Origin of the sequence: Pseudomonas sp. TE50-2 (genome assembly GCF_040813665.1) — a bacterium.
Taxonomy (GTDB): domain Bacteria; phylum Pseudomonadota; class Gammaproteobacteria; order Pseudomonadales; family Pseudomonadaceae; genus Aquipseudomonas; species Aquipseudomonas soli.
Map to the genome: position 1 here is coordinate 5,578,269 of NZ_JBFNXN010000001.1, position 57,671 is coordinate 5,635,939.

At 67.0% G+C, this 57,671-nt stretch carries 45 protein-coding genes (2 of these 45 cut by a window edge); 19 read left to right on the forward strand and 26 right to left on the reverse strand.

Annotated features, from left to right (window positions below; all coding sequences use genetic code 11):
• From AAHK21_RS25270 to AAHK21_RS25280, 3 genes are all read right to left on the reverse strand, one after another.
• Nucleotides 1–6,692: the 5' portion of an amino acid adenylation domain-containing protein gene (locus AAHK21_RS25270; RefSeq protein ID WP_367858725.1), read on the reverse strand. 4,261 nt of this gene lie to the left of the window's left edge; 6,692 of the gene's 10,953 nt are visible here — the first part of the coding sequence; the start codon lies at nucleotides 6,690–6,692; its stop codon lies beyond the left edge, outside the window.
• Entirely contained in the window at nucleotides 6,689–10,093 is a 3,405-nt protein-coding gene (locus AAHK21_RS25275) for an amino acid adenylation domain-containing protein (protein ID WP_367858726.1), read from the reverse strand. Before AAHK21_RS25275 ends, AAHK21_RS25270 begins: the two co-directional genes overlap by 4 nt.
• Before the next feature lie 136 nt (nucleotides 10,094–10,229).
• Nucleotides 10,230–11,213 carry a TauD/TfdA family dioxygenase gene (locus AAHK21_RS25280; protein ID WP_367858727.1) on the reverse strand — a complete coding sequence of 328 codons (984 nt, stop codon included), beginning with the start codon at nucleotides 11,211–11,213 and terminating at the stop codon, nucleotides 10,230–10,232.
• A 246-nt stretch (nucleotides 11,214–11,459) separates the two neighbouring features.
• Between AAHK21_RS25280 and AAHK21_RS25285 the strand changes: the two genes are divergently transcribed.
• From AAHK21_RS25285 to AAHK21_RS25325, 9 genes are all read left to right on the forward strand, one after another.
• Nucleotides 11,460–12,653 carry a PepSY domain-containing protein gene (locus tag AAHK21_RS25285; protein WP_023630533.1) on the forward strand — a complete coding sequence of 398 codons (1,194 nt, stop codon included), beginning with the start codon at nucleotides 11,460–11,462 and terminating at the stop codon, nucleotides 12,651–12,653.
• A 114-nt stretch (nucleotides 12,654–12,767) separates the two neighbouring features.
• Nucleotides 12,768–13,952: a PepSY domain-containing protein gene (locus AAHK21_RS25290; RefSeq protein WP_046855225.1), complete on the forward strand. Its 1,185-nt coding sequence runs from the start codon at nucleotides 12,768–12,770 to the stop codon at nucleotides 13,950–13,952.
• Nucleotides 13,949–14,485: a thiamine pyrophosphate-binding protein gene (locus AAHK21_RS25295; RefSeq protein ID WP_094012606.1), complete on the forward strand. Its 537-nt coding sequence runs from the start codon at nucleotides 13,949–13,951 to the stop codon at nucleotides 14,483–14,485. The genes AAHK21_RS25290 and AAHK21_RS25295 overlap by 4 nt, the downstream gene beginning before the upstream one ends.
• Nucleotides 14,482–14,799, forward strand: coding sequence for a hypothetical protein (locus tag AAHK21_RS25300; RefSeq protein ID WP_046855223.1), 318 nt, complete (start codon nucleotides 14,482–14,484; stop codon nucleotides 14,797–14,799). Before AAHK21_RS25295 ends, AAHK21_RS25300 begins: the two co-directional genes overlap by 4 nt.
• On the forward strand, nucleotides 14,796–15,365 hold the full coding sequence (locus AAHK21_RS25305; protein WP_367858728.1) for a DUF6162 family protein: 570 nt from the start codon (nucleotides 14,796–14,798) through the stop codon (nucleotides 15,363–15,365). The genes AAHK21_RS25300 and AAHK21_RS25305 overlap by 4 nt, the downstream gene beginning before the upstream one ends.
• 10 nt (nucleotides 15,366–15,375) lie before the next feature.
• Entirely contained in the window at nucleotides 15,376–16,287 is a 912-nt protein-coding gene (locus AAHK21_RS25310) for a metal ABC transporter substrate-binding protein (RefSeq protein WP_367858729.1), read from the forward strand.
• Nucleotides 16,284–17,030, forward strand: a complete 747-nt coding sequence (locus AAHK21_RS25315; RefSeq protein WP_046855221.1) for a metal ABC transporter ATP-binding protein — start codon at nucleotides 16,284–16,286, stop codon at nucleotides 17,028–17,030. Before AAHK21_RS25310 ends, AAHK21_RS25315 begins: the two co-directional genes overlap by 4 nt.
• Entirely contained in the window at nucleotides 17,030–17,929 is a 900-nt protein-coding gene (locus AAHK21_RS25320; RefSeq protein ID WP_023633107.1) for a metal ABC transporter permease, read from the forward strand. The genes AAHK21_RS25315 and AAHK21_RS25320 overlap by 1 nt, the downstream gene beginning before the upstream one ends.
• Nucleotides 17,926–18,795, forward strand: a complete 870-nt coding sequence (locus tag AAHK21_RS25325) for a zinc ABC transporter substrate-binding protein (protein ID WP_367858730.1) — start codon at nucleotides 17,926–17,928, stop codon at nucleotides 18,793–18,795. The genes AAHK21_RS25320 and AAHK21_RS25325 overlap by 4 nt, the downstream gene beginning before the upstream one ends.
• Before the next feature lie 42 nt (nucleotides 18,796–18,837).
• Here the strand turns inward: AAHK21_RS25325 and AAHK21_RS25330 are convergent, their stop codons facing one another.
• From AAHK21_RS25330 to AAHK21_RS25370, 9 genes are all read right to left on the reverse strand, one after another.
• Nucleotides 18,838–19,905 (reverse strand): DUF1615 domain-containing protein, encoded by a 1,068-nt coding sequence (locus AAHK21_RS25330; RefSeq protein WP_367858731.1) that lies wholly within the window; start codon nucleotides 19,903–19,905, stop codon nucleotides 18,838–18,840.
• Between the two features lie 11 nt (nucleotides 19,906–19,916).
• A complete protein-coding gene (locus AAHK21_RS25335; protein ID WP_367858732.1) occupies nucleotides 19,917–20,468 on the reverse strand; it encodes a hydrolase in 552 nt (183 codons plus the stop codon).
• Nucleotides 20,469–21,502: 1,034 nt separating this feature from the next.
• Nucleotides 21,503–22,222, reverse strand: coding sequence for a thioesterase II family protein (locus tag AAHK21_RS25340; RefSeq protein ID WP_046855218.1), 720 nt, complete (start codon nucleotides 22,220–22,222; stop codon nucleotides 21,503–21,505).
• A 4-nt stretch (nucleotides 22,223–22,226) separates the two neighbouring features.
• Nucleotides 22,227–22,448 (reverse strand): MbtH family protein, encoded by a 222-nt coding sequence (locus tag AAHK21_RS25345; protein ID WP_023632740.1) that lies wholly within the window; start codon nucleotides 22,446–22,448, stop codon nucleotides 22,227–22,229.
• Nucleotides 22,449–22,653: 205 nt separating this feature from the next.
• Complete coding sequence (locus tag AAHK21_RS25350) at nucleotides 22,654–24,048, reverse strand: efflux transporter outer membrane subunit (protein ID WP_367858733.1); 1,395 nt, start codon at nucleotides 24,046–24,048, stop codon at nucleotides 22,654–22,656.
• Complete coding sequence (locus tag AAHK21_RS25355) at nucleotides 24,045–27,128, reverse strand: MexW/MexI family multidrug efflux RND transporter permease subunit (protein ID WP_367858734.1); 3,084 nt, start codon at nucleotides 27,126–27,128, stop codon at nucleotides 24,045–24,047. Before AAHK21_RS25355 ends, AAHK21_RS25350 begins: the two co-directional genes overlap by 4 nt.
• 18 nt (nucleotides 27,129–27,146) lie before the next feature.
• Entirely contained in the window at nucleotides 27,147–28,241 is a 1,095-nt protein-coding gene (locus AAHK21_RS25360; protein ID WP_046855215.1) for an efflux RND transporter periplasmic adaptor subunit, read from the reverse strand.
• 14 nt (nucleotides 28,242–28,255) lie between these two features.
• Nucleotides 28,256–28,741 (reverse strand): DUF2165 family protein, encoded by a 486-nt coding sequence (locus AAHK21_RS25365; RefSeq protein ID WP_367858735.1) that lies wholly within the window; start codon nucleotides 28,739–28,741, stop codon nucleotides 28,256–28,258.
• Nucleotides 28,742–28,933: 192 nt separating this feature from the next.
• Complete coding sequence (locus AAHK21_RS25370; protein WP_367858736.1) at nucleotides 28,934–30,148, reverse strand: sugar transporter; 1,215 nt, start codon at nucleotides 30,146–30,148, stop codon at nucleotides 28,934–28,936.
• Nucleotides 30,149–30,366: 218 nt separating this feature from the next.
• Here AAHK21_RS25370 and AAHK21_RS25375 point away from each other — a divergent pair, with 218 nt between their 5' ends.
• On the forward strand, nucleotides 30,367–31,683 hold the full coding sequence (locus AAHK21_RS25375) for a hypothetical protein (protein ID WP_367858737.1): 1,317 nt from the start codon (nucleotides 30,367–30,369) through the stop codon (nucleotides 31,681–31,683).
• A gap of 34 nt (nucleotides 31,684–31,717) precedes the next feature.
• On the opposite strand, the gene AAHK21_RS25380 is transcribed toward AAHK21_RS25375, so the two are convergent.
• The gene (locus tag AAHK21_RS25380; protein ID WP_367858738.1) at nucleotides 31,718–32,710 is read right to left on the reverse strand and encodes a bile acid:sodium symporter family protein; all 993 of its coding nucleotides are present in this window, start codon (nucleotides 32,708–32,710) and stop codon (nucleotides 31,718–31,720) included.
• A 133-nt stretch (nucleotides 32,711–32,843) separates the two neighbouring features.
• On the opposite strand from AAHK21_RS25380, the gene ampC reads away from it, so the two are divergent.
• The 3 genes from ampC to AAHK21_RS25395 all read left to right on the forward strand — a co-directional run bounded on the left by ampC (nucleotide 32,844) and on the right by AAHK21_RS25395 (nucleotide 35,247).
• Nucleotides 32,844–33,983: a class C beta-lactamase gene (gene ampC / locus AAHK21_RS25385; protein ID WP_367858739.1), complete on the forward strand. Its 1,140-nt coding sequence runs from the start codon at nucleotides 32,844–32,846 to the stop codon at nucleotides 33,981–33,983.
• 1 nt (nucleotide 33,984) lies between these two features.
• Nucleotides 33,985–34,608 carry a glutathione S-transferase family protein gene (locus AAHK21_RS25390; protein ID WP_367858740.1) on the forward strand — a complete coding sequence of 208 codons (624 nt, stop codon included), beginning with the start codon at nucleotides 33,985–33,987 and terminating at the stop codon, nucleotides 34,606–34,608.
• 306 nt (nucleotides 34,609–34,914) lie between these two features.
• A complete protein-coding gene (locus AAHK21_RS25395; RefSeq protein ID WP_046855208.1) occupies nucleotides 34,915–35,247 on the forward strand; it encodes a hypothetical protein in 333 nt (110 codons plus the stop codon).
• A gap of 53 nt (nucleotides 35,248–35,300) precedes the next feature.
• Here AAHK21_RS25395 and AAHK21_RS25400 read toward each other — a convergent pair whose 3' ends face one another.
• The 3 genes from AAHK21_RS25400 to AAHK21_RS25410 all read right to left on the reverse strand — a co-directional run bounded on the left by AAHK21_RS25400 (nucleotide 35,301) and on the right by AAHK21_RS25410 (nucleotide 36,482).
• On the reverse strand, nucleotides 35,301–35,606 hold the full coding sequence (locus AAHK21_RS25400; RefSeq protein WP_046855207.1) for a hypothetical protein: 306 nt from the start codon (nucleotides 35,604–35,606) through the stop codon (nucleotides 35,301–35,303).
• A gap of 225 nt (nucleotides 35,607–35,831) precedes the next feature.
• Nucleotides 35,832–36,020 (reverse strand): hypothetical protein, encoded by a 189-nt coding sequence (locus tag AAHK21_RS25405; RefSeq protein ID WP_023632482.1) that lies wholly within the window; start codon nucleotides 36,018–36,020, stop codon nucleotides 35,832–35,834.
• A 141-nt stretch (nucleotides 36,021–36,161) separates the two neighbouring features.
• Nucleotides 36,162–36,482 carry a YbjQ family protein gene (locus AAHK21_RS25410; RefSeq protein ID WP_023632483.1) on the reverse strand — a complete coding sequence of 107 codons (321 nt, stop codon included), beginning with the start codon at nucleotides 36,480–36,482 and terminating at the stop codon, nucleotides 36,162–36,164.
• A gap of 134 nt (nucleotides 36,483–36,616) precedes the next feature.
• Here AAHK21_RS25410 and AAHK21_RS25415 point away from each other — a divergent pair, with 134 nt between their 5' ends.
• Both AAHK21_RS25415 and AAHK21_RS25420 read left to right on the forward strand, forming a co-directional pair.
• Nucleotides 36,617–38,044 carry an MFS transporter gene (locus AAHK21_RS25415; protein ID WP_367858741.1) on the forward strand — a complete coding sequence of 476 codons (1,428 nt, stop codon included), beginning with the start codon at nucleotides 36,617–36,619 and terminating at the stop codon, nucleotides 38,042–38,044.
• Entirely contained in the window at nucleotides 38,041–38,769 is a 729-nt protein-coding gene (locus tag AAHK21_RS25420; RefSeq protein WP_046855205.1) for a trans-aconitate 2-methyltransferase, read from the forward strand. The genes AAHK21_RS25415 and AAHK21_RS25420 overlap by 4 nt, the downstream gene beginning before the upstream one ends.
• 130 nt (nucleotides 38,770–38,899) lie before the next feature.
• Here AAHK21_RS25420 and ribD read toward each other — a convergent pair whose 3' ends face one another.
• The 7 genes from ribD to AAHK21_RS25455 form a co-directional block, all read right to left on the reverse strand.
• Nucleotides 38,900–39,814: a bifunctional diaminohydroxyphosphoribosylaminopyrimidine deaminase/5-amino-6-(5-phosphoribosylamino)uracil reductase RibD gene (ribD, locus tag AAHK21_RS25425; RefSeq protein ID WP_367858742.1), complete on the reverse strand. Its 915-nt coding sequence runs from the start codon at nucleotides 39,812–39,814 to the stop codon at nucleotides 38,900–38,902.
• Nucleotides 39,811–40,470 carry a cyclopropane-fatty-acyl-phospholipid synthase family protein gene (locus tag AAHK21_RS25430; RefSeq protein WP_367858743.1) on the reverse strand — a complete coding sequence of 220 codons (660 nt, stop codon included), beginning with the start codon at nucleotides 40,468–40,470 and terminating at the stop codon, nucleotides 39,811–39,813. The genes ribD and AAHK21_RS25430 overlap by 4 nt, the downstream gene beginning before the upstream one ends.
• A 12-nt stretch (nucleotides 40,471–40,482) precedes the next feature.
• Nucleotides 40,483–42,174 (reverse strand): WD40 repeat domain-containing protein, encoded by a 1,692-nt coding sequence (locus tag AAHK21_RS25435; RefSeq protein WP_367858744.1) that lies wholly within the window; start codon nucleotides 42,172–42,174, stop codon nucleotides 40,483–40,485.
• A gap of 24 nt (nucleotides 42,175–42,198) precedes the next feature.
• Nucleotides 42,199–42,795: a GTP cyclohydrolase II RibA gene (gene ribA / locus AAHK21_RS25440; RefSeq protein ID WP_023630993.1), complete on the reverse strand. Its 597-nt coding sequence runs from the start codon at nucleotides 42,793–42,795 to the stop codon at nucleotides 42,199–42,201.
• A 34-nt stretch (nucleotides 42,796–42,829) separates the two neighbouring features.
• Nucleotides 42,830–43,840: a formylglycine-generating enzyme family protein gene (locus AAHK21_RS25445; RefSeq protein ID WP_367858745.1), complete on the reverse strand. Its 1,011-nt coding sequence runs from the start codon at nucleotides 43,838–43,840 to the stop codon at nucleotides 42,830–42,832.
• Nucleotides 43,841–43,905: 65 nt separating this feature from the next.
• Nucleotides 43,906–44,799, reverse strand: a complete 894-nt coding sequence (locus AAHK21_RS25450; protein ID WP_367858746.1) for a VOC family protein — start codon at nucleotides 44,797–44,799, stop codon at nucleotides 43,906–43,908.
• Nucleotides 44,799–45,842, reverse strand: a complete 1,044-nt coding sequence (locus tag AAHK21_RS25455) for a methyltransferase (RefSeq protein ID WP_367858747.1) — start codon at nucleotides 45,840–45,842, stop codon at nucleotides 44,799–44,801. The genes AAHK21_RS25450 and AAHK21_RS25455 overlap by 1 nt, the downstream gene beginning before the upstream one ends.
• 310 nt (nucleotides 45,843–46,152) lie before the next feature.
• On the opposite strand from AAHK21_RS25455, the gene AAHK21_RS25460 reads away from it, so the two are divergent.
• Entirely contained in the window at nucleotides 46,153–46,797 is a 645-nt protein-coding gene (locus tag AAHK21_RS25460) for a helix-turn-helix transcriptional regulator (protein WP_367858748.1), read from the forward strand.
• Nucleotides 46,798–46,828: 31 nt separating this feature from the next.
• On the opposite strand, the gene AAHK21_RS25465 is transcribed toward AAHK21_RS25460, so the two are convergent.
• Entirely contained in the window at nucleotides 46,829–53,170 is a 6,342-nt protein-coding gene (locus AAHK21_RS25465) for an amino acid adenylation domain-containing protein (RefSeq protein ID WP_367858749.1), read from the reverse strand.
• A 419-nt stretch (nucleotides 53,171–53,589) separates the two neighbouring features.
• On the opposite strand from AAHK21_RS25465, the gene AAHK21_RS25470 reads away from it, so the two are divergent.
• Entirely contained in the window at nucleotides 53,590–54,342 is a 753-nt protein-coding gene (locus AAHK21_RS25470; RefSeq protein WP_367858750.1) for a helix-turn-helix transcriptional regulator, read from the forward strand.
• Nucleotides 54,343–54,358: 16 nt separating this feature from the next.
• Entirely contained in the window at nucleotides 54,359–55,789 is a 1,431-nt protein-coding gene (locus tag AAHK21_RS25475) for an efflux transporter outer membrane subunit (protein ID WP_367858751.1), read from the forward strand.
• Here the strand turns inward: AAHK21_RS25475 and AAHK21_RS25480 are convergent.
• Together AAHK21_RS25480 and AAHK21_RS25485 are read right to left on the reverse strand one after the other, a co-directional pair.
• Complete coding sequence (locus AAHK21_RS25480) at nucleotides 55,759–56,511, reverse strand: helix-turn-helix transcriptional regulator (RefSeq protein WP_038706346.1); 753 nt, start codon at nucleotides 56,509–56,511, stop codon at nucleotides 55,759–55,761. The two genes, AAHK21_RS25475 and AAHK21_RS25480, sit on opposite strands and share 31 nt — an antisense overlap.
• A 91-nt stretch (nucleotides 56,512–56,602) precedes the next feature.
• A complete protein-coding gene (locus tag AAHK21_RS25485; protein ID WP_046855196.1) occupies nucleotides 56,603–57,040 on the reverse strand; it encodes a PACE efflux transporter in 438 nt (145 codons plus the stop codon).
• Between the two features lie 316 nt (nucleotides 57,041–57,356).
• Here AAHK21_RS25485 and wecB point away from each other — a divergent pair, with 316 nt between their 5' ends.
• A protein-coding gene (wecB, locus tag AAHK21_RS25490) for a non-hydrolyzing UDP-N-acetylglucosamine 2-epimerase (RefSeq protein WP_367858752.1) crosses the window boundary here: on the forward strand, nucleotides 57,357–57,671 show its start. Its footprint extends 840 nt past the window's final position; only the first 315 of its 1,155 coding nucleotides appear in the window; the start codon lies at nucleotides 57,357–57,359; the stop codon falls past the right edge of the window.

Sequence of the window (57,671 nt, forward strand, 5' to 3'; positions counted from 1 at the left end):
ATCAGCGGTTTAAACGCCGACGGGGTCTGGTTGAGCACGGTCACGCCCTGCTCCACCAGCAACTGGTGGAAGTCTTCCGGCGAACGGGTCACTTCACGCGGGACGATCACCAGACGACCGCCATGCAGCAGCGCACCGAAGATCTCCCACACCGAGAAGTCGAAGGCGTACGAGTGGAACAGCGTCCACACATCCTGCGGGCCGAAGCCGAACCAGGCATCGGTGGCCTTGAACAGGCGCAGCAGGTTGTGGTGCGGCAGCAGCGTGCCTTTCGGTTTGCCGGTCGAGCCCGAGGTGTAGATTACATAGGCTAGGTTGTCTGGCTGGGTCAGGTGCTCCGGATTCGCGTCGCTGTAGCCGGTCAGGTCATCTTCGAGAGACAGGCTGCGCACGTGCGCCGGCACCGGCAGCCCGGCCAGCAAATGGTCTTGAGTCAGCAGCAGTGCGATGCCGCTGTCTTCCATCATGTAGCTCAGGCGGTCCTGCGGGTATTCCGGGTCCAGCGGCACATAGGCGCCCCCGGCCTTGAGGATCGCCAGCAAGCCGACGATCATCTCGAAACCACGCTCCACGGCGATGCCCACCAGCACATCCGGCCCCACACCCTGCTCGCGCAGCTTGTGCGCCAGGCGGTTGGCACGGCGGTTGAGCTGGTCGTAGCTCAGCGCCTGCCCGGCGAAGGTCACGGCGATCGCTTCCGGTGTGCGCGCCGCCTGCGCTTCGATCAGCTCCTGGGTGCAAGCCGTGCTTGGATAGCTGGCAACCACCTGCTGGTCTTCCACCGGCAGGCTGAGCGCCCCCAGGGCACGCTGACCATCAGCCGCCAACTGCGCGAGCAGGTGCTGGAAGTGCCCCGCCAGCTGGTCGATGGCCAGCTCGCTGAAGCACTGGCGATCGAAACTGAAGCTCGCCTCCAGGCGCTCGCCCACCTGCACCACCAGGGTCAACGGGTAGTTGGTCTGCTCCTGGTTCTGCACCTCGCCGAACTGCAGGCCTTGCGGCGCGCCCTGTTGCAGCGCCTCGGCGACCGGGTAGTTCTCGAATACCAGAATGTTGTCGAACAGCGCTTCGCCGCTCCAGCCGGCCCAGCGCTGGATCTCGTACAACGGCGTGTGCTCGTGCTCGCGCAGGGCCAGGTTCAGCGCCTGCACCTGCTGCACCCAGTCGCCCACGGTCTGTTCCGGGCGTGGGCTGGCGACCACCGGCAAGGTGTTGATGAACAGCCCCAGCTGCTCCTCGACGCCCGCGAGCTCCGCCGGGCGGCCGGCCACAGTGGCGCCGAAGGTCACGCTGGCCTGGCCGGTGTAGCGTTGCAACAGCAACAGCCACGCGGCCTGGACCAGGGTGTTGAGGGTGACCCGCTGTTCCCGGGCGAAATCCGCCAACTGCTGGGTCTGCTGCGGCTCGAAGCGCAGCGCCAGGCTGCCATGGCCTCGCCCTTGGGCCGAGGACTTGAACGCCTGTACCAGTCGCGTTGGCTCGTCCAGCTCGGCCACCTGGGCGCGCCAGAAGGTTTCGCTGGCCTGCTGGTCCTGGCCTTGCAGCCACTGGATATAGTCGCGGTAGCGGCTGGTCCTGGCGCTCGGGGCGACGCCGCTGTAACGCTGCAGCACCTCGCCGAGCAGGCGCGAGCTGCTCCAGCCGTCCATCAGGATATGGTGGCTGGTGTAGATCAGGTGATGGCCGCCGTCAGCCGTGCGGATCAGTGTCAGGCGCAGCAGCGGGCCGCTGGCCAGATCGAAGCCGGCCTGGCGCTCGGCCTGGGCCACGGCGTCCGGATCCTGGGCCTGATCGAGTTCGACGAACGGCACCTGCACCTGGCGACGCACTACTTGCACGGGCAACGGCAGGTCCTGCGGGAAGCAGCTGCGCAGCACTTCGTGATTGTCCACCACCGCCTGCCAGGCCGCGCGGAAGCGCGCCACATCCAGCCCCTGCACGCTCACGCGCAGCTGGTTGATGTAGTTGCCCGCGTCCTGCTCGTAGAGGCTATGGAACAGCATGCCCTGCTGCATCGGCGACAGCGGGTAGAGGTCTTCGATGTCCCCCGCAGCCAGCGGCAAGCTGTCCAATTGCGCCTGGGTCAGCTCGGCCAGCGGGAAGTCCGATGGCGTGACGCCCTGGTGCGGCGCCTGGGCGCAATGCTCGACCAGCTCGGCCAGCACCTGCTCGTAGCGGCGCGCCAGGGCCTCGATGGTCTCTGGATGGAAGACTTCGCGGCTGAAGCTCCAGTCCAGCTCCAGCTCGCCCTGGTAGACCTGGCCGTTGATACCGAGCCAGTTGCCCAGCGGGCTGTCCAGGTCCTGGGTGGCGCCACTGCCCTCGCTGGCTGGGGTGTACAGGGCACCCTCGGCCTGGGCGAAGCTGCCGTCGAACTGGCCGAGATAGTTGAAGGTCACCCGTGGCTGCGGCAGCGCCTGCAAGCGCTCACGCATGTCGGGCTCGCCAAGGTAGCGCAGCACACCATAGCCGATGCCTTTGTTCGGCACCGCACGCAGTTGTTCCTTGATCGCGCACAGCCCCTCGCCAAGCCCTTGGGCCGGTGTCAGGCGTACCGGGAACAGGCTGCTGAACCAGCCGAGGGTGCGACTGAGGTCCAGCTCCGGGAACAGGTCCTCGCGGCCATGGCCTTCGAGCTGGATCAGTACCGAATCCTCTCGGGTCCAGTCGCACAGTACCCGTGACAGGGCCGCCAGCAGCAGGTCGTTGACCTGGGTTCGGTACGCGGCGGGCGCCACTTGCAGTAGTTTGCGGGTCAGCGTGGCGTCCAGGCGTGACGAGGCATGGGCGACGTGACGATTGGTCTGGGCGCCCGCCGGGTTATCGCGGGGCAACTCGCCACCAGCGGCTTCAAGGCCTTGCAGCCAGTGGTCGGCCTCGGCCAGCAGTTCCGGGCTGCGGGCATAGGCGCCAAGGCGCTCGGCCCAGGCCTTGAGCGAGCTGCTCTTGGCTGCCAGTGTCACGGCCTTGCCGGCGGCCAGGGCCGTGTAGGCCAGTTGCAGGTCTTCCAGCAGTACCCGCCAGGACACGCCATCGACCACCAGGTGGTGGATCACCAGCAGCAAGCGCTGCTGACCTTCGGGAAGTTCTACCAGCAGCGCCCGCAGCAGTGGCCCCTGGGCCAGGTCGAGGCTGCGCTGGGCCTGCTCGGCCAAGGCCGGTAGCTCGGCCAGGTCACTCAGTTGACGAACCCAGAGGATATCGTCGGCCTTGGCGGGCTGGAATGCGGCCTGCCAGGCCTCGCCCTGGGTGAAGCGCAGGCGCAAGGCGTCGTGCTGAGCGACCAGCGCCTGCAATGCGCCTTGCAGGTGGTCAGCGCCAAGGGCCTGGGTCGGCTTGAGCAGCAGGGCCTGGTTCCAGTGTTGACGCTCGGGGATAGCGGTTTCGAAGAAGCGCGCCTGGATCGGCAGCAATGGCATGGAACCACTAACCTGCTCGGCCGCCACGGCCTTTTTCTCGATGCGCTTGGCCACGGCCGCCAGCTGGCCGATGGTCTGTTTCTCGAACAGTTGCTTGGGGCTGAGCTTGATGCCCTGGCGCTTGGCCCGGGCGATGATCTGCAGGCTGAGAATCGAGTCGCCGCCCAGCTCGAAGAAGTTGTCGGTGCTACCGACCTGGTCGAGCTTGAGCACCTCGGCCCAGATCGCGGCCAGGGCATCTTCGATCTCGCCGACCGGCGCCGTGTACTGACGCCGGGCAACACCCGGCGTCGGCAAGGCGCGCTTGTCCAGCTTGCCGTTGGCGGTCAGCGGCAGGCGGTCAAGGACCAGGACCTGCGCCGGTACCATGTAGTCCGGCAGCCGATCCTGCAGTTGCTGGCGCAAGGCTTCACCCTGCAGGCCCTGCCCCACGCACCAGCCCACCAGTTGCAGGCGGCTTTCATCGCCTTCCACCGGCTGCGCCAGGACCACCGCTTCGGCGACCCCGTCCAGCCCCCGCAGCACCCGCGCCACCTCGGCCGGCTCGACGCGATAACCGCGCACCTTGACCTGGTCGTCGGCGCGGCCGATGAATTCCACTTGGCCCGAACGATTGCGCCGCACCCGATCACCACTGCGGTACAGGCGCTGGCCAGGCCGCGTCGGGTCCGGCAGGAAGCGTTCGGCGGTCAGGCCCGGCTGGCCCAGGTAGCCCTGGGCCACGCTGGCGCCACCGATGTACAGCTCACCGGCGACCTGGTCGGCCACCGGGTTGAGCACATCGTCGAGCAGCAGCACATGGGCGCCCGGCAAGGGCTCGCCCACCGGCACGGCGCGGGCGCCCTCGGCAAGGCTGGCCACTTCATGGGTCAGCACGCCGACCGTGGTCTCGCTCGGGCCATAGTGGTTGATCAGGCGGCAGCCCGGCTTGAGCCGGCGTACCTGCTCCACCAGGGCTGGCGTGCAGGCCTCGCCACCGACGATCAGCGCATGCTGGGGCAGCACATCGGCGGGGTTGCCGGCTTGCAGCAACGCCGCCAGGTGTCCGGGGACGATCTTCAGCACGCCGACCTGGTGTTCGGCCATGTAGCGGGCGAAGGCGTCCGGATCGAAGCCCAGCGCCTCGGGCAGTACATGCAGCAGGCGCCCGGAACACAGGGCACCGAACAGCACGGTGTGGCCCAGGTCGGCGGCGATGGTCGAGACCAGCGCCATGCTCGCCCCCGGCGCAGGCGCCAGGCGTTCGAGCAGGCCAGCGACGTAGCTGGCCAGGGCGCCATGGCTGACCAGCACGCCCTTCGGCTGGCCGGTGGAGCCGGAGGTGTGGATCACGTAGGCCGGCGATTCAGCCCACAGCGTGAGCGCCGGCGCGTTGGCCGGCAGGTCCTGCCATTGTTCGGGGACATAGGCCAAGGTCAGGCGATCGGCGGCGGCCAGGCTGGTCAGTCGCGCATCGGCGGCGGCGCACAGCAGCACCTTGGCTTGCGCGGCGTCGAGCATCTGCCGCAGGCGCGCTTCAGGCGCTTTGGTATCCAGCGGCATGTACACGGCGCCAGCCTTGAGGATACCGAGCATGCAGGTCAGCCAGTCCAGCGAACGTTCCATCAGCACCGCGACCGGTTGGCCGCTGACCACACCCTGCTGTTGCAGATGATGGGCCAGGCGGTTGGCGGCCTGGTCCAGAGCGGCGAAGCTCAGGCTGTGCTCCAGGCTGCAAGCGGCAAGCGCCTCGGGCTGCCGGTGCACCTGCTGCTGCCACTGTTCCAGCACCAGCGCCGGCACTTCACGCTGCGGCGCCTGCTCGCTGCGCAGCGGCGCGGCCAGGCGGTGCAACGGCAGCTGCGGGGCGTCGAGCAGCTGGCCCAGCAACTCGATGAAGGCCGGAATGAAGGCTTCGACGGTCGAACGCTGGTAGAGGTCGCTGGCGAAAGTCATTTCGCCATGGATCAGCTGGCCGTCGTCGGTGATATCCAGCGCCAGGTCGAAGTGGGTGCCGACCTTGTCCAGCGGGTACTCGGCGACACTCAGGCCCGGCAAGGCCAGCGAGCGCTGGCGCTGCATGCCGACGTTCTGGTTGAACTTGACCTGGAACAGCGGGTTGTGGCCGAGGTTGCGCTCCGGCACCAGCGCGTCCACCAGTTGCTCGAACGGCAGCTCCTGGTGCGCCTGGGCGCCGAGCACCGCTTCGCGCACCTGGGCCAGCAGGTCATCGAAGCTCAGGCGCTCGTCCACCTGGCAGCGCAGCACCTGGGTGTTGACGAAGAAGCCGATCAGCCCCTCGACCTCGGCACGGCCGCGGTTGGCGTTGGGCACGCCGATGCGGATATCGCGCTGCCCGGCCTGGCGTGACAGGAACAGCGAGAAGCCGGTCAGCACCAGCATGAACAGGGTCATGCCCTGGGCGCGGGCGTAGCCGCCCAGGCGTCGGGACAGCTCGACGCCGAAGTCGAAGCCCAGGGTCTGGCCGTCGAAGCTCTGGGTCAGTGGACGCGGGTAGTCTGCGGCGACCTCCAGCAGCGGTTGCTCATCGCCCAACTGCTGGCGCCAGTAGTCGAGCTGGCGCGCGCCCTCGCCGGCCTCCAGCCAGCTGCGCTGCCAGATGGCGTAGTCGGCGTACTGCACCGCCAGCGCCGGCAACTGCGGCGCCTGGCCCTGGGTGAACGCCTGGTAGCTGTGCACGAACTCCTTGACCATCACATCCATCGACCAGCCGTCGGAGACGATGTGGTGCATGCACACCAGCAGCACATAGTCCTCGGCCGCCAGCCGGTACAGGGTGGCACGCAGCAGCGGGCCGTGCAGCAGGTCGAACGGCTGGTGACTGGCCTCGCGCACCCGCGTGGCCAGCTCGGCCTCACGCAGGTCAGTGGCGATGGCGGTGAGGTCGACCTGTTCCAGGGGCACGGCCAGATGATCGAGGATCACCTGGCGCGGCTGTTCGCCTTCGACCTGGAACACCGTGCGCAGCGCCTCGTGGCGCGTGGCCAGGAAGTCGAATGAGCGCTGCAGCGCCGATACGTCGAGCCGACCGTTCAGGCGCAGGCCAGCAGCCATGTTGTACGCCGCGCTGTGCGGCTCCAGCTGCCAGAGGAACAGCAGCCGCTGCTGGGCGAAGGACAAGGGGATGCTGGCGAAGTCGTGCCGTGACTCGACCACCGGCAACAGGCTGAAGTCCTTGCCGTCCTCACGCAGCTTGGCGAGGAACTGCCGGCGCTGCTCCAGGGGCAGGCTGACGAACCGTTTCGCAATGCGTACCGCCATGTTGCCACTCATGCCTCAACCCCTTCCAAGGAACCCAGGAACGCGTCCATATCCGACCAGTTGTCATCCGTATCGCCGCCCTGCAGCCGGGCCAGCTCGGCGGCCAGGTCACCCAGCGCCGGTTGTTCGAACAGGCTGCGCAATGGCAGCACCAGGCCCAGCTGATCCTTGATCCGCGCCAGCACCTGGGCAGCCAGCAACGAGTGCCCGCCGAGTTCGAAGAAGTGATCGTCCAGGCCGACCTTCGGCACGTTCAGCACGTCCATCCAGATCTGCGCCAGTTGTTGCTCGACGGCGCTCTGCGGCGCCCGGTACTCGGCCTGCAACGCACTCGGGTCCGGTGCTGGCAGGGCCTTGCGGTCGAGCTTGCCGCTGGGCGTGAGGGGCAGGCGCGGCAACAGCAGCAGGTGGCCGGGCACCATGTACTCGGGCAGGCGGGCCTTGAGCAGGCTGCGTATCTGCTGGCGCAAGCGCGCCTGCTCGGCGGCATCCTGCTCGGCGGCGTCAGGCACCACATAGGCCACCAGTTGCAGGCCGCCGGTCATCGGCAGGGCCAGCACCACCGCTTCGCGAACCCCCGGGCACTGTTGCAGGCGCGCCTCGATCTCGCCGAGCTCGATGCGGAAACCGCGCACCTTGACCTGGTGATCGACGCGGCCGATGTATTCGATGGCGCCATCGGCGCCCAGGCGCGCGCGGTCGCCGGTGCGGTACAGGCGCTCGCCCTGGGCGAACGGATCGGCGACGAAGCGCTGCGCAGTCAGTGATGGCTGGCCATGGTAGCCACGGGCCAGGCCCGGGCCGCCGATGTACAGCTCGCCCACCGCGCCCTGGGGCAGCAGTTCGAGGTCATCGCCGAGGATGTACAGGCGACGCTGCGCCAGGCCCTGGCCAATGGGGATGCCACGCCAGGACACTGCCTCATGGCCAAGCCCGGTGCAGTCGTGAATGGTCGAGACCACCGTGGCCTCGGTCGGGCCATAGGTATTGAGCAGGCGCACATGGCCGAGCCCGGCCAGTTGCCACAGGCGCAGCCCGTCCACCGCCATCGCCTCGCCACCGACGTGGATCTGGCGCAGCGCGCCGTAGCTGGCCGGCGGACGCGCGGCGAAGTCCTGCACCAGCCAGTACCAGTAGGCAGCCGGCAGGTCGGCGAGGGTCACGCCGTGCTCGATCAGCACTTCGTGCAGGGCGGCGCTGTCCCACAGGCGGGTATCGCGCAGCACCACGCAGGCGCCATGGCACAGCGGCGGGAAGAACTGCTCGACGAAACCATCGAAGCTGCTGGTGGCGAACTGCAGCACCCGGTCGCCTTCGCGCAGGTCGCTGTAGTCGATGGCGCGGGCGATGAACTCGCTCAGGGCGCCGTGGCTGATCGCCACGCCCTTGGGTCGGCCGGTGGAGCCGGAGGTGTAGATCACATAGGCCAGGTTGTCAGGCACGACGGTCAGCGGCAGGTCAGCGACCGGCTCGTCCTCCAGTTTCAGCTGGTCCAGGCACAGGCAGCGCACTGCCTCCCGCGCCGGCAGGCCGGGCAACTGCGCGGAAGTGGTCAGCAGCCATTGCAGGCCGCTGTCCTCGAGCACATGGCCGAGGCGCTCGGATGGGGCCTGCAGGTCCAGCGGCACATAGGCGCCACCGGCCTTGAGCACGGCCAGCAGGGCCACGGCCAGGTCCAGCGAGCGATCCAGGGCCACGCCGACCAGGCTGTCGGGGCCAACGCCCTGGCGGCGCAGGTAATGGGCCAGGCGATTGCTTCGGGCGTTGAGCTCGGCATAGCGCATCGACGGCGCCTCGGCGCCATTGGCCAGGATCAGCGCCAGCGCCTCGCCGCTGCGTGCGGCCTGGGTTTCGAACAGGCGCTGCACCGGCTCCCACGGCGCCACATCGGCCATCGGGCACAGCAACGCCTGGCGCTCGGCCTCGGCCAGCATCGGCAGCTCGCCCAGGCGCTGGCGCGGATCGTTGCACACCGCGCGCAGCAGGTTGCGCCAGTGCCCGGCCAGGGCACTGATGGTGGCTTCATCGAAGATATCGGTGGCATAGGTGAAGGCGGCGAACACCTGCTCGCCCTCCTCCCGGGTATCGAGCATCAGGTCGCTGGTGGCCGCATGCTGGCGGCGGCTGCCGGCCAGTTGCTCGGCGCTCAGGTAGCCGACACGCAGGCCGCAGTCCAGGCGCACGTCCTTGAGGTCGGTGACCAGTGGCTGGTGGTTGAACATCACCTGGAACAGCGGCGTGTGGCTCTGGCTGCGCTGGGGCTGCAAGGCTTCGATCAGCGCGTCGAACGGCAGGTCCTGATGCGCCTGGGCGCCGACCGAAGCCTGGTGCAGGCTGCGCAGCAGGTCGCTGAATGGCGTCTGCGCGCTGAACTGGCTGCGCAGCACCTGGGTGTTGACGAAGAAACCGACCAGCCCCTCGGTTTCGCTACGGTTGCGGTTGGCGATCAGGCCGCCGACGCGGATGTCGGCCTGCCCGCTGTAGCGGTGCAGCAGGGTCTTGAACACCGCCAGCAGCACCGTGGACAGAGTCACGCCGTGCTGCTGGGCCAGTTGTTTGAGATCTTCGCGCAGGCCAGCGTCGAGCACCAGCTCCAGGCGCTCGCCCAGGTGGCTGGGCTGGGCCGGATAAGGCCGGTCGGTCGGCAGCTCCAGCAACGGGTGCTCGTCGCCCAGTTGCTCGCGCCAGTAGTCCAGCTGGCGCTCGCGCTCACCGGCCTCCAGCCAGCTGCGCTGCCACAGTGCGTAGTCGCGGTAATGCACCTTGATTTCCGCCAGCGCAGGCTCGCGCCCCGCCACCAGGGCGTCGTAGCTGCGCATGAATTCGTCGATCAGGACGTTCATCGACCAGCCGTCGGCGATGATGTGATGCAGGGTCAGCAGCAGCACATGCTCCTGGGGCGCCAGGCGCAGCAGGGCGATGCCGAACAGCGGGCCGCGCTCGAGGTCGAAGGCCTGGGTGGCCTGGGCCGCCATCTGCTGGTGGGCGCGCTCCCAGCGCGTGGCTTCGGGCAGATCAGCCAGGTCGAACAGCTGGATGCCTACCTGCGTTGGCTCGGCCACCCGCTGCACGGCGCGCTCGCCGTCCTGGGCGAAGGTGGTGCGCAGGCATTCGTGGCGGCCGACCAGCAAGGTGAAGGCCCGCTCCAGCGCCTGCACCTGCAGCTCGCCTTCCAGGCGCACGGCCATCGGCAGGTTGTAGGCGGCACTGTGGGGCTCCAGCTGCCAGAGGAACCACATGCGCTGCTGGGCGTAGGACAGGCCGTCGCGCTCGCTCAGGCCGATACAGGACGACATGGGCAACTGCGCGAAATCGATACCCTCGCGTCGCATCCCTTCGAGGAACAAGCGACGCTTGTCCAGGGGCAACTCGATGAAACGGCGGGAAAGTTTCTGGGCGTCTGCGGCATTCATGTGTGGGGTCCTTGCTGATCGGCGGCGCGACCGGAAGGTCCGGGCGCATCAACAAGAACGAATGGGCGGGGGGATGATTTAGCGGGTATCGAGCCTGAAAAGCCTGGGGCTGCGCGGCAGCCCCAGCGTCGACAGGTCAGGCCTGGTCCAGCGAGTGCCCCTCGGCCATCGCCACGATCACCTTGCGCGGGCCTTCGAACGGCGCGCGGGCATGGGCAGCGAGCATGTTGTCGAGCATCATCACGTCGCCTTCCTGCCAGAGGAAGCTGATCTTGCAGTCCTCGAGCACCGCACGGATCTCGTCGAGCACTTCATCCTCGATGGGCGAACCGTCACCGTAGTAGACGTTACGCGGCAGGTCTTCCTCGTCGACGATGTCCAGCAGGCTTTCCCGCACCTCGGGCGGCAGGTTGGAAATATGGAACAGGTGCGCCTGGTTGAACCAGACCTTGTCGCCGGTGACCGGGTGCTCGGCCACCGCCTGGCATACCTGGCGCGTGCGCAGCTCACCGTCGTCCTTCCATTCACAGGTGATGCCATGGGCCTTGCAGTAGGCTTCGACCTCCTGCGGATCCTCGGTATTGAACACATCCTCCCAGGACACATCCAGGCCATTGCCGAAGTTGCGCACGTACATCAGGCCCTTGCTGACGAAGCGCTCGCGAATGTGCGCCGGCACCTTGCGGTAAACCTCGCGACTGTCGGCAATCGGCGTCTGGCCGCCGGACTTCGCCGCGATCATGCTGTAGAACCAGATTTTCATCGGCCAGTCGCGGGAGTAGGCCTGCTCGTTGTGCAACGGAATGTGCTGGTGCGCCGGATACTCGGTAGAGGTGTAGACCCCCTGGGTGACGTTGGTGCGCGGCGTGGAGCCGAACTCATAGTTGAGCAGCGGATGGCCGAAACTGGCGGCGAACTGACGGAACTGTTCGGCACCCTCCAGGCGGAAACCGCGGAACAGGATGCCGCCATCGTGCAACAGGTGCTCGTCCACCAGCGCCTTGAGCTCATCGAACACGTCCAGCAGGCTGGTGTCGTCGTCACCGGCCTCCACCAGCAATGGCAAACGTCCCTGCTCCGGCAATAGCGGACGCACTGTAAATCCCACAGCAACACCCATGACGGGCCTCCTGTACACACCTAAGGAAAAGGGAGCGACGGCCCAGGGGCACGCTCGCATCCGGTGATAGGGGGACGTTTCGGGAAGCAGGCAAATTAGTCCCGGCGCAGGAACCCGCAGCAACAGGCAGGGCAACCTGGAAACACTTGCTTGCAATTACCCCATCAGGTTTTGCCCTGCTCATGCGTCTCTTTCTGATACGGCCGGGCAATCCGCCCCTTCATTCGCCATTGACACTGTGTACCCATGTCGAAAAAGTCCCGCTCGAAAATCTGGTTCCTCGTGCACAGCTGGCTGGCGCTGCCCATCTGGTTCTTCGTGCTCATCGTCTGCGTCACCGGCACCCTGGCGGTGATCAGCAAGGAAATCGTCTGGCTAGCCAACCCGGAAACCCGCGCCAATCCGCCTTCGGATGACGCCCGGCGGTTGTCCTATGACGAGCTGCTGGTGGCCATGCAGCGCGACGAGCCCGGCATCGCCGTGGCCAGCCTGATGACCCTGAGCGAGTCGCACTTCGCCATGCTGTCGGATGTCACCTACCCTGACGGCCGCACGCTGAGGGTCTACGTCAACCCCTACACCGGGCACATCCAGGGCGTTCCCCCGCAGTTCAACTTCGAGGAATTCACCCGCGCCCTGCACGGCTGGTGGCTGGTGCCGCACACCAATGGCTACAGCTGGGGCTGGTACCTGGTGTCACTGCTCGGGCTGCCGATGCTGGCTTCGCTGGTCACCGGCCTGGTGATCTACAAACGTTTCTGGAAAGGTTTCTTCAAGCCGACCCTGCGCTTCAACCAGGGCGCGCGGATCTTCTGGGGCGATTTCCACCGCCTGAGCGGCATCTGGTCGATCTGGTTCATCGCAGTGATTTCCATCACCGGCACCTGGTTCCTGGTCAAGGCCCTGCTCGCCGACAACCATATCGCCATCTCCAGCCAGCCCATCGTGCCGGTGGTGGCACGGGAGACCGTACCGCTGACCGCCGACGGCAGTCCGACGCCAATGATCAGCCCGGACGAGGCCGTCAGGATCACCCAGCGCGAAATCCCGGGCTTCACCGTCGACTACGTCGGCTTCCCCAGCAACGCCTATGCCCATCTGAGCATCGGCGGCATGAGCTGGTATCCACTGGTTTACCAGAAAGCCGAGATCAACCCCTATACCGGCAAGATGGAAGCCAGCCGCCTGCTGGGCGATCGCAAGGCGGTTGAAATCGTCACCGAGTCCATGCGCCCGTTGCACACCGGCGAGTTCGCCGGCCTGACCACCAAGCTGATCTGGTTCTTCTTCGGCCTGCTGCTTAGCATGATGGTGCTCAGCGGCTTGCTGATCTGGAGCAAACGTACCGCCCTGGCCACCGCCAACGCGCTCAAGCGCAGCCAAAAGCAGGCGCGCACGGCCAAGCAGCCGGTTGCAACGGAGGTCACGTCGAGTTCTTGAAACATTTTCTTTCATTTGCTTTGGCAGCTTTCTGATTCTCATTCGTCCTTACTTATGCAGCCCTCCAGGTTGAGCACAGACTCGACCGTATTTTTTTATGCAGAAGACCGACCGATGGCCCGACAATCGAGAAAGAAATCCAATTCCAAGCTGTGGTTTCTGGTGCACAGCTGGCTTGCCCTGCCGATCTGGTTCTTCGTCCTGATCGTCTGCTTCACCGGCATGCTCGCGGTGGTCAGCCAGGAAATCGTCTGGCTGGCCAATGCCGACGTGCGCGCCAGCAAGCCCGACGACGACAGCCAGCGCCTGAGCTACCAGCAGGTGCTCGACGCCATGCACAAGGCCGAACCGGACCTGGCGGTGCGTTTCTTCAGCCAGCCGGACGGTTCGCACTTCGCCCTGCAGGCCTCGGTTACCCGCGCCGACGGCACCAATGCGCTGCTCTACGTCAACCCGTACAGCGGGGCGATCCAGGGCCAGCGCCCGGACTTCGACTTCGAGGCCTTCACCCGCGCCCTGCACGGCTGGTGGCTGGTGCCCTTCACCAACGGCTACAGCTGGGGCTGGTACCTGGTGTCGCTGCTCGGGCTGCCGATGCTCGCCTCGCTGGTCACCGGGCTGGTGGTGTACAAGAAATTCTGGCGCGGCTTCTTCAAGCCCGTGCGCACCGGCCATGGCCGGCGGATCTTCTGGGGCGACCTGCACCGCCTGGCCGGCGTGTGGTCGATCTGGTTCATCGCGGTGATCTCCATCACCGGCACCTGGTTCCTGATCCAGGCGATCCTCGGCGACAACCACGTGACCATTTCCAGCGAGCCCGTCACTCCGGTGATCGCCCGCCAGCAGGTCCCGCAAACCCCCGATGGCAGCCCGGCGCCACGTATCGACCTGGACGAAGCGGCGCGCATCGCCACCCAGGCCGTCCCGGGCTTGGACGTCAGTTTCATCTCGCTGCCCGCCACCGCCTACAGCCACTACAGCATGGGCGGCCGTGGCTGGTACCCGCTGATGTTCCAGACCGCCGAGGTCAACCCCTACACGCGCAACGTCGACGCCCAGTTCCTGCTCGGCGACCGCTCGGCCCTGGAGTTCGTCACCGAATCCATGCGCCCGCTGCACACCGGTGACTTCGGTGGCCTGGCAATCAAGCTGATCTGGTTCTTCTTCGGCCTGGTGCTGACCCTGATGGTGTTCAGCGGCCTGCTGATCTGGACCAAACGCACCACCCAGGCCACCCGCGCCGCCCTCAAGCGCGGCGAACGCCCGGCGCGCCCAATCACCCTGGAGGCCCACTCTTGAGCCAGACCGACACCCTGCCGCCCAGCGGCCTGAAGCAGCTGTGGCTGAAATGGCGCTTCCACCTGAACATCCTGCTGATCCTCGTACCGCTGGGCTTCATGCCCAAGTACTTCGCCGACGCCAGCCTGTTCCGCGGCGACAGCGGCCTGGGCGCCAACATCATCCAGGACGTCCAGGTCGGACGCTGGACCCTGGACCTGGCCGAGCTGCGCGACGAAGCCCCGCGCGCCGAAGGCCCGGCCGGCTACTTCAAGGCTTTCAACGCCGCCTGCGGCAACTGCAACGACGGCGCCAAGGCCATTTACCTGCGGGTGGGCAAGCCGCGCAGCCTGCGCGCAGCCGGCACGATCTTCTTCGGCGCGCCGGCGCGCATGGGCACCTCGCTGCCAATCCCGCCACGCACCCGTCCCGACGCCGACATCTGGATCACCATCGAAGGCTGGGACGGCAAGATGTACCAGGCCTCGGTGCCGCTGGCCAAGGCATCCCCCGCCACCGCGGCCTGGCTTGAAAAACAAGGAGGCAACAAATGAAACAGCTGATGCGCAGGCTGGTCCTGCCCCTCTTGGCCCTGGCCGCCACCCCGGCGCTGGCGCACAACCCCATGTGCGAGTGCACCGAGCACGGCGAGCAGATCACCTGCAAGGGCGGTTTCTCCGACGGCAGCGGCGCACCGGGGGTGACCTTGGACGTGATCGGCTACGACGAACAGGTGCTGGTGGCGAGCAAGCTCGGCGACGACTCGACCCTGACCTTCAAGCGCCCCGACGGCGAGTTCTACGTGCTGTTCGACGCCGGCCCCGGCCACGTGGTGGAAGTCGACCACGCCGACATCGGTGCGCCATGAGCCGCGCCCAGGTGGTGCGCCCGGCTGGCGCCGGGCACGAGACCCTCTACGTGCTGCTGGCCGCCGTGCTGATCGTGGTGCTGGCCGCAAGCGTGGTGGCCGTGCGCGGCGAGCGCGAGGATGAACAGGCCATCGCCGCCCACCAGCTCGACGCCCGCCGCGACCTCAATGCCGCCGAACAGGGCATCCACACCGACCTGTGGGTGGCCGTCGAGGAGATCCGCGCACTGCGCGAGGACAATGGCGTCGCCCCGGACGCCCAGGCCCTGGCCGACGAGGGGCTGCCACCCTTCGTCAGCGACGCCAGCAGCCAGAGCCGCGGCAGCCACCAGTGGTCGTTGCTGGCCAACGGTGCCTACCTGGGACGCAGCCAGGAGGCCCAGGTGGCCGGCAGCTTCCTGGTGATCCTGCCCGCCGCCAGCGATGCCCAGCCTGATGTCTGGCTGCGCCGCGACAGCACCGCCCTGCCCCCGGACGCGCTGGACAGCGATGCGCTGATCGCCGCCGGCTGGCAGCAGATCGTCACCCACTACGACGCCGGGGTCACCCGCCAACACCGTCACTAAGGACCTGCCCATGCTCCGCTTCGCCCGCCGCACCCTGGCGCTGCTCCTGGCCTGCGCCCTGCCCGCCCTGGCCCTCGCCGACAACGGCAAGCCCCTGCGCATCGGCATCACCCTGCACCCCTACTACAGCTACGTGAGCAACATTGTCGGCGACAAGGCCGAAGTGGTGCCGCTGATCCCGGCCGGCTTCAACCCGCATGCCTACGAGCCGCGCGCCGAGGACATCAAGCGCATCGGCAGCCTCGACGTGATCGTGCTCAACGGCGTCGGCCACGACGACTTCGCCGACCGCATGATCGCCGCCAGCGAAAAGCCCGACATCAGGACCATCGAGTCCAACGCCAACGTGCCGCTGCTGGCGGCCACCGGCATCGCCGCCCGCGGCGCTGGCAAGGTGGTCAACCCGCACACCTTCCTGTCGATCAGCGCCACCATCGCCCAGGTCAACAACATCGCCCGCGAACTGGGCAAGCTCGACCCCGACAACGCCAACTTCTATACGCAGAACGCCCGTGCCTACGCCAAGCGCCTGCGTGGCTTGCGTGCCGAGGCCCTGGCCAAGGTCACCCAGGCGCCGGACGCGACCTTCCGCGTGGCCACCATCCACGCCGCCTACGACTACCTGGTGCGTGACTTCGGCCTGGAAGTCACCGCCGTAGTGGAGCCTGCCCATGGCATCGAGCCGAGCCCGGCGCAGTTGAAGAAGACCATCGACCAGCTCAAGGCGCTGGACGTGAAGGTGATCTTCTCGGAGATGGACTTCCCCTCGGCCTATGTCGACACCATCCACCGCGAGTCCGGCGTGCGCATCTACCCCCTCACCCACATTTCCTACGGCGACTACACCAAGGAAAAATACGAGGTCGAGATGAAGCGCAACCTCGACACCGTGGTCCAGGCCATCCAGGAAAACCGCACATGACCGCCGCCGCCAACCTCACCAGCGCCTGCGGACCGCGCATCGAGTTCGACGGCATCGACCTCACCCTCGGCCGCACGCGCATCCTCGAGAACGTGCGTTTCAGTGTCGCCCCGGGCAGCGTGCACGCCATTGTCGGCCCCAACGGCGGCGGCAAGAGCTCGCTGATCAAGACCTTGCTCGGGCAGATGCCGCACCAGGGCCAGTTGACCCTGCACTGGCCCGGCGAGCGCGAGGTGATCGGCTACGTGCCCCAGGCCCTGGAGTTCGACCGCGGCCTGCCGATGACCGTGGATGACTTCATGGCCGCCATGTGCCAGCGCCGCCCGGCGTTCCTCGGCCTGTCGCGGCGCGTGCGCCCGCAAATCGACGCGGCGCTGCAACGGGTGGGCATGCTCGACAAGCGCAAGCGGCGCATGGGCGCCCTCTCCGGCGGCGAGCGCCAGCGCGTGCTGCTGGCCCAGGGGCTGATCCCCGAGCCGCAGCTGCTGGTGCTGGACGAGCCGATGTCGGCCCTCGACGAGGCCGGTATCCAGGTGTTCGAGCAACTGCTGCACGGCTGGCGCCAGGCCGGCACCACCGTGCTGTGGATCGAGCACGACCTCGAAGCGGTGCTGCGCCTGGCCGACCGCGTCACCGGGCTGAGCCGCCAGGTGCTGTTCGACGCCCCGCCGGCCCAGGCCTTGACTCCCGAGCGCCTGCTCGGACTGTTCTCCGTTCACCCGCGCAGCGAGAGCCTTGCCTGATGAGTTTCGAAACCTTGCGCCAACTGGTCCAGGACTGGGCCACGGCTGGCTATCTGCCCGAGGCACTGGCCTACGGCTTCGTGGTCAACGCCCTGCTGGCGGGCCTGATGATCGGCCCGGTCCTCGGCGGCCTGGGCACCCTGGTGGTGGTCAAGCGCTTTGCCTTCTTCTCCGAGGCGGTCGGCCACGCGGCGCTTACCGGGGTGGCCATCGGCATCCTGCTCGGCGAGCCCTACACCGGCCCGTACGGCAGCCTGTTCGGCTACTGCCTGCTGTTCGGCATCCTGCTCAACTTCCTGCGCAACCGCACCGGTCTGTCGCCCGACACCCTGATCGGCGTGTTCCTCTCGGTGTCGCTGGCCCTGGGCGCGAGCCTGTTGCTGATGCTGGCCGGCAAGATCAACGTGCACATCCTCGAAAACGTGCTGTTCGGCTCGGTACTCACCGTCAGCGCCCACGACCTGCTGGTGCTGGGCATCGTCGCGGTGCTGGTGCTGGCCCTGGCCCTGCCGTTGTACAACCGCATCATGCTGGCCAGTTTCAACCCGCAGCTGGCGGCGGTGCGCGGGGTGGCGGTGAAGACCCTCGACTACCTGTTCGTGGTGCTGGTGACCCTGGTCACGGTGGCCTCGGTCAAGGTGATCGGCGCGATCCTGGTCGGCGCCCTGCTGGTGATCCCGGCGGCGGCGGCACGGCTGGTCAGCCAGTCGCTCAAGGGCTTCTTCTTCGTCTCGGTGATCATCGCCACCCTGAGCACGTTGCTCGGCATCCTGCTGCCGATCGTCTTCGACCTGCCGGTGCCCTCGGGCGCGGCGATCATCCTGGTCGCCGGGATCTGCTTCGCCCTCTGCGCCCTGGCCCGCGCCCTCGTCCCACGCCTGCAAGGAAACCCGGCATGACCCTGAAGAAACTCACCCTGGCCCTGGCCCTGAGCGGCCTGCCGCTGCTGGCGGGCGCCACCGAAGTACTGACCACCCTGCCGGTGACCCACAGCCTGGCCAGCGCCTTGCTCGACGGCACCTCGGTGCAGCTCAAGCGCGCCGCGCCGGCCAACCTGCCGGCCAGCCGCCAGCCCTCGTACTTCAGCGGCCGTGGCGGCGCCAGCCTGCACAAGGTGGCGCAACAGGCCGACGCGGTGATCGGCGTGCGCTCGATCTGGCGCGACGACCCGCTCTACCCCATGGCCCGGCGCAGCAACATCCGCATCGTCGAGATCGACGCCGCGCGCCCGGTGGACGGCGCCCTGCCCGGTATCGCGGTCAAGGGTGACGAAGCCTTCGCCGCCTACCCCTGGCTCAACCCGACCAACCTGGGGCGCATGGCCGACGTGGTGGCCAATGACCTGGAGCGCCTCTCGCCAGCGGACAAAGCGAAGATCCAGGCCAACCTGGCCGGCATCAAGCGGCAGATGCTGGAGCTGACCGCCAACAGCCAGACGCGCCTGGCCGAGGTCGACAACCTGACCGTGGTCAGCCTGTCCGAACGCCTGGGCTACCTGGCCAGCGGGCTGAACCTGGACGTGGTCGAGCAGGCGCTGCCGGCCGACGACAAGTGGGACGAAGCGGCGCTCAAGGCGCTTGGAGACAACCTCAAGGCGCAGGACGTGGCGTTGGTGCTGCACCATCGCCAGCCAGATGCCAAGGTAGCCGAAGTGATCGCCGCCGCCGGGGCGAAGCTGCTGGTGGTAGAGAGCGATGCGGAGGATACCGTGGCCGGGCTCAAGGCCAGTGTCGAGCAGGTGGTCAAGGCGCTCGGCAACAGTTGAAGCTTTTGCAGGAGCGGCGGTGCCGCTCCTGCATGAACCACGTCAACGCTTCATGCAACGCTGATAACGCTCATCCACCCTTCCGGCAAACCACGCCGTGGTCAGCTTGCGAGTGATCTTCGGACTTTTCAGCTCGATCCCCGGCAGCACCGCCCTTGGCAAGGGCTTGCCGGCCTTGGCTTCGGCCAGGGCGAAGACCTTGCGGTACAGCTCGGTCTCCTCCAGCGCCAGGTCATTCTCTTTCTCCAGCTGCGCCCTGATCTGCGGATTACGCAGCCCCAACTTCGCCCCCAGCTTGCGCGCCGCCTGCTCGGTGGTGCCGGGCATGATCGCGCCGGGGGCGATCAGGTCGCCGTCGAGCGCCAGCGTTACCCCACTGGCGCGGCTCAGCGCCGCCTGGAACGCGGCGTTGCGGCTGGCGTACCAGCCGGCGTTGAAGTCGGCGAAGCGGTACAGCTGGCGTTGGTAATGGGTCGGATAACCCAGCAGATGGGCAATACCGAAGTACATCCCGCCACGGCGGCTGAACACCTCCTGGCGAATGCTACCCGGATGGTCGTAGGGATAGCCCTTGGCGTGCTGTTCGGCAAAATCCACACTAACCTGCATCGGCCCGCCGGTACGCACAGGGTTCAGCCCGCCCAGCAACGAACGCCCCAGCGGCAGGCCACCAATCACCTCGTCGTACAGGGCGCTCAGTTGTTTTTCACTGCGAACGGCGAGCAGGCGTTGCTGGTAGGTCTTGCCGTTGGCCGAAGGCGTGCTCAGGGCGCCATCGACCAGCAGCTGGGGCACATGCAGCCGCGCCGCCCGGCGGTCGATCTCCTCCCGGGCGATGCGCCCCAGGTTTGGCACTTGAGGGTCGGCATTGAAGGTGGACTCCTGCTCGGTCACTGCCAGTACGGCGCACAGGTTGCTCTTGCTCGGGCTGATGCCCTGGGCCTGGAACGCCACCTGGATATCCTCGGCCCAGCCCTGACGGTCCTTGACCTGGGCCGGTAGCAGGCGCATGAGCTGGGCGTGGACCTTGGCCGGATCGGCCTCCGCCGCCTCTTCGCGGCGCCCGGCGCAGCCCTGCAGCAGACCGAGAGCCAGCAGCCCGAAGGCCAACAGACGCCCGTTCAGGGTTGCTCCCCCACCAGGTAGGTCTTGCTGATCTGGCGGAACAGCGGATGGCTGGAGCTGCCCAGCAATTCGAACAGCACCATCTCGCGGGTGACCACCTGCGCCCCGGCATCGCGCATGCGCGCCAGGCCCGCCGCCTTGCTGGCCGGGGTGCGGCTGTCGCAGGCATCCTCGACCACAAACACCTGCTTGCCCAGGGCCAGCAGGCCGAGCACGGTCTGCAGCACGCAGACATGGGTTTCCATGCCACAGACGATGACCTGCTCGCGCGCCAGCAGGCTGTGCGGCAGGCATTCGGCGGCAACACAGGAGAAGTGCATTTTCTCGACAATCTCAGCGGCTGGCGTCGCGGCCTTGAGGGTGGCCAAGGTGTGGCCCAGGCCCTTGGGGTATTGCTCGGAGATCACGGTGGGCAGTTCGAGTTCAGCGGTTGCCGCCAGCAGCCAGCGGGCGCGGGCCGCAGTGCCCTCGGGGTCACTCATCGCGCCGATGAGCTTTTCCTGGATATCGACGACCAACAGCGTGGCCTTGCGAGGATCGATCAGCATTGTCAGCCTCATGCCTGGGGAAAAGGCTAGCCTTACCCAGGCGCGGGATGACGTCAATCAAAGCAGCACCTGGGCAAGTTGCCGTTGCCGTTGCCGTTGCCGTTGCCGTTGCCGTTGCCGTTGCCGTTGCCGATCAGGAGTCTACCCCCGAAGCCCGCTAGCGACAGCTGCGCCAGTGCAGGCGCCGCCCGTAACTTCGCGACTTCAGGAGGCCGAACGCAGGTCTTGCGGAGGGAGGTGACGGGCATGGATGCCCGTCAAGCGCTGCGCCCCAGGATGGGGCGTTCAGCGCGGTCCTCCCGGGAGCAAGGCCGGAGTGAGGGGACCCGGAGCGAAGCGGAGGGCCGGATGAATGGAGCGCAGCGTTTTTTGGTTACTTTTTGTCGCGTTTGACAAAAAGTGACTCGCCGGGTGGCGAAAGGGTGAATATGCGTCAGTATAGCAAATGAATGCGCTTACAACTGTAAAAACCCACGCCAATCGCATTTGACTTTGACTTTGACTTTGACTTACACAGCGTGCGTCTCGAAAGTTATATGCGCATTCATTTGCGATGGTGACGCATAATCACCTTTCCGCCCTTACGGCGGGTCCCTTTTTGAAGGATCAAAAAGGAACCAAAAAATCCTCGCTCCATTCATCCGGCCCCTACGCTTCGCTCCGGGGTCCCCTCACTCCGGCCTTGCTCCCGGGAGGACCGCGCTGAACGCCCCATCCTGGGGCGCAGCGCTTGACGGGCATCCATGCCCGTCACCTCCCTTCGCAAGACCTCCGTTCGGCCTCCTGAAGTCGCAATTTGTGTCGCCTGAACTATTGCGCACTTAGAAGCAAAAGCAGAGCAAGAGCAAGAGCAAGAGCAAGAGCAAGAGCAAGAGCAAGAGCAAGAGCAAGAGCAAGAGCAAGAGCAAGAAAATAAGTTCTGGATTGGGAGTTTGAAGTTCTTATATGCAGTCAGGCCTCTCGCCGACAACCAGGCATGAGGCCACTGCAGAATTATCAAACTACAAGACGAATTCTAAAAACCACCCCGCCTATCACGCACAAAGCCGCAATGGCTCCAACGTCCTGCAAAGCACATCAAGCACACGATCTTCATGCTCATGAATAAAGAAATGCCCTCCCGGAAACTTAGCCAGCGAATACTCGCCAACCGTCTCCCGCCCCCAGGCCTGCAACTGTTCGTCATTGGCGCGATCGTTCTCGCCGGCGAATACATGCAAGGGACATTGCAACGGCAGGCGCTGCTCGTACGCATAGCGGCCACAAAGCAGGAAATCTGCCTGCACAATGGGCAAGGTCAGGCTCATGAGCTCTTCGTTGGCCAGCACTTCCTCGGAGGTACCACCCAGCTTGCGCAGCTCGGCGATCAATTCGGCATCGCCACGCGGCTCGGTCCATTTGCCACCGGCGTAATCCTCGCGCCGGGTCGGCGCCGCAGTGCCGCAGGCGAACAAGGCCACTGGCGGCGGGCAGCCGAGTGCACGCAGTTCATGGGCCAGCTCGAAGGCGACCAGCGCCCCCAGGCTGTGCCCGAGCACGGCGTAAGGCGCATGGGTGACGGCGCGCTGCTCATGGGCCAACTGCCGGGCCAGGGCCCGCAGGTCGGTATGCAGCGGGTCAGCCATGCGCGCACCGCGCCCGGGCAGCTCCACCGGGCGCACCTGCAGCCAGGCCGGCAGCTTGCGCCGCCAGCGGCTGTAGACCATCGCACTGGCACCGGAATACGGCAGGCACAGCAGGTTCAGGGTCGACACCGCCTTATTGCGCCGCGACTTCGGCCATCTTCTGGCGCAGGCTCAGCGGGCGCATGTCGGTCCAGACTTCGTCGATGTAGGCCAGGCAGTCCTTCTTCAGGCCGCTCTTGCCCACCGCGCGCCAGCCATTGGGGATCGCCTTGTAGTCGGGCCAGATGGAATACTGCTCTTCGTGGTTGACCACTACCTGGAACTGGATATCGTCGCGGTCGAAAACGGAAGTCATTGCCTGTCTCCTTGAATGATGAGGGCCGAACGCGCCGGGCGCAGGGCGGCTTCCATGAAAACGAAAAGAGCGCGGGGAAAATTAGGGGCGCTCGACGATAGCATTGCGGCGCGCTCAAGATCGAGCGCCGCCCGCGCGGCGCATCGCGGATGAATCCGCTCCTGCGTTTGCCAGCCTTGTTTGCACGACAGGATATCGTCTGGTGCTACTGGGACTCACTCCCCCAGCCCAAGGCCTTGTACAGCGCAATCGCATCCAGGTACGAGGCCGTCTCCGCCTCCGCCACCTCGCGCTTGATCGAGAACAGCGCACGCTGGTTCTCGAGCACCGCCAGGTAGGTGCCGGCCCCGCGCCGATAGCGCTTGTTGGCGATGTCGATGGCTTCGCTGCCGTGCCCGGCAGAGGCCACCAGGCTTTGCAGCCGCGCCTGGTTGCGCACCAGTTGCGTGACGGCGTTCTCCACTTCCTCGCGGGCCAGCAGCACCGCCTGCTGGTAGCGCGCCTGGCTGCCCTCGGCCAGCGCCTCGCGCACCCGCAGGCGCGCGCGGGCATTGCCCAGGCGCAAGGCCGGCCAGGTAACCATCGGTGCCAGCTCATAAGCGCGGGCCGCGCTGCCCAGGTCGCCGCTGCGCAAGGCGAAGAAACCAATGAAACCGCCCAGGTCCAACCGTGGGTACAGCTCGGCGGTGGCCGCGCCGACATCCTCGGTGCTGGCCGCCAGCTCACGCTCGGCACTGACCACATCAGGTCGCTGGCCAATCAGCGCATCGACGTCGCCCAGCGGCAACTGCCGCGCCAACGGCGGCAGGAACGGCGCGGCGCCCTGCTCCAGGCTGCCCGGCACCTGCCCGGTCAACACATCGAGGCGATAGCTGGCCTGCTCGATGGCCGCCTGCAGCGGCGGCACCGCCGCCTCACTGAGCAGCAGGTTGGCATGGGCGTTCTGCTGATCCTCGTACTGACCACTGCCGGCGCGCACCTGGGCGCTGGTCAGTTGCAGGGTCTCGCGCCAGGCCTCGACCTGGTCCTCGGCCACGACGAGGCTGCGCTTGAGGCCGAGCTTGAGGTAGTAGTTGCGCGCTACTTCGGCGGCGATGCTCAGGCGCACCTGGCGCAGGTCCGCCGCCGCCGCGTCGGCACGCGCCTCGGCGGCGTCGGTCAGGCGTTGCAGGCGCCCAAACAGGTCGATCTCCCACTGCACGTCGAACCCGGCGCGGTACTGCTCGGTGCGCATGCGTCGCGGGTCGCTGCCATCGGCCGGTTGCTGCTGCTCCAGGCTCTGGTTGTAGCCGGCGCGGGCAGTGACCCAGGGGTAGCGGTCTAGGCTGCGGTCGTCGAATAGCGCCCGCGCCGCCAGCAGGTTGGCATGGGCCTGGCGGATATCGTGGTTGTTGGCCAGGGCCTGGTCGACCAGGCGCACCAGTTGCGGATCGTCGAAGAACCGCCACCACTGCTCCGGCATCTCGCCACGTGCGGCGAAGGCGGCGCGCTGCGGGCTGTGCAGGCCACTGGCAGGTGCCTCGGGCTTGCGGTAGTCGGGGCCGACGCTGCAGGCCGACAAGGCCAGGGCCACCAGGGATACGACGAATACCGGCTTCATGGCTGGCTCTCCAGGGTTTCGGCCAACGAGCGGGCCCGCGCCGAACGCGCCGTGCTGGCATGGTCACGGGCCAGCAGGCTGTAGATGGTCGGCAGCACGAACAAGGTGAACAAGGTGCCGACCAGCATCCCGGTGACGATCACCACGCCGAGCCCGAAGCGGCTGGCGGCGCCGGCACCAGAGGCGAACAACAGCGGGATCAGCCCCACCACCATGGCCGCCGTGGTCATCAGGATCGGCCGCAGGCGGATCTGCGCCGCCTTGCCGATGGCCGTGCGCCGGTCCAGGTGCTGCTCGGCCTGCAAGGTGTTGGCGAACTCGACCATGAGGATGCCGTGCTTGCTGATCAGACCGATCAGCGTCACCAGGCCGATCTGCGTGTAGATGTTCACCGTGGCCACCCCCAGCGCCAGTGGCAGCAGCGCGCCACTGATCGACAGCGGCACGGTGATCAGGATGATCAGCGGATCGACCAGGCTCTCGTACTGCGCCGCCAGCACCAGGTAGATCACCACCACGGCGGCGAGGAAGGCCAGCATCAGGGCATTGCCTTCCTGCTGGTACTGGCGTGCGTCGGACTGCCAGTCGATGCTGAAGCCCGCCGGCAGTTCGGCGGCGACCTGCTCGAGGAAGGCCACGGTGTCGCCCAGGGTGACGCCGGCCGCCGGAATACCCTGGAAGGTCGCGGCGTTCTGCTGGTTGAACTGGGTCAGGCGGTTGGGCTCGACCTGCTCGCTGACCTGCACCACCGTGGACAGCGGCACCAGCCGGCCCTCCTCGCTACGCACGTACTGCCGGGTCAGGGCCTGAGGGGTCAGGCGCTGGTCACGCGGGCTCTGCGCGATCACATCATAGGAGCGGCCATCCAGGGCGAAACGGTTGAGGTAGTTCTCGCCCACCAGCACCGCCAGCGACTCGCCGATGTCCTGCATGCGGATACCCATGCTGTTGGCCTTGGCCCGGTCGACGCGCACCTGCACCACTGGGTTGTTGTAGTCCAGGTCGCTGTCGACCACGGCGAACAGGCCGCTCTGTCGCGCCTTGGCCTTGACCTGCTCCATGGTGTCGAACAGCACCCGGTAGTCCTGGGAGCTGCGCAGCACCATCTGCACCGGCAGGCCGCCGGTGGAGCCCGGCAGCGCGGGCAGCTGGAAGGCGAAGATGCTGGTGCCCTCGACATCGTTCACCGCCGCCTGCAGGTCGAGCTGGATCTGCGAGGCATTGCGTTCGCGCTCGCTCCACGGTTGCAGGTTGATGCCGCCAATACCTGAGGCGATGCCGTCGCTGCCGTTGATGATCCAGGTGCTGACAGTCTCTGGCAGGGTCCGGTAGACCGCGTCGAGCTTGTCGGCGAAGCGCTCCACATAGGCCAGGTTGGCGTGCTGTGGCGCCTTGATCGCAGTGAGCAGCCCGGCCTGGTCCTCGGTCGGCGCCAGCTCGCGCTGCGGCAAGGCGTACAGCAGCGGCAGGCTGACCAGCACCAGCAAGGCGAAACCGACGCTGATCCAGCGGTGTTTCAGCGAGAAGCCCAGTACATGGGCGTAGCGCTCGGCCAGCCAGTCGAAGAAACGGTTGGCCGCATGGGCCATGCGCCCCTCGGACTGGCGGGCGTCGAGCAGGAACGAGCTCATCACCGGCGACAGGGTCAGGGCCACCACGCCGGAGACCACCACCGCCCCGGCCAGGGTCAGGGCGAACTCGCGGAACAACGCGCCGGTCAAGCCGCCCATCATGCCGATCGGCGCGTACACCGCCGCCAGGGTGATGGTCATGGCGATCACTGGCCCGGCCACCTCGCGGGCGCCGATCAACGCCGCCGCCACTGGGGTGCGCCCTTCCTCGATATGGCGGTGGACGTTCTCCACCACGACGATGGCGTCGTCCACCACCAGCCCCACCGCCAACACCATGGCCAACAGGGTGAGCAAGTTGACGCTGAAGCCGAACGCCAGCATCAGCGCCGCGGCGCCGAGCATCGACAACGGGATGGTCACCACCGGGATCAGCACCGTGCGCAGCGAGCCCAGGCACAGGTAGATCACCACCACGACGATTGCCAGGGCCTCGAGCAAGGTCTTGGTGACCTCGTCGATGGAGGCCTGGATGAACCGCGCCGTCTCGAAGGCAAGCTCGGCCTTGACGTCCGGCGGCAGGGTCTGGCGAATCTGCGGCAGCAATTGGCGGATGCCGTCGACGATAACCAGCGGGTTGCCGCCCGGGGTGGCGAACAGCCCCAGGTGCACCGCCGCTACGCCGTCCATGCTGGCGCTGGTCTCGGCCGAAGCCGCGCCCAGCTCGACGGTGCCGATGTCGCGGATGCGCACCAGGCCGTTGCCATCGTTGCGGATCACCAGCTCGCGGAAATCGCCGACCGAGGTCAGGTCGGTGTCGACGCGGATGTTGGCGATCACATACTGCCCTTTCACCTTGCCCGGCGCCGCCTGGTAGTTGTTGCGGCGCACCGCCTCGGCCACGTCGGCCGCGGTCAGGCCCCGGGCGGCAAGGCGCGCCGGGTCGATCCACAGGCGCATGGACAGGGTCTGGCCGCCGAACACCTGGACCTTGGCCACGCCCTCGATGGTGCTGAGCAGCGGCTCGACCACCCGGGTGAGGTAGTCGGTCATGGCCGGGATCGGCAGGCTCGCGCTGGCGAAACCGATGTAGGCCACCGCCGTGGACTCGCCCGCCGAGCGCTCGATCACCGGATCGTAGGCCCGCTCCGGCAGGCGGAAGCGTACCTGGTTGACCTTGGCCATCACCTCGGTGAGGGCCTGGGTCGAGTCGCGGTTCAGCTCCATGCGCACGGTCACCAGGCTACGGCCCTGCACCGACGAGGACGACAGGTAGTCAATGCCCTCCACCGACGACACCGCCTGGGCGATCGGCTGGGTAACGAAACCCTGCATCAGCTCGGCGGGGGCGCCGGGGTATTCGGTGGTCACGGTGATGGTCGAGCTTTCCAGCAAGGGGTACTGGCGGATCGGCAACTGCAGCAGCGACAGCAGCCCCAGCAGCAGGATCAAGGTGCTGACCACCAGCGCCAGCACAGGCCGGCGCACGAACAGGTCGGTAAATGTCATGGCGTGTTCTCGCTGGGGTCAGGCGCCGCTGGCCGGGGCCTGCAGGGTGTCTTCGGTGGCTTGCACGGCGGCGCCGTCGCTCAGGCGCAACTGCCCGGACACCACTACCTGGTCGTCCTCGCGCAAGCCCTGCTCGATCACCACACGGCCGGCCTGGCGCTCACCGGTACGCACTGCCACGCGCTGTACCACCAGGGCATCGGCGGCGGCATCGTGGCGGGCGACGAACACCGTGTCACCGTAAGCGGTGTAGGCCACGGCGGTTTCCGGCACGGTCAGCACCTGGCCGTCATCGGGGCTGGCTACCTGCACGCTGGCATACATGCCGGCCGACAGGCGCGCATCGGGCTTGGCCAGGGTGGCCTGCACCTGCACCGTGCGCGAACGGCCGATCAGGGGGTCGATGGCGGTGATATGCGCGGTGAAGGCCGTATCGGGGAAGGCATCCAAGCGCACCTCGACCGCCTGGCCGGTACGCAGCTGGGCGCTGAGCTGCTCCTCGAGGGAGAAGTTGACGTACAGGCTGCGGGTGTCGATCAGGCTGACCACCGGGTCGCCGACATTGAGGTACTGGCCCTGGTTCACCCGGCGGATGCCCAGGCGCCCGTCGAAGGGGGCGCGCACCGCCTTCTGGGCGATCACCGCCTCGGTACGGGCCAGCTCGCCCTGGGCCATGTCGCGGGCCGCCAGGGCGTTGTCCAGCTGTTCCTGGGTGGCGGCGTTCTCGCGCAGCAGGTCCTTGACCCGCCGGTAGTTGGTCCGCGCATTGTCCAGCTGGGCCTTCAGGCGCAGGCGCTCGGCCTGCTCCGGGGCATCGTTGAGGGTGACCAGCACATCACCCTTGCGCACCTGCTGGCCGGAGCTGAAGTTGATCGCCGTCACCCGCCCGCCGATCTCGGCCGACACCAGCACCTGGTGCACCGCCTCCAGCTCGCCGACGCCGGCGAAGGCGCGTTTCTGCGGTGCTTTCTGTACCGTGGCCAGGGCCACCTTGACCAGGTGCCGCGGCGCGGCTGCCGTGGCCTGGGCCTGCCCGGTGTGGCGCCAGGCCAGGCCACCGGCGGTAACCAGCGCCAGCACCAGGGCACTGCCAAGTATTGCCTTGCTATTCATTGCGCGTCCTCGCCTCAGGCCCAATCCAGGTTGAACAGGAAGAACGCCAGTGTCGCCCACAGCACCAGCACCAGGTGGGTGAGCTGCAGGCCTTCCTGGCGTATCCAGTAGCCGAACCACAGGCCCCCGAGCAGCATGGCGAAGGTGAAGGCAAGGAAGGCGCCAAGCGCCAGGTTCAACCAGGTGCGGGCCATGAGCGGGTCCTGCACGACGATCAGCCCATAGGTGCCGACCCAGGCCGCCAGGCTGGCGACGATCTGCAGCAGCAGGATCACCAGCAGCGCGACGCGGGCCAGGCCCGCCGAATGACAGGCCCTGCGCAGCAAGGGGAATTCGATGGCCGGCGGCTGGCGCAGGGGCGCCATGGCCAAGGTGGCGCCAATGGCGCCGACGGAGCTGGCGAAAGCCTGCAGGTTGTTCAATACCGCGATGCTCAGCCACAACGCCAGGCCCACGGCCTGGATGGCCTGGAACAGCCACAGGGAGGTGTGCAAATCCATATCAACGTCCGTATTGATGGCCTGGGCGGGACGCCAGGCAATTACACAAGAAAACGCTTGGATATTAGAGGCAGCCTTGCCGATACACAAGCGCCCCTATTACAGGGGCGCATGATCGAGGGAGCGTTGATGCGGGTCAGTGCCCCGGCGTTACCCGGGGCAGGTAATGTGACAGCGCAGCGCTAGACAAGCTCACGCCTGCCCAGGCACTCGGGTCAGGGCTTCGCGAAAGCGCTGGGTACTGGCCAGCGCCAGCACCAGGCCGACAACCGCCACGCCGCCCCCCACCAGGCCGATATGCGCCACGCCCACCTGGCTGCTGACAATGCTGCCAAGCAACGCACCGCCGCCGATACCGATGTTGTAGATGCCGGAGAACAACGCCATGGCCACGTCGGTGGCGTCCGAGGCAAGCTTGAGGGTCTTGGACTGCAAGGCCAGGCTAAAGCTCAGGATCGCCACGCCCCAGACCATGCTCAGGGCGGCGAACACCTGGAAATTACCCGACAGCGGCAACATCAACAGCAGGCACGCGGCCAGGGCGCCGATGGCACCCACCAGGAAGCCATGGGGGAAACGCTCGCTGTAGCGGCTGAACAGCACCGAGCCGAACACCCCGGCACCGCCGTACAGCAACAGCAGCAACGTGGTGTGTTCGCCACTGATCCGCGCCACGTGCAGGGCGAAGGGTTCGATGTAGCTGTAGGCGGTGAACTGCGCGGTGATCACCAGGGTTACCAGCATGTAGGTGATCACCAGCGCCGGACGCTTGAACAGCACCGGCAGGCTGCGCAGCGAGCCGGAGTTCTGGCTCGGCAGCAGCGGCAGCGACTTCATCAGGCAGAGCATGGTCGCCAGCGCAACCCCGGCGATACACAGGAAGGTGATGCGCCAGCCCAGCGCCTCACCCACCACGCGCCCCAGCGGGATGCCCATGACCATCGCCAGGGTAGTGCCGGTGGCCAGCAGGCCCAGCGCCTTGGCCTGCTGGCCGGGCGGCGCCACACGCACCGCCAGCGACGCGGTAATGGCCCAGAACACCGCATGGGCCAGGGCGATGCCGATGCGGCTGACCAGCAGCATGGCGAAGCTCTGCGACAGCCACGACATCAGGTGGCTGACGATGAACACCAGGAACACCAGCAGCAGCAGGCGGCGGCGCTCGATGTTGCGGGTCACCAGCATCATCGGCAGCGAGGCCAGCGCCACCACCCAGGCGTAGATGGTCAGCATCAGGCCGACCTGTGCGGTGCTCATCTCGAAGCTGCGGCCGATATCGCTGAGCAGCGCCACCGGGACGAACTCGGTGGTATTGAAGATGAACGCCGCCAGCGCCAGGGCGATGACGCTCAGCCAACTGCCGCTGCCGGCGGTGGGAGGCATGGAGGTGGGGACGGGACCATTCATGTGAAAACGTTTTTCTCCGCGGACAAGGCAACAGGACGCGCATCGCCTGCCCAGATGCCAGGCCGGTGATGCACGTTTTTTATTGAAAGGATGTCCGGCATGGTACGCATCAAGGCGGGGCCTCACAACCGCAGGTGCGGACGGAGTACCATGCGCGCCTGCGTGCACCTTTTTGTCGCACATCACCTACCCTGCGGAACAAGGAGTTCGATCCGCCCATGGACAAGCAACACCCCCAGCAGCAATGGCGCGAGGCGGTCATCGCCTATGCCGAGGCCATCAACCGCTATGTCGCGCAGGGCCACGCGCAAGGCTGGGACAATCTGGAGGAACCACAGGCACCGGCCACCGAGCACCTGCTCGAGGCCTGGCAGGCGGCGCTACTGGCCATCAACCGCCCGGGCACCGACGAGCAGCAACGCCAGCTGTTCCGCGAAGCCTGGCCCCCGGCTCACCTGCCGCTGCTGCCATTGCTCGACGAACAGGCCCAGGGCATCGGCAACCTGCTGCTGCTCGACGACGGCAGCCTGCTGGTGCGCATCGGCATGCCGTTCGAGCGCGGCCAGGTGCTGCGCCTCGATGGCCAGGGCGTCACGCCGGTGATCGGTGTCGAGCATTTCGGGCGCTGCCCAGGGCGGCGCTACTACGCCCTGGCCAACGCCGAGGGGGTACGCGTGACCGATGGCTGGGGCGGCCCGCAGGTGGCCCGGCTGGCCTGGCCCCATGGCCTGGAAGGTTTGCCGGCGGGCTACCCGTTCGACCCCTTCGACCTGCCGCCGACGCCCACCGCGCTGCTGCCCTTCCCCGATGGCCAGCGGGTGCTGCTGGTCAGCAGCGACGGCATCTTCGTGCTTTCCGCCGCCGGCGCCACACGTCTGCTGCCACGCGAGGACGACATTCTCGCGGAACTGCGCCAGGGCACCGACCCGGACGACATCGCCCTGGGCCTGACCATGGCACATGCCGCGCTGTCACCGGACGGCAGGCTGGTTGCCCTGGGCGAACAATGCGGCCGTCACCTGGTGCTCGACGAGCAGTTCAGGCGCATCGCAGAGATCGGCCCGGCCAGCGAATACCCGCACTTCGCGCTGTTCAACCGCCGGGGCGACCAGTTGATCCTGAATGCCTGCCACTTCTATCAGGGCGGCACACTCGGCGTGCGGGTGGCCGACCTGCCGGGGCTGGATACCGGTTTCTACAGCAAGGACCCACGCACGCCACTGCTGCAGGGCGGCGCGAGGGTCTACGCCGGGGTGGCCCGTGACGGCGAATACATCGTCGGTGACGCCCATGGCTACCTGCGCGCCTTCGGCGAGGACGGCCATGAGCACTGGCAGCACTATCTTGGTTCGACCATCAGCGCCATGGACATCAGCGCCGACGGCCGCACCCTGGTGGTGGCCAGCCATGCCGGGTTCATTTCGCAGATCGCCCTGGACCGTGGCCGACCGCAGTGGCAGATCGGCACGGGGGCGCATGGCGAGGTGCGCCGCTGGTTGTGCTGGAAAGGCTTCGACCGGCCGCTGGCCTGGTAGGTCGCTGGCGCGGGCCTGCGGCAAGGCATGCGTCTCAGGAAGCCGCCGTCGCCTGCCCGCCCTCCTCGACCCGCGCCGCATAACGCTGGGCCAGCACCGCGCAGACCATCAGCTGGATCTGATGGAACAGCATCAACGGCAGGATCATCGCGCCGATGCCACCGCCGACGAACAACACCTGGGCCATGGGCACGCCGGTCGCCAGGCTCTTCTTGGAACCCGCGAAAAGGATGGTGATGCGGTCCTCGACATTGAAGCCCAGCAGCCGCCCGAGCAGCCGCGTGCCGAGCAGCACCACCGCCAGCAGGATCCCGCACACGGCGAACAGGCCCGCCAGGTGCTGCGGCGACACCGTATGCCACAACCCTGTCACCACCGCCTCGCTGAAGGCGGTGTACACCACCAGCAGGATCGAGCCCTGGTCCACCAGTTTCAGCCAGCGCGCATTGCGCTTGACCCAGGCACCGATCCAGCGGCGGGCGATCTGCCCGGCGACGAAGGGCACCAGCAACTGCAAGGTGATCTTCAGCACCGCGTCCAGCCCGGAGCCGGTGTCGCCCGAGGCGCCCAAGAGCATCACCACCAGCAGCGGCGTGAGGAAGATCCCCAGCAGGCTCGAGGCCGCCGCGCTGCAGATCGCCGCCGGTACGTTGCCACGGGCCAGCGAGGTAAAGGCGATGGCCGACTGCACCGTGGCCGGCAAGGCGCACAGGTAGAGCACGCCCAGGTACAGCTCGTTGCCCACCAGCGGCACGAACAGCGGCTTGAACGCCAGCCCCAGCAGCGGGAACAGCACGAAGGTGCAGGAGAACACCAGCAGGTGCAGGCGCCAGTGGCCGGCACCAGCGATGATCGCCTCGCGCGACAGCTTGGCGCCGTGCAGGAAGAACAGCAGGCCGATGGCCAGGTTGGTCAGCCAGCCGAACAGCACCGCGCCGTCGCCTGCGCACGGCAGCACGGTGGCGATGAACACCACCCCGAGCAGGGCCAGGGTGAAGTTGTCGAACAGCATGCGCAAATATCTCATCACAGGTTCCGTCTTGTCTTTGTGCAAGCCTGGACGATAAGGTCTCGGCCTTTATGCCGCTAACGCCGGAACCCCCGCCAGTGTCGCCCAACGGACAACCTGGCGGCTGAATCACGAAAAGGAACCTTGGTCCATGAAACGTCCCCCACACCTGCTGCTGGCCACTGCCCTGACACTGGCCGCGCCACCGCTGTTGGCAGACGACCTGCAGCACAGCGTCGATGGCGTCATCCAGCCGCTGATGCGCGAGCACGGCATCGCCGGCATGGCCGTGGCAGTGTATGCCAATGGCCAAGCGCACTATTTCAACTATGGCCTGGCCGACAAGGCCAGCGGCCAGGCAGTGACCCGCGACACCCTGTTCGAGGTCGGCTCGGTGAGCAAGACCTACACCGCCACCCTCGCCGCCCTGGCCAGCGCCGAAGGCAAGCTCGACCTCGCGGCGCCCGCCAGCCGCTACCAGCCCGCCCTGGCCAAGGCGCCGATCGGCAGCGCCACGGTGCTTGAGCTGGGCGCCTACAGCGGCGACTGCCTGCCGCTGCAGTTCCCCGACGAGGTGCAGACGAAGGAGCAGACCCTGGCCTGGTTCCAGCACTGGCAACGCCGCGCCGAACCCGGCACCCAGCGCTGCTACTCGAACCCCAGCCTGGGCCTGTTCGGTGACCTGGCAGCCCGCGCGCAGAAGCGGCCATTCGCCGAGCTGATGACCCAGGGGCTGTTGCCCCGGCTGGGCCTCGAGCACACCTACCTGGAAGTACCGGCCAACGCCCGTGGCCTCTATGCCCAGGGCTACGACGCCAAGGACAAGCCTGTGCGGGTCAGCCCGGGCCCTTACGCCGAGCAGGCCTACGGCATCAAGACCAGCGCCAGCGACCTGTTGCGCTATGTCCAGTTGCAACTGCAACCGGCCGCACTCGACCCCGCCCTGCGCCAAGCCATCGCCATCACCCAGTCCGGTTACTTCCAGGTCGGCGCCATGACCCAGGGCCTGGGCTGGGAGCGCTACCCCTATCCAGTCGCCCTCGACACCCTGCTGGACTACAACGGTGCCAGGCTGGTCCGCGAGCCCAACGCCACCCGCGCACTGACCCCGGCACTGCCCGCCGAACCCGCCGCCTGGTACAACAAGACCGGCGCAACCACCGGTTTTGGCGCCTACGTGGCGTTCGTGCCGTCGAAACAGATGGGCATCGTGCTGCTGGCCAACCGCAACTATCCCAACGAGGAGCGGGTACGCGCCGCACAGCGCATCTTCTCCAGCCTGGAGCACTGACATGCTCAGAGTCCTTGGCAAGGCCTCGTCGATCAATGTACGCAAGGTGCTGTGGACCTGCGTCGAACTGAACCTGCCGTTCGTACGCGAGGACTGGGGTAGCGGCTTCCAGTCCACCGACTCGCCCGAGTTCCTCAGGCTCAATCCCAATGCCATGGTGCCGGTGATCGTCGATGGAGATTTCGTCCTGTGGGAATCCAACACCATCCTGCGCTACCTCGCCAACCAGCATGGCGGCGCCCACCTCTACCCTGGCGCTCCCCGGGCTCGCGCCGCGGTGGACCAGTGGCTGGACTGGCAGGCTACCGACCTCAAAGACGCCTGGCGCTACCCGTTCCTGTCGCTGGTGCGCCAGTCCCCGGCCCATCAGGAACCGGCGCAACTGGCCAGCACCAGCGCCCAATGGATGGCGAAGATGCGCCTGCTCGAACAGCGCCTTGAAGCGACCGGCGCCTTCGTCGCCGGTAACGCCTTCAGCCTGGCCGACGTGGCCATCGGCCTGTCACTGAACCGCTGGCTACGCACCCCACTGGAGCACCCGCCGCTGCCAGCGCTTGCCGCCTATCATGCACGCCTGCGACAGCGCCCGGGCTTCCTCGAGCACGGCGACAACGGCTTGCCATGAACATCGGAGGTGGATTGTCAGACAAGATGTAGTGCATGAAAATTTTCACTACAAAGCTGTTGACGCCCTTCCCGGGTCTTGGGCATGATGAGGCCGTCTCCCTGATCGGGAGCGGTGGCAAGGGTGTTCCAGACGGCCTGCGCGGTAACGCAGGCCGTCCGTGGAGAGGGAAACTGCCCAGAAGGCAGCGTGAGAAAGCCCCTGTTGCGAAGCTGCTGTAGCAGCCTTGGTTAGCGCGCTACATGGTGTGGCGCCAATGTGAACTTCAGACGAACTTCACCAACGAATGTGAGTAATGGGGGCTTTATGATGAACTTGAACAACAATCCAACCATCGACCAACTGGCCCAGCTGTTCGCCGCGCGCAAGGACAGCCTCGACGACCACCTGCTGTGGGTCAGCCAGTCCGGCGAGGTCCGCCTGGATCGCCTGCCGCCGAACACGGTCGAAGACGAGTTCGAATCGCACATGCCGAGCATGCGCGCCCGTTTCAAGGTCTACCGCCGTGGCCAGGGCTACGTCGGCAAGAAGGCCGCCGCCGACACCTCTTTCGTCGGTCGTGTGCTCGAGACCCTGCAACAAGAATGGCCGACCGCCCGTGAGCGGCAGGCAATCAAGGTGATCGACGCGTTGAACTGATCCTGCGGCTTTCCACCGTTTCTTGAGCCCGGCCCGACAAAGGCCGGGCTTTTTCATGCCTGGCGCCTGCGCGGCATGGCTTCGGGCAGCGGCAAGGCGCCCGTGGCCAGGGCGCGAGCGCGGTCAACGCCCCACACCAGGGCGCGGGTCATGGTTTCGCCCGGGCGCGAGGGGTAGTACTCCTCCAGCAATGCCTTGCCGTCGCGGGCGTACAGCCCGAGAAACAGCTGCGTGGCGCCAACCCGGGACAGGCGCACCTGCACATCAAAGCTGGTACCGTCGCTCAACTCCTCGTCATGGCTGCGGCTGTGCAACTGTGCATCGGCCCATTGCCAGTAGGTCTCTTCCCTGATTCGCATTGAAGTCGATACTCCGTGTCTGAAATGCCGCGCAAGAAAAGCACAGCCTCGAGCCGGCGGCGAGCGGGACGCGCCGATACCATGAGCGGGATCAAGAAATGACGGGAAATGCATGCCGTTGGGCGGTTTTGCAGTGTTCGGACAACCATGATCGCGGGGCAAGCCCGCCCCCACAGATTTCTAGCAAGGTCTGTGGGGGCGGGCTTGCCCCGCTAATGTGCTGTTTCACTTTTTCGACGGTACACGCGGCGTGAACCGCCCCTTCTTGGCCCGTTGCAGGTGCGCCGGCTGCAGTTGCTCCGATTCATCCAGGGTCATGTTGGCAAAGCCCAGGCGCAAAGCCGCTTGCCCGCAGCGCACCTGGCTGTTGATCGGAAACGCATCGTTCAGGTCTTCAAAAAAAGATTCGCTCATGCCCTGACTCCCTCCAATGGCGACCGTGCCGGCAGGCAATGCACCTGCCTAGTGAAGCAGCGGCCCGTTAGAAGTGAGACTAGCCGGTCATTTGCAGACCAGCCGGACAAAACCTCCTTGCCCGACCAGTGGCAACTGGCCTTACTTCAAGCGCACCGCCGTACCGGTGGCGAACACCACGACCATCCCGCCCTGCACCGACGGCATGCTGATCTCGAAGTCCACGCCCACCACTGCATCGGCTTGCAACTGCCGTGCCCGCGCCACAAGCTCCTCGGTGGCCTGCTCACGGGCCAGCTTCAGCGCGCTCTCCAGGGTCTGCGAACGGCCACCGAAGAAGTCGCGAAAGCGTGCGAAGAAATCGCGCACGAAGTTGATCCCCTGCACCGATTCGGCGCTGACCACACCGAGGTATTCGGCAACGGGGCGGCCTTCGAGCTGGCTGGTGGTGCTGATGATCATGGGTGAAGCTCCTGGAACAAGACAAAAGAGCACGATCCTAACAAATCCACTGCGGCCAAATTACACAAGCAACTTCTTGAATAATGATTTTCCGGCTCCTAGACTCCCAGCGCAGGATCACGCAAGGAGCCTTCATGACCGCCATCCCCGAACAGCCCCCCGCACGCTGGAGCGAATTGCTCAGCGGTGGCAATGCGCTGCGCTCGATCGCCCTGGCCGGCGGTGTCGCCCTGCACGCTGTCAATGTCTATATCGTCACCACGCTGCTGCCCACGGTGATCGACGAAATCGGCGGGTTGGCCTTCTATGCCTGGAACACCACCTTGTTCGTGGTGGCCTCGATCATCGGCTCCACCCTTTCCACCCGCCTGCTGGCCCGCGGTGGGCCACGGGTCGCCTACCTGCTGGCACTGCTGGTGTTCACCCTCGGTTCGGCAGTGTGCGCAATGGCCACCAGCATGCCGCTGCTGCTGGTCGGGCGCAGCGTGCAGGGCCTGGGCGGCGGCATCCTGTTCGCCTTGAGCTATGCGCTGATCCACCTGGTGTTCGAGAGTCGCCTGTGGCCCCGCGCCATGGCCCTGGTCTCGGCGATGTGGGGGGTGGCCACGCTGTGCGGCCCGGCCGTGGGCGGCGTGTTCGCCGAGGGCGGGCACTGGCGCTGGGCATTCTGGTCGCTGCTGCCGGTGGCCGCCGCCCTGGCGCTGATCGTCTGCCTGCGCCTGCCGGCGCGCCAGGCGCTGGACGACAATGGCACCCGCCCGGCCTATGGCCTGATCGCCTGCCTGGTGGCCTCGGTGCTGGCGATCTGCGCGGCCAGCCTGGCCGACTCACTGTGGGTCAACCTGGGCGGGATCGTCGCCGGCCTGGCCATCGCCGCGCTGATCGCCCGCCTCGATCCCCGCGCCCGCCACCACCTGCTACCCACCGGCGCCTACAGCCTCAGGCAACCGATGGGCGCACTGTTCGCCATGATGTGCCTGCTGGTCGCGGCCATCACCACCGAGATCTATGTGCCCTACTTCCTGCAGCGCATCCATGGCTTCGGCCCCCTGGCCGCGGGCTACCTGACGGCCGTGATGGCCGCCGGCTGGACGGTCGGCGCCCTGGCCAGCGCCGGGCGTGATCGCGATGGCGGTGCCTGGCAGATTCGCTGCGGCCCGCTGCTGGTGGCCCTGGCGTTGCTGGCCCTGGCACTGCTGACACCCGCCTTGGCGTGGGTCGCCAGCGCGCCGGGCCTGGCCCTGTTTGCCCTGGCCCTGGCCGGCGTCGGCCTGGGCATCGGCCTGGGCTGGCCACACTTGCTTACCCGCGTGCTGCAGGCGGCGCGCCCCGGCGAGGAGAACCTCGCTTCAGCCTCGATCACCACCGTGCAGCTGTATGCCACCGCGCTGGCTGCGGCCCTGGCCGGCCTGGTGGCCAACAGCGCCGGGCTGGTCGAGCCCGGTGGCGTGGAAGGCGCACGCAGTGCGGCGCTGTGGCTGTTCGCCGTATTCGCCTGCGCACCGCTGCTGGCCCTGCCATTGGCGCTGCGCCTCACCTCTGAACGCAAGGAGTGCCCATGAAGGAATCCAAGGAAGTCTACGAGCGCATCAGCGAGCAGTTCGAGGACTTCACCAGCCACGCCAGCCAGCGCGGGGTCGAGGTCGACACCTTTCGCTACATGGCCGGCGAAGTGATCGGCGAGGAGATCCTCGACCTGGCCTGCGGCCATGGTTTCTTCAGCCGCCGCCTGAAGGACTGGGGCGCGGCGCGGGTGCATGGCGTGGACATCTCGCCGAGCATGATCTACCAGGCGCGCCAGGCCAATGACGGCATTGCCTACGAAGTGCGCGACGTGGCGCAGATGGGCCAGATCGGCCAGTTCGACAAAGTCACTGCGGCATGGTTGTTCAACTACGCCGGCAGCGTCGAGGAGCTGCGGCGCATGTTCGAAAGCGTCGCCCTCAACCTCAAGCCGTCCGGTCGATTGATTGCCTACACCGCCAACCCGGCCTTCGACCTGGCCCGTGGCAACTTCACCGAGTACGGCATCCGCGTCCTGGACGAACAGCCGGTCGAAGGCGGATTCCGCTGCCAGGGACAGTTCATGAGCACGCCGCCGGCGGACTTCACCTACTACCGCTGGCACAAGGCGGTCTACGAGCAGGCCGCCCATGACGTGGGCCTGCGCAATGTGCGCTGGATCGCCCCGCTGATCAGCGGCATCCGCAAGAAGGCGCATCCGCCGGGGTATTGGGACCTGTTCGAACAGAACAGCCTGCAAGTCGGGTTGATCTGCAGCCGCTGAGATCGCTGGCGCCGCTTACGCGGCGCATCGCCGGCAAGCCGGCTCCCACACCGATCGCGTCCAACCTCAAGCCATGCGCCATCCCGTAGGAACCGGCTTGCCAGCGATGGGACGCACAAGGCGTCCCCGCTCACACCTGCACCAGCCACTCATCCACCAGCCCTTGGCGCGCCAGAGCCTCGCACCACGCAGGCTGCGCCTCGACCTGGACTTCATTGCAGTCGAGCGCGTACAACGCCTGCAACACCCGCTGAGCATCAACCTCCTCGATCACCTGGCAGCGCGCCCGGGCATAGCGCCCGTCACGCATCGCCTGCGCCGTATGCAGCACCAGCGTCGGAGCAAGGCCATCCAGCACCTTGGCCGAGGCCGGGCAATCGAGCCCCTGATCAACCAGCACCCGCAAGGGTGTCACCGGCTCGACTCGCTGTGCCGGAACCTGCGCCAGCAGCGACGGGTCGCAGGCCTTGACCCAGTCACAGGTGGTCAACAACGCCGAGGCCCTGCCCCGCCAGTGCTCCAGCGGCGCCTGCTCGTCGCAATGGCTGAGCATCGCGCCCTCACCCATCGCGCCAATGGCCAGCGCCGCCGGCCGCAATACCCGCACCCAGGGGCGCTGGCGCTCGATGCGCGAGAAAAACCCGCGATTGAGTGCTCGCGCCGTGGGACAGGGCATCGCCTCGACCGCGATGCCCGCTTCGCGCAGCCGAAGCGCACCGATGCTCTGCGACGCATCGGCACTGGCCGTGACCACCCGACGCACCCCGGCGGCCACCAGGGCATCGGCGCACGGCGGGGTGCGCCCATGGTGACCACAAGGCTCGAGCGTCACATAGGCGGTGGCCCCGCGCGCCGCAGGGCCTGCCTCCTGCAAGGCGTGCACCTCGGCATGGGCGTGGCCGGCGCGCTGGTGCCAGCCGCGCCCCACCACCTGGCCATCGTTGACGATCACGCAGCCGACCCGCGGGTTGGGCATGGTGCTGTACAGGCCCTGGCTGGCGAGCGCCAGGGCCATGTCCAGGTAATGGCGGTCGAGCGCACTCACGTGCGGACCAGCGCCAGCAGATAGCGGGCCTCGCCATGCTGACGCTCGATCACCTCCAGGTCCTGCCAGGTGAAGCCATGGGCCTCCAGCGTCTGGCGGATGCCAGCGTCGGTGAAGAAATAGCCCTGGCGCTGGTTGTCCATTTCCCGCCACCCCGCCTCGGGGTGGGCATCATCGACCCCGAACACGTTCAGCCCGACCAGCGCGCCGGGGCGCAGCAGGCGGCGCACATGGGCCAGGTAAGGGCCCCACTCGTCCGGGTGCTGATGGTGGAAGCAGCCGTTGTCCAGGGCCGCGTCAAACACCGTTCCCGACGCCGGCTGCCAGTCCTGCATGGCCTTGTTCACCAGGTCGAGGCGATCACCCCAGCGCTTGCGCAGCAGTGGCCAGCTGGAGTTCTCGACGATATCCAGCCCGGTGACGCGGTGCCCGGCGAGGATAAAGGTGGAGGCATCGCGGCCACGACCCACGCCGATATCCAGCACATGCTGGTCACCCTGCGGGTCGAGCCGTTCCAGGAAAGCCTGGGCCGCCTGGATCATGCCGACATCCCACGACCACTCGTCCTCGCCGTGGCTGTAGCGGTGCACGAACGAGGTGTCGAGGGCCTTGCGGTAGTCGCCCTGGGGCATGAAGTCGCTTACTTGCTTGCTCATCGTGCTGCTCCTTCAGGATGCCAGGCGGGCGTCGATGCCGTAGATGCGCCCATCATAGGAACTGGCCAGGAACGCATCGCTGGCCGCGTCATGGGTCAGGCAGGAAATACCGCTGGCGGTGGGCCGCTGCACCGGCAGCCAGCGCCTCGAGGCCAGGTCGAACAGCGCCACGGTGCCGTTGTAGGCGGCGGTGGCGATCACCCGGCCATCGCTGGAGGCGGCGATGCACTTGATCGAATGCTGGTGCGGCGAATCGAACACTTCGTCGCCGGTCTCCAGCCACAGGCGCAACTTGAGGTCGCGGCCGATACTGGCGAAACCGCCGGTGATCGGGCAGCAGCCGTTGGAAATGCGCGTATGCGCCGCCTCGATGTGCCGCACGCAGCTGAAGTCGGCGATGCTGTGCAACGCGGCGTCGGCCGAAGCGCAGACGCTGAACAGGTGACGCTCGTCGGCGGCCACGCCCTTGATCGCGTTGTCGTGCATGGGGATCGACGCCACCAGGCGCAGGCCGCCCTTGCCGTCATGGCCGAACACCAGGCCTTCGCCGGTGTAGGTGCCGATCAGCGCCAGGTCCTCGCCCTGCTTGACGAAAGTGGCGCCACAGTTGAGCGGCGAACGGTGCTGGTAGAGCATGCGCCCGGACAGGCCATCGAACACCTGGCCCATCTGGCCACCGGTCAGCAGCAGCGGGCCGAACGGCAGGAGGAAGTTGCACAGGCTGCCGACGCAGGTCACCGGCTGGTCGTCACGGTGCAGGATGCCCGCGTCGCCGATGCTGTACTGGCGCTCTTCGCTGCGCACCACGGCATTGATGCTCACCGCCGGCTCGATGCCCGACACCTGCCACTGGTCCTGCTCGTAGTTCCAGGTGGCGTAGCGCGAGCCGAAGGTGGCGAACACCAGCTGCTCGTCGCCGACGAAGGCGCAGCTGCGTGGCCAGACGATGCTCGGCAGCGCGGTGCTGCGACGCTTGACCAGGTTGCGCCCGGCATCGAAGGTCCAGAGGATCGCCGAGCGGTCATAGCTCAGGCTCACCAGCAGGCGTTTGTCGTCGTTCCAGACAATGCGCTTGATCCCTGCGGCATGGGCCGGCACGGTCTGCACCTGGCCGTCGGTGATGATCGAGATGCGCCCCTCGTCATCGCCGGCGAACACCACGCCTTCACGGGTGATGGCGATGGTGTCGGTTTCCACGCCGCCGATGTCCACCTCATCGCATTGCTGGCCGCTGCGGGTGTCCCACTGACGCACGGTGCCGTCGTCGCTGCTGGAGATCAGGCGCTGGCCATCCGGCGACCAGACCACCGAGATCACGTCGGCCTGGTGGCCATGGAATGCCTGCAGTTGCACGCCATCGAGGTCGAAGATGCGCAGCACGTGGTCACGCGAGCAGGTCGCCACGCGCTGACTGTCGGGCGAGAACACCGCCATCTCGACGTCGTCGTTGTGCCCCTGCAGCACGGCCTTCAGGCGCATGCTCGGCACTTCCCAGATACGCGCGGTGTAGTCGCTGCTGGCGCTGACCAGGTGCTTGCCGTCGCTGCTGAAGGCGCACTGGTTGGCCAGGTGGTCATGGTGCACACGGTGGATCGGCTCGCCGGTGGTGGCGTTCCACAGGATCACCTGGTTGTCGTAGCCGGCGGTGGCGACGAAATGCGCGGCATGGGCGGCGATACCGCTGATAGGGCCAATGTGTTTCATCGAAAGATCCTTTTTCGCTGGAGGTCAGAGCTTGATCGAATGGGCGGACTTGACGGCCTTCGCCTGCAGGTAGTTGCGGTTGTGGTTGGTCAGGAATACCCCGGTGGGTACCTGCTCGATCACATCGATGCCGCCGGCGCGCAGTTGGGCGACCTTCTCCGGGTTGTTGGTCAGCAGGCGGCACTGGTCCACGCCCAGGGCGCGCAGGATCTGCACGGCAGGGTCGAAGGAGCGCGAGTCGGCCAGGTGGTTGAGGCGCAGGTTGGCCTCGTAGGTGTCCAGGCCCGAGTCCTGCAGCAGGTAGGCCTCGAACTTGGAATACAGGCCGATGCCGCGCCCTTCCTGGCGCAGGTAGATCAGGTAGCCGCCGACCTCCTTGAGGGTACGCAGGGCCTCCTGCAGTTGCGGGCCGCAATCGCAGCGCTGCGAGCCGAACACATCGCCGGTGATGCACTCGGAATGCACCCGTACCAGCGGCACGTCGCACTGATCGCGCCCGATGCCCACGGCGAAATGCTCCTGGTCGCGCGCGAAGCCGTTGAAGCCGAAGAAATGAGCATCGACATCGCCGCCGAGGATGGAAATCGGCACGATGGTGTGAAGCGAAACATCCTTGTTCATGGAATCAGACCTCTTGCACGGAAGACGGAAAAACTCAGTTGTGGTTTTCAACCAGGCGCAAACCCATGACGTAGATCGGTCGCGGGTAACGCCCGTGGCGGCGCGCGGTACGCGCCAGGTCGCGGAAACGGGTGAAGCTGCCACCGCGGGCCACGCGGTGGGGGCCGACATCGAGCACCAGGTCGTCCTCGATGCGCGGGCCACCGGGGTAAGGCTGGTAGTCCTCGGCAACGTACTCCTCGACGTTGCCGGCCATGTCCAGCACCCCGAACGGCGAGGCGGCGTCGATGAACACGCCCACCGGCGTGCTGTCCAGGTAGCCCAGCTCGGCGGTGTTGGCATGCTCGACCTGGTAGGCGTCACCCCAGGGGAACTGGCGCCCTTCGGGGCCGGCGGCGGCATACTCCCACTGCGCCTCGGTGGGCAGGGCAAAGCGCCGGCCGGTACGCTCGCTGAGCCAGCGGGCATAGGCATCGGCATCACTGGCCGAGACGCTGTACACCGGGTGGTTGGCATGGTGCCGTGGGTAGCGGCCGAAGGCCCAGCCGTCGGGGATGCCGGTATGACCGCTGTCGAGCAGGAACTGGCGATACTCCTGGTGCGTGACCGGGAAGCGGGCGATGCGGAACGCCGCCAGCTCGACCGCGTGGCGCGGGGTCTCCTTGTCGATCCAGCTGCGGTCCAGGCCCAGCCCGTCGAACTGGTCCATCACCTGCGTCACCGCGCCTGGGTCCAGGCCGATGTGCACCCGCGCCGCGGGAATGTCGATCATGTCCGGGGCGAAGGTGTCGATACGTGGATCACCGCGCAGCGCCAGCACCTCGCCGGCGCCGATGCGACGCGCCAAAGGCTGGCGCGGCTGTTCCAGGATGGCGAGCAGGACATCCAGCGGAGCCTGGAGCAGATCGGCGAACGCCTCGCCGACCTTGGCCTGCAGGGGATGCTCCTGGTACTGCTCGGGATAGCCCATCAATGCCCGGTCGCTGACATCCTTGGGCAGCGGGCTGGGCAGCCGTGGCCAATGCCACTGTTTGTAGCTGTTCATGCGAATACCTGCCTGGGCACACGCCGGCACGCGCAAAGGCGCGGCAGGCGTGTGACGACGTGGGATCAGAGACGGTCGAGGAGCAACCGCGGGTTGCTTTCGATCATCTCCACTTCGGCGCTGTACACCTCGACCACCAGCCCATCAGGGTCTTCGAAGTACACGGCGCTGCGCACGTTGTCCGGCCCATGGTGATAACCCGGTGCCGGGCCGTTGCCCTTGACCAGCTTGATGGTGCCGGCGGCGGTGACCTGGTCGGCAATGCGCCTTACATCCTCGGGCAGTGCCCGTATGCCGATGTGGTAGCCGGCCGGGTAGCTGAACGACTCGCTCTGCTCGATGAAGAAGTCGAAGCCGTTAAGCTCCATGACTGCCTTGCGCGGGCCGAGGTTGTAGCAGTAGTTGGCGCCGAGTATGTCGCTGTAGAAGGCCTTGGATGCCTCCAGGTCGCGGGTCAGGATGTTCACGTGGTTCATTTCCGGGCGCTGCCTGGCCCGCGCCGCCTCGTCCAGCCCCAGGCCGTCGAGGGAGCGCCACAGCTTGGTTGCCGCGGCGAACTTGGCGAAGCCCGCCAGCCAGTCCTTGATCGCCACCCCAGGCACCTGCCCGCTGGCGATATCCAGCGGGTACGGGTAAAGGAAGCCCTGGCTGGCCTGCTGCCACTGGGCGATCACCCCCGTGGCGGACGGCAGCTGCGCCAGCGTGCCTTGCACCCGCACCAGCACCAGCGCGGTATTGCGGCACAGCCCGGCAGCCTCGCTGAGCAGGGTGTTCAGCGCCGCGGGGGGCGTGGCACTGTCGAGCAGCAGGCAGACCGCGTCCACCGGCCCCTGGCCGGCCGGCTTCTGGCTGACCTGCAGGCTGAAACCCGCTGCCGCCGCGGCGCTGCCCAGGCTGTCCAGGGCCTGGGCAGCCGCGTCACCGAGCGGCGCGGCGTGCAATGCCAATAGACGCAACATCAGGCAGCCCTCCGCCCGATCAGCAGGGTATAGCGGCCGATCGGCTCCTGCTCCACCGTGAGCCCCGCCGCGGCCATGCTGTCGATCAGGTAGCGGCTGGGGTGCAGTTCGCCGTTGACCGTGTTGAGCATCATGTGCAGGGAGAAGTCAGCCGACAAGGCCGGATGAATCTCATCGTCTTCCAGAGCCATGCTCAGCACCAGCAGCGCGCCGTCACCCTCGACCATGCCGGCGGCACCGGCGATCAGGGTGCGCACCTGCTCACGGGTGAAATAGTGCAGGCAGTCGTTGAGCATCACCACATCGGCGCGCTCGCCCTGGTACTGGGCCAGGTCCAACAGGTTGCGGGCATGGAAGCCAAGACGGTCGTCGAGCCGGTACTTGGCGAAGGTGGCCGCGGCCGCCTCGCGGGTGGGTTCCAGGTCCCAGACCTCGCCTTTGACCTGCGGATGGCGGCTGGCGATCTCGGCCAGGTAGGTGCCGTGGCCGCCGGCGAGGTCGATCACCCGACGGGCCTTGTCGAACAGCGGCAGGTCACGCAGCACATCCACCATGGGCTGGCTGAAGCGGACCATGGCGTCGTTGAAGGCATCGCGGGCCGCGAGGTCGTGCTTGAAGCGGTTCTCCTGCTGGAAGTCCAGCGAGGCGCGGCTGCGCAGGACTTCGTCCAGGCGTGGCCAGTTGTGCCACTGCAGGCGCTGGTGGTCGATGATAGGGCCGATGAACTCGGCGCTGTCGCTGACCAGGAAACGCTGGCTCAGCGGCAGGTTCTCGAAGCCTTGGGCGGTGCGCTTGAGCAGGCCCATGGCGACCAGCGCGTTGAGGAAGATACGGCCCTTGTTCGGCACCCAACCCAGCGCATCGCTCAAAGCCTCGGCACCGGCTGGCTGGCGGGTGTGGTCGAACACGCGCTGGGCCAGCGCCGAATGCAGGATGGCGGACTGGCGGTACTGGTCGGAGAGCTTCACCAGGTCGACCACGCTTTGCAGGCTGCTCACTTCATCGGCGTGTTCATAGATGGTCACGGGTTTCTGGGCATTCATGCACTCACATCCCTGTCGAGTTGTTGTTGATGGGCCCATGCCCGGCATTTGCCAGCAAGGTGTCGACATACTTGCACGCACCCCTCCCTGGGACCGGCAAGCACAGGCTCCGCAGATCAGCCTAGACGCGGATCAAATAAATACAACTAATACCTTTTATATTTTTATCGCATATAAATTTTCTCATCGATAATCGTTCCCCTTGCACAAATCACCGCGAATCCGGGCTATCCTTCGCCCACTTGCCTGCGCAAAGGATGGCCCAGGAGAGTGCCCGATCCGCTCATTCACGCCCGGTTTCCAGCGCTCCATGACCTCGACCACCGTAGATTCGAACTGCACCGCCGACCGCATCCTGTTCCTGCTCAAGACCCGCGGGCCGCTCAAGACCGCCGACCTTGCCCAATTGCTCGCCATCACCTTCGAAGCCACCCGCCAGCAGGTGCAGAAACTGCAGGCGGCCGAGCTGATCAGCGGCATCAGCGTGCCGGCCAAGGGCGCCGGTCGGCCCTCGCAGAAATGGGCGTTGACCGCCGCCGCCCAGCGCCGCTTCCCCGATTCCCACAGCGTGCTGACCCTGCAACTGATCGAGAGCGTCGAGCAGGTGTTCGGCAGCGACGGCGTCGACCGCCTGATCAGCCGCATGGAAGACAGCAACAGCCGCGAGTACCAGCAAGCCTGCGCAGGTGCCGAAAGCCTGGAAGACAAGGTGCGTATCCTTGTGCAACTGCGTGAACGCGCAGGCTACATGGCCGAGATCCAGGCCGAAGGCGACAACTGGCTGATCGTCGAGAACCACTGCCCGATCTGTATCGCCGCCACCCGTTGCCAGGGGTTCTGTCGCAGCGAGCTGCAGGTGTTCCAGGCGGCGATCGGCGAGCAAGGGCTGGTGGAGCGCTGCGAGCACCTGATCTCGGGGGACCGGCGCTGCGTCTATCGCATCTCGCCGAAGTAGCCCCCCACGCAGTGCTCGTCACGCGACGCTATCAGATCCGCCGCCTGCCCTTCAGCACCGGGACGGTGGTCTGGGCAATCTCCACCTGCACCTGATCGCGCCGGGTATTGGCAGCAAGTTCCGCCAGCGTCGGCTGGCTGAACAGCAACCGTGCATCGGCGTGCAGGCCGGCCTGGCGCATGCGTGCCACCAGGCTGACCGCCAGCAGCGAATGCCCGCCCAGCTCGAAGAAGTTGTCGTCGCGACCGACCTGCTCGATCTTCAGCACTTCGGTCCAGATCTGCGCCAAGGCCTGCTCCAGCTCATCGCGCGGTGCCTGGTAGGCCCGGTTGATCACCGCCGCAGCGCCCGGCAGCGGCAAGGCGTTGCGATCGACCTTGCCATTGGCGCTCAGCGGCAGCTCGGCCAGCAGCACGTAGGCCGACGGCACCATGTAGGTCGGCAGGCGCGCCAGCAGGTAGGCACGCAACGCTTCCAGCGCGGGCGCGGCGTGGCCATCGCGGCAGCTGGCATAGGCCACCAGGCGATCATCGCGCACCAGCACCACGGCCTGGCCCAGGGCCGGATGGCTCGCCAGCAGGGCCTCGATCTCGCCTGGCTCGATACGCAGGCCATTGAGCTTGACCTGGAAATCGTTACGGCCCAGGAACTCCAGCTCGCCATCGGCGCGGTAGCGCACCAGGTCGCCGGTGCGATACAGCCGGTCACCGGCCACGAACGGGCTGGCGATGAAGCGCTCGGCCTGCAGCGCCGGCAAGTTCAGGTAGCCACGGGCCACGCCGATGCCGCCAATGTGCAGTTCGCCGGCGCACCCCATGGGCACCGGACGGTCATGGGCGTCGAGCACATACAGGCGGGTGTTGCCGATTGGCCGCCCGATCGGCGGGGCGACGACGGGCAGTGGTTGCTGCGGTTCCAAGGTCCAGGCGGTGCTGTCGACGGTGGCCTCGGTGGGGCCATAGACATTGTGCAGGCGCACCTGGGGCAGTCGCTCGCGCACGCGCTGCGCCAGTGCCAGGGTCAGTTCGCCGCCACCGCAGAACAGATCGCGCAGGCTGGTGCAGCGCTCCACGCCCGGGGTGTCGAGGAATGCATGCAACAAGGCCGGCACGAACTTCACGATGGTCACCCTGCGGGACTGGATCAGTTGCGCCAGGTAGGCCGGGTCACGGTGACCGTCGGGGCGCGCCAGCACCAGGCGCAGCCCTGCACACAACGGCCAGAACAGCTCCCACACCGAACCGTCGAAACTGAACGGCGCCCGTTGCAGCAACGCGTCATCGGCCTGCGACGGGCACAGGTCGCTGCCCCAGCGCATCAGGTTGCACAGCCCGCGGTGCTCGACCATCACGCCCTTCGGCGTGCCGGTGGTGCCCGAGGTATACATGACATAGGCGAGGTGCCCGCCGCCAAGCTCCGCCAGCTCGGGCGCCTGGTCGCTGTGCGCCTGCCAGGCGCCCTGGTCCAGGTCCACCAGCGGTGTTGGCTGGCCATCGAACAGGCCGCGGGTGGCGCCCTGCACCAGCAGTGCCAGCGGGGCGCTGTCGGCGAGCAGGTAGTGCAGGCGCTCGTCGGGGTGGTCGGGGTCCAGCGCCACATAGGCGCCACCGGCCTTGAGCACGCCCAGCAGGCCGACGATCAGCGCCACGCCGCGTTCGAGGCATACGGCGACCCGGGTGTCGGGCCGCACGCCGAGGCCGATCAAGTGGTGCGCGAGGCGATTGGCCTGGGCGTCGAGCTCGCGGTAGGTCAGTTGCGTCTGTTCGGTCTGCAGCGCCACGGCATCCGGCGCGCGCCTCACCTGGGCGGCGAACAGGGCAGGCAGATGCGGGTACCCAGGGTCCAGCGCCAGCTCGGTGGCGTTGACGGTCTCCAGCAGGTAGCGGCGCTCGTCCTCCGGCAAGGTCGACAGCGATTCCAGCGCCACCGGGGCTTCGCTGGCCAGTGCCTCGGCCAAGGCCCGCAGCGCGCACGACACATGCCCGAGCACGCGCTCGGCGCCCAGCTCACGGGGTGCGCGCACGCTCAGGTGCAAGGTATCGCCCTGCTCGTCCACGGTCAGCACCAGGGCATGGCTGTGCACCTCGCTGGCCTCGAGCAGCGTCACGCCCGGCAACGATACGGTCTGCGCCGTGCCATGCCGATAATTGAGCAGGCTGTCGAACAGTGCCACGCCGGCCGGCAGGCCGCTGCAACGCTGGGCCAGGACCAATGGCGCGTCCTCGTGCCCGAGCAGCGCCGCCAGTTGGCTGTGGGTAGCGGCCAGGGCCTGGGCCACGTCACGCCCGGCCAGCGACACCCGCAGCGGCAGGCTGTTGATGAACATGCCCAGTGCCCGGTCGGCGCCCTCGCCGGCCATCACCCGGCCCAGCAGCACGCTGCCGAAGACCACCTCGTCACGGCCGCCCAGAGCCCCCAGCACCTGCGCCCAGGCCAGGTGCATCAGGCTGCCCAGGCCAACGTCGTGCTGGCGCGCGCGCTGGCGCAGGGTGGCGGCCAGGCCCTCGGGCACGGAGACGGCGCAGGTCTCGACCTGTGCCACCCCTTGCGGCCCCTCAGCCATGCCGGCCAGCCGGGGCGGCGCCTCCACCCCGGCCAGGGCCTCGCGCAGGTAGCGTTCATGACCCGCCTGCCGGCCCTCATCGCGGCTCAGCGCGACATAGTTGCGGTAAGCCACCGGAACAGGCAGTGCGTGGCCTTCGCCTGCCATCAGCGTCGCCAGCTCGGCGAGCAGCACCTGCACCGACACCGCGTCGTTGACCAGGTGGTGGAAATGCAGCAGGCCCAGCCAACGCGCCTGGGCGCTGTCCTCGACACAGGCCAGGGCCATCATCGGCGCCTGGCGCAGGTCCAGGCGCAGCCCCTGCTCGCGCAGCCGCGTGGCCGCGTCGCCCGGGCCGGGCCCGAGCACGCTCAATGGCAACCAGGCCTGGCGCCACACCACCTGCTGGGGCTGTGCCAGGCCGTCCCAGGCCAGGCTGGTGCGCAGGATATCGTGACGTTCGATGACCCGGGCCATCGCCTGGTTGAACGCCTCCAGCGCCGCCCTGTTGTCGAAGGCGAACAGCGCCTGTTGCAGATAGGGATCGCGCTCGTCGGTGAGATGGTGGTACAGCAGCCCCTCCTGCAACGGCGCCAGGGGGTAGATCTCCTGCACATTGGCCGCGCCGCCCGGAACCGTGCCGACGATGTGGTCGATGCTGGCCTGGTCGAGGTGGGTCAAGGCCAGCATCTCGGGGGTGATGCGCTGGCAACCCGGCGCCACGCGATTGGCCGGTACCGCTTGCGCGGGGGCGCTGCCCAGCGACGCGGCGAGGCTGGCCAGGGTCGGCTGGCCGAACAGCACCTGGGCATCGGCGTGCAGCCCTGCCTGGCGCATGCGCTCGATCAGGCGTACCGCCAGCAGCGAATGGCCCCCCAGTTCGAAGAAATGATCATGCCGCCCGATCTGCTCCACCTCCAGCAGCTCGGCCCATAGCGCGGCCAGGCGCTGCTCGAGCTCGCCCTGCGGCGGTTCGTGGGTGCGCCGCACCGAGGCTTCGCTGCCCGGCGCCGGCAGGGCGCGGCGGTCGAGCTTGCCATTGGCGGTCAGCGGCCAGGCCGCCATCGCCACATAGGCCGATGGCAGCAACGCCGCGGGCAGGCGGTCGCGCAGGTGCTTGTGCAGGTCCAGCGGGGTCAGCACCTGCCCGGCGACATACCAGGCCACCAGTTGCCCATCGCGTAGCAGTACCACGGCCTCGCGCACGGCCGCATGGCTGGCCAGCGCGCTCTCGATCTCGCCCAGCTCCACCCGCACACCGCGGATCTTCACCTGGTCGTCGCTGCGGCCGAGGTATTCCAGGGTGCCCTCGGGCAACCAGCGCACCAGGTCTCCTGTGCGGTACATCCGCGCGCCAGGCTGCTGGGTGAACGGGTCGTCGAGGAAGCGTTCGGCGGTGAGTTCGGGACGGTTCAGGTAGCCACGGGCGACCCCCGCGCCACCAATGTACAACTCGCCCACGGCGCCCACCGGCAGTTGCCGGCCCTGGGCGTCCAGCACGTACAGGCACGCATTGGCCACCGGCGCGCCGATATGCAGCACCTGCCCGGAGTGCACCTCGCCAGCACTGGCGACCACCGTGGCCTCGGTCGGGCCGTAGTTGTTGATGATCCGGCAACCTCGCTCCCGCGCCAGGCGCCGCAGGCGGTCGCCGCCGACCAGCAAGGTCTGCAAGGTCGGGTGTGGCTCGCCCTGGGCGAAGGCGTGTTCGGCCACGGGCGTGGGCAGGAAGCTGACCTGCAGCGGCTGGGCGCGCCACCAGCGCAGCAGCGCATCGATATCCTCGCCCCCCTCACCCACCGGCGCCAGGTGCAGCGTCGCGCCGGCGCACAGGGCTGGCCAGACTTCCCAGGCCATGGCATCGAAGCCGAAACCGGCCAGGCTGGAGGTATGGCTGCCGGGGCGCAGATCGAAGGCGGCGCAATGCCAGTCGACCAGGTTGGCCAGCATGCGGTGCTCGACCATCACGCCCTTGGGTTGGCCGGTGGAACCGGAGGTGTAGATCACGTAGACCAGGTTGGCGCCGGACAGCCGCTCTACCTGGGGGTTGGCCTGCCCAGCCGTGGCCGATGGCAGGCGGTCCAGCTCGATCACCGGCACGTCAGTGGCCGGCAGGCGGTCACGCAGGCCCGAGAGGGTCAGCACCACCTTCGGTGCGCAGTCGTCGATCAGGTACTGCAGGCGCTCGCTCGGGTGCGCCGGGTCCACCGGCACATAGGCCGCGCCGGCCTTGAGCACCGCGAGCAAGCCGACCAGGGTGTCCAGGCCGCGCCGGGCGAGCACCGCCACCCTCTGCTCTGGCAGCACGCCCATGGCCAGCAGTTGCGCGGCCAGCTGGTTGGCGCGGTCGTTCAGCTCGCCATAGCTCAGGCTGCGCCCCTGATGCACGGCGGCCGTCGCCTCGGCGCGTGTTGCGGCCTGGGCCTCGATACGGCGGTGAATCAAGGCCGGGCCCTCCGGGTCTTGGGCGGTGGCGTTCCACTGGCGCAGGCGCTGGTGTTCCTCGGCAAGCAAGAGGTCGTAGCTGTCGATGCCCGCCTGAGGTTGCTCGAGCCCTTGGGCCAGCACATGAAGCAGGCGCGTGCTGAACACCTCGACGTCCTCGGGTGCCAGCCAGGCCTGGTTGTACACCAGGTGCAGCCAGGCTTTGCCATTGTGCGGGTTACTGCGCAGGTAGAGCGACAACGGCGTGGGTTCGTGGTCGTTGCACACCTTGACGCTGTGCGCGCCGAGGCTGCCGTAACGCAAGTCGTGGCCCTCTTCCTCGTAGGACACGGTGATCTCGAACAACTGCCCGCGCGCCTCGCGGGACAAGCCCAGCGCACGGTTGAGCTCACTCAGCGGCAAGCGCTGGTGGCGCAGGTCGCGCTTCAGCGTGTCGCCAATGCGCCGCACCAGCTCGGCAAAACTCAAGGTCCTGCCGTAGTCCATGCGCAACGCATTGACCTGGGCGAACATTCCCTGCGTCGCCTTGGCCCGGGCATTGCCGCGGTTGCGCACCGGCAAGCCGATCACCCAGTCGTCACGCTGCCAGGCCCGGGCGCAGCAGACATGCAGCGCCGCCAACAACACATGCAGGGCCGACCCCTGCAACTCGGCGGCCAGCTGGTGCATGCGCGTCAGCAGTCCGGTGTCGAAGCTGCGCTCCAGCGCATTGCTCGGCGTGGCGCTGGCGGGCAGCCCCTGCTCGCGTAGCCTGAGCAACGCATCGGGCAGCGTCCGGTACTTGTCCAGCCAGTAGGCAAGGTCACGCTGCTGGCGTGCCGACCCCTGATACGCCAGGTCGTCCTCGATGAAGGCCTGGTAGGACGGCGCCGAGTCCGGCAACGCCAGGCCCTGTTCAAGCCAACCGTAGTACTGCCCCAGCTGGTGGACGAACTGCTCCAGGCCCCAACCGTCGAAGATCAGGTGGTGACCTTGCAGGACCAACAGGCTGCGGCGTTCGCTCAGGTGGAGCAGCGCCACGCGCACCAGTGGCCCGCGCTCGAGGGCGAAGCGCTGTTGCAGCAACGTCTTGATCAGACCCTGCGCCGCCTCGAACGGCGAATCTTGGTCGCGCAGGTCGTGCTCGTCCAGCGCGACCCGCACATCGCGGGCGAAGCGCTGGCGCGCCAGGCCATCGCCACCGGCCTGGCGCACCAGCACCGTGCGCAGCCCGTCGTGCACGCGGACCAGATGGTCAAGCGCCTGGCTCAACAGCCCGCTGTCCACACGGCCATCGAGCTCGACATAACCGCCGACATTGTAGAGCGGCGAATCGCCATGGCTGATCTGGTCAAGCCAGATATCGCGCTGGGCGCAGGTCAGGGGAAAGGTGTCGGCGGCGGACATGGCGTGAATCTTCCTTGAAACGGGGTCGTCCGCGGATTCAAGCACCCACCCCGGCCCCTGTATGGCCCCCCAAACCCGGACAATGGCAGGGGCCATTTTGCTCAGCCTGAACCTGCGGAATTTTTTGTAGGACATTGACGCCAGCGGGCAACCGGCAGCGACCTACCCCTGTGAGCGAGCGTGGCAAACGCCGCCGATCTGGCCGCTTACTGACACCAATTGTCCGACAATCCTGCGAGCCGCAAGGCACACAACGGGAAAAACACCGACTTTTCTTGTCGGATTAATTGGCATTTCCTGTCCCCGCTTTCCGCTACAGACGCAGGCTCGGAGCCTGCTATTCAATAGCGCCAAGCCCCAGCACAGAGAGGACTCGACCGCGAGACCCGCCGCGTTACCGGATCAAGGAAGACAAGCACATGAAGCTGATCGACAGCCTCGAACACTGCCACGACCCGCACTTGTACCTGCAACTGGGGGCACTGGTTGCCAGCACCGGCGATGGCACCTTCGCCGAACAGATGCTCCAGCTGATCGGCGACCAGGTGCCGATCCATCGGCTCGACCTCAGCGAGTGGACCCTCGACAGCGACCAGGCCAGCATCCGCCAGGTCAAGGTACTGGGCAGTGCCGGCCGCCCCGAGGAAACACCGGTTCAGGAGCCTCTGCGCCACCCCCTGCTGCAAAGCATCATGCGCATGGAAGACCCGCTGCTGATCCAGATAAACGCCCCCGTGCACCAGTGCAACCTGGTATCGCGCAGCGGCAACCGACGCTGGGTCATCTGCTGCCAACGGCTACGCAGCGAGGGAATGTTCTCTTTGGCCGAGCTGTCGCTGCTCAAGCGCCTGTCCGACACACTGCTGCCGTTGGTCGAGCATCACGCCCAGCTGTTCCTGCAGGCGGCCAGTCGCCGCCCGGGCGGCCTGCTGCCCGATGAGGCCGGGTCGCTGCGCCAGGTGTTCACCGAGCGCCTGGAGCAAGACGCAATCCGCCTGTCCAGCCGCGAGCAGGAGGTATGCATCGGCCTGCTCACCGGCGGCACCGTGCCGCAGATGGCCCAGCGCCTGAACGTGAAGAGCAGCTCGATCGAGACCTACCTCAAACGCGCCACCGCCAAACTCGGCGTCAGCGGACGCCACGGCCTGGCCCGCTGGATGGCCGGCACCTGAACCCAGAGACCCTGCCATGCCGCGAATCACCCTGCCCTTGCTTGCTCTTGTACTGTCCGGCTGCAGCCTGGCCCCCGACTACCAGCGCCCCCCCTCGCCCAGCGCCGAGCAATACCCAAGCGGCCCCGCCTACAGAGGCGGACCGTCCACCACGGCGCTGCCCCGCGACTGGCAGGGGGTGTTCCGCGACCCGGTGCTGCGCCAGCTGCTGGACACCGCGCTGACCAACAACCGCGACCTGCGCGTGGCCCTGCTCAATACCGAAGCGTACCGCGCCCAGTACCGCATCCAGCGCGCCGAACTGCTGCCGAAGATCGCCGCCAATGCCCAGGGCACGCGCCAGTATCTGCCCCGGCGACGTACCGGTGGCGAGGGCGTGATCAGCACCCAGCAATCGGCCACCGTCGGCATCAGCGCCTACGAGCTGGACCTGTTCGGCCGCCTGCGCAGCCTCAGCGACCAGGCCCTGCTGACCTACCTGGCCACCGACGAAGCCCGGCGCGGCGCCGAGCTCAGCCTGATCAGCAGCGTTGCTGGCGCCTACCTGACCTGGCGCGCCGACCAGGAGTTGCTGGCCCTGTCGCGCCAGACCTTGCAGGCCGACGAGAAAAGCCTGCGCCTGACCCAACGCCAGCGCCGCACCGGCACGCTGTCGGCGCTCGACCAGATCCAGGCCACCACCCGCGTCGACAGCACCCGCGCCGCCGTGGCGCGCTATACCCGCCTGGCCGCCCAGGATCTCAACCAGTTGCAGCGCCTGGTCGGCGCGCAGGTCGATGAGCACTTGCCGCCCCTGCCCCTGGCCGACGAGCAGATCGCCCGGGTGCCGGCCGGCCTGCCCGCCGACCTGCTGCAACGCCGGCCCGATATCCGCCAGGCCGAATATCAGTTGCAGGCCGCCAACGCCAACATCGGCGCGGCACGGGCGGCGTTCTTCCCAAGCATCAGCCTGACCGCCAACGCCGGCAGCAGCAGCCGCGAGCTGGCTGACCTGTTCGATGCCGGCACCGGCAGCTGGCTGTTCCAGCCGCAAGTGAACCTGCCGCTGTTCAATGCCGGCAGCCTGCGCGCCAGCCTCGACTACGCCAAGCTGCAAAAGGACATGCAGGTGGCGCGCTACGAAAAATCGATCCAGACCGCCTTCCAGGAGGTGGCCGACGGCCTGGCGGCGCGCACCACCTACCAGCAGCAACTACAGGCCCAGCGCGACCTGGTCGAGGCCAGCCAGCGCTACCACGACCTGGCCGAGAACCGCTACCGCACCGGCATCGACAGCAGCCTGACGTTCCTCGATGCGCAGCGCTCGCTGTTCAGCGCCCAGCAAGGCCTGATCAGTGATCGCCTGGCGCAGTTGCTGGCCGAGGTCAACCTGTTTACCGCGCTGGGCGGCGGCTGGGACGAAGCACCGGGGCTGGCCTACCAGCGCTCGGCGGTCCTGCCGAAGTAGACCGATGGCGACACCCCGAGGGTACGGCGGAACATCGCGCTGAACGCGCTTGGGCTGTCGTAGCCCAGGTCCAGCGCCACCTCCAGCACCGACTGCCCGGCCGCCAGGGCATCCAGGCTGGCCAACAGGCGCATGCGCCGCAGCCACTGCACCAGGCTCAGGCCGGTCTCGCGCTGGAAGGCGCGGGTCAGGGTACGCGGGTTCAGGCCGCTGTGGGCCGCGGCGCGGGCCAGGCCCCAGTCCTCGGACGGCGCCTGGCGCAGCGCCTCGCACAACCTTTGCAGGTGCGCCGAATGCGGGCTTGGCACATGCAGGGCGAACACCGGCAGCACGCGGATCTCGTCGAGGATAAGTTGCATGATCCGCGCCTCGCGGCCTTGCGCCGGATGATCGGGGGCGATGTCCATGGCACGGATGATCAGCTCGCGCAGCAACGGCGAGATCTCGATCACCTGGCATTGACGCGGCAGGTCCGGGCGCGCGCCCGGGTCGACGAACAGGGTGCGCATGCGCACCACGCCGGCCATGCGCAGTTCGTGTTCGACGGCCGCCGGCACCCACACACCGCGCCCGGGGGGGACCACCCAGTTGCCCTCGCGGGCACTGACCGTGACCACGCCGCTGATGGCATGGATCAGCTGGGCGCGGTCATGGCAGTGCGGGGCGATGTGCTCGCCATGGCGATAGTTCTCGGCGAGCGGCAGGATGATCGGGCGCGGCATTGATGCGAGCCTGGCAAGGGTGGATGGAGGATTATTGGCGATGGGCGATACAAAGGGGAATCCCAGGGGCTTGTGCGAAAAGCCCCCGATATCAGCAGCCCTTCGCCACTTCCTGCGCCGAAACCGGCACATCGAAAACCTTGTCGAAACCCCACTGGAACACGAACGCATAGACGAAGAAGAACACGAACAACGCCAGGTTGGTCACCAGCGCCGCCCACAGGCCGATATCCAGCCAGTACGCCACCAGCGGCAGCAGGATCAGCACCAGCCCGCCCTCGAAACCCAAGGCATGCAGCAGGCGCCGCAGCAAGGTGCGGCTGCGCTGGTGCTGGCGCGCCTCCCAGCGCTCGAAGGCCCAGTTGTAGGCCATGTTCCAGCTCATCGCGATGCCCGACATGAGGATCGACAATACCGTCGACTGCGCCATGCCCGCGCCGAATGCCAGCTCCAGTACCGGCGCCACACAGGCCACGGCGATGGCCTCGTAAAGGATGGCCTGGACGACCTTGCGCGCCTTGCCTTGCATGTTCAGCTCCCTGAAGAAAAGACCTGCAAAACTACAAGAAGAACGCCGCAAGAAAAAGTCAGAAATACTTTATTAACTGACCGTTCAATCAAAAAAAACTAGCATAAACGTTTCCGCAACACCTATCCCTGGCGCTCGGCAAGCACCTTCTCGCCGCTACGACCCCCTCTGCGTGACACTTCAGCAATGGCCTGCACCGCACTGTCCGGGGCACGCCGCGTATTGGACAACCCCGCGATCGGCTGCTTGTATCTATGACTGCAAGCGGCGACACGTCGTACAACTTCGTCCAGGGAATCGAACGAGGAACTACACGATGGCTTACACCGTGATGATGGTATTCGGTACCCGCCCCGAAGCGATCAAGATGGCCCCGCTGGCCCGCGTCCTGCGCGACTGGCCCGAGGTCGACCTGCAGATCTGCTCCACCGGCCAGCACCGCGAAATGCTCGAACAGGTCCTCACCGCCTTTGGCCTCGAGGTCGACCAGGACCTGCAGGTTATGACCCAGAACCAGACCCTCAACGGCCTGGCCCGCGACCTGCTGGACAAGCTCGACCAGGCCTATGAACAGGTCAAGCCCGATATCGTCCTGGTCCACGGCGACACCACCACCAGCTTCATCGCCTCG

Coding starts and splice junctions, on each gene's coding strand:
- AAHK21_RS25400 (WP_046855207.1), bottom strand. CDS start 35,606: ATGCGAATCAGGGAAGAGACCTACTGGCAATGGGCCGATGCACAGTTG.
- AAHK21_RS25310 (WP_367858729.1), top strand. CDS start 15,376: ATGCTCCGCTTCGCCCGCCGCACCCTGGCGCTGCTCCTGGCCTGCGCC.
- AAHK21_RS25335 (WP_367858732.1), bottom strand. CDS start 20,468: ATGCTGATCGATCCTCGCAAGGCCACGCTGTTGGTCGTCGATATCCAG.
- AAHK21_RS25435 (WP_367858744.1), bottom strand. CDS start 42,174: ATGAAACACATTGGCCCTATCAGCGGTATCGCCGCCCATGCCGCGCAT.
- ampC (WP_367858739.1), top strand. CDS start 32,844: ATGAAACGTCCCCCACACCTGCTGCTGGCCACTGCCCTGACACTGGCC.
- AAHK21_RS25305 (WP_367858728.1), top strand. CDS start 14,796: ATGAGCCGCGCCCAGGTGGTGCGCCCGGCTGGCGCCGGGCACGAGACC.
- AAHK21_RS25410 (WP_023632483.1), bottom strand. CDS start 36,482: ATGATCATCAGCACCACCAGCCAGCTCGAAGGCCGCCCCGTTGCCGAA.
- AAHK21_RS25460 (WP_367858748.1), top strand. CDS start 46,153: ATGACCTCGACCACCGTAGATTCGAACTGCACCGCCGACCGCATCCTG.
- AAHK21_RS25275 (WP_367858726.1), bottom strand. CDS start 10,093: ATGAATGCCGCAGACGCCCAGAAACTTTCCCGCCGTTTCATCGAGTTG.
- AAHK21_RS25415 (WP_367858741.1), top strand. CDS start 36,617: ATGACCGCCATCCCCGAACAGCCCCCCGCACGCTGGAGCGAATTGCTC.
- AAHK21_RS25475 (WP_367858751.1), top strand. CDS start 54,359: ATGCCGCGAATCACCCTGCCCTTGCTTGCTCTTGTACTGTCCGGCTGC.
- AAHK21_RS25360 (WP_046855215.1), bottom strand. CDS start 28,241: ATGAATAGCAAGGCAATACTTGGCAGTGCCCTGGTGCTGGCGCTGGTT.
- AAHK21_RS25290 (WP_046855225.1), top strand. CDS start 12,768: ATGGCCCGACAATCGAGAAAGAAATCCAATTCCAAGCTGTGGTTTCTG.
- AAHK21_RS25470 (WP_367858750.1), top strand. CDS start 53,590: ATGAAGCTGATCGACAGCCTCGAACACTGCCACGACCCGCACTTGTAC.
- AAHK21_RS25380 (WP_367858738.1), bottom strand. CDS start 32,710: ATGAGATATTTGCGCATGCTGTTCGACAACTTCACCCTGGCCCTGCTC.
- AAHK21_RS25365 (WP_367858735.1), bottom strand. CDS start 28,741: ATGGATTTGCACACCTCCCTGTGGCTGTTCCAGGCCATCCAGGCCGTG.
- AAHK21_RS25325 (WP_367858730.1), top strand. CDS start 17,926: ATGACCCTGAAGAAACTCACCCTGGCCCTGGCCCTGAGCGGCCTGCCG.
- AAHK21_RS25280 (WP_367858727.1), bottom strand. CDS start 11,213: ATGGGTGTTGCTGTGGGATTTACAGTGCGTCCGCTATTGCCGGAGCAG.
- AAHK21_RS25375 (WP_367858737.1), top strand. CDS start 30,367: ATGGACAAGCAACACCCCCAGCAGCAATGGCGCGAGGCGGTCATCGCC.
- AAHK21_RS25285 (WP_023630533.1), top strand. CDS start 11,460: ATGTCGAAAAAGTCCCGCTCGAAAATCTGGTTCCTCGTGCACAGCTGG.
- AAHK21_RS25485 (WP_046855196.1), bottom strand. CDS start 57,040: ATGCAAGGCAAGGCGCGCAAGGTCGTCCAGGCCATCCTTTACGAGGCC.
- AAHK21_RS25465 (WP_367858749.1), bottom strand. CDS start 53,170: ATGTCCGCCGCCGACACCTTTCCCCTGACCTGCGCCCAGCGCGATATC.
- AAHK21_RS25450 (WP_367858746.1), bottom strand. CDS start 44,799: ATGTTGCGTCTATTGGCATTGCACGCCGCGCCGCTCGGTGACGCGGCT.
- AAHK21_RS25350 (WP_367858733.1), bottom strand. CDS start 24,048: ATGAAGCCGGTATTCGTCGTATCCCTGGTGGCCCTGGCCTTGTCGGCC.
- AAHK21_RS25320 (WP_023633107.1), top strand. CDS start 17,030: ATGAGTTTCGAAACCTTGCGCCAACTGGTCCAGGACTGGGCCACGGCT.
- AAHK21_RS25315 (WP_046855221.1), top strand. CDS start 16,284: ATGACCGCCGCCGCCAACCTCACCAGCGCCTGCGGACCGCGCATCGAG.
- AAHK21_RS25420 (WP_046855205.1), top strand. CDS start 38,041: ATGAAGGAATCCAAGGAAGTCTACGAGCGCATCAGCGAGCAGTTCGAG.
- AAHK21_RS25455 (WP_367858747.1), bottom strand. CDS start 45,842: ATGAATGCCCAGAAACCCGTGACCATCTATGAACACGCCGATGAAGTG.
- AAHK21_RS25300 (WP_046855223.1), top strand. CDS start 14,482: ATGAAACAGCTGATGCGCAGGCTGGTCCTGCCCCTCTTGGCCCTGGCC.
- ribA (WP_023630993.1), bottom strand. CDS start 42,795: ATGAACAAGGATGTTTCGCTTCACACCATCGTGCCGATTTCCATCCTC.
- AAHK21_RS25405 (WP_023632482.1), bottom strand. CDS start 36,020: ATGAGCGAATCTTTTTTTGAAGACCTGAACGATGCGTTTCCGATCAAC.
- AAHK21_RS25395 (WP_046855208.1), top strand. CDS start 34,915: ATGATGAACTTGAACAACAATCCAACCATCGACCAACTGGCCCAGCTG.
- AAHK21_RS25430 (WP_367858743.1), bottom strand. CDS start 40,470: ATGAGCAAGCAAGTAAGCGACTTCATGCCCCAGGGCGACTACCGCAAG.
- AAHK21_RS25445 (WP_367858745.1), bottom strand. CDS start 43,840: ATGAACAGCTACAAACAGTGGCATTGGCCACGGCTGCCCAGCCCGCTG.
- AAHK21_RS25355 (WP_367858734.1), bottom strand. CDS start 27,128: ATGACATTTACCGACCTGTTCGTGCGCCGGCCTGTGCTGGCGCTGGTG.
- AAHK21_RS25370 (WP_367858736.1), bottom strand. CDS start 30,148: ATGAATGGTCCCGTCCCCACCTCCATGCCTCCCACCGCCGGCAGCGGC.
- AAHK21_RS25480 (WP_038706346.1), bottom strand. CDS start 56,511: ATGCCGCGCCCGATCATCCTGCCGCTCGCCGAGAACTATCGCCATGGC.
- AAHK21_RS25390 (WP_367858740.1), top strand. CDS start 33,985: ATGCTCAGAGTCCTTGGCAAGGCCTCGTCGATCAATGTACGCAAGGTG.
- AAHK21_RS25345 (WP_023632740.1), bottom strand. CDS start 22,448: ATGACTTCCGTTTTCGACCGCGACGATATCCAGTTCCAGGTAGTGGTC.